This is a genomic window from Paenibacillus herberti (assembly GCF_002233675.1).
GTDB lineage: Bacteria > Bacillota > Bacilli > Paenibacillales > Paenibacillaceae > Paenibacillus_O > Paenibacillus_O herberti.
This window is the reverse complement of record NZ_NMUQ01000001.1, coordinates 312,350-370,020: the sequence shown is the minus strand read 5'-3', so window position 1 is coordinate 370,020 and position 57,671 is coordinate 312,350. Positions and strand designations below refer to the sequence as shown.

The 57,671-nt window shown below is 49.9% G+C and carries 56 protein-coding genes, 2 pseudogenes and 1 riboswitch (1 of these 59 cut by a window edge); of the genes and pseudogenes, 13 read left to right on the top strand and 45 right to left on the bottom strand.

Features of this window, described 5'->3' with window-relative positions; translation table 11 throughout:
* Positions 1-476: 476 nt before the first annotated feature.
* The 5 genes and pseudogenes from CGZ75_RS01780 to copZ all read right to left on the bottom strand — a co-directional run bounded on the left by CGZ75_RS01780 (position 477) and on the right by copZ (position 4,793).
* Positions 477-1,127: a hypothetical protein gene (locus CGZ75_RS01780; protein ID WP_089522591.1), complete on the bottom strand. Its 651-nt coding sequence runs from the start codon at positions 1,125-1,127 to the stop codon at positions 477-479.
* Between the two features lie 185 nt (positions 1,128-1,312).
* Complete coding sequence (locus CGZ75_RS01775; protein ID WP_089522590.1) at positions 1,313-2,140, bottom strand: copper amine oxidase N-terminal domain-containing protein; 828 nt, start codon at positions 2,138-2,140, stop codon at positions 1,313-1,315.
* Between the two features lie 387 nt (positions 2,141-2,527).
* Positions 2,528-2,989: pseudogene (locus CGZ75_RS01770) on the bottom strand (transposase); the annotation flags it as partial.
* Between the two features lie 120 nt (positions 2,990-3,109).
* Entirely contained in the window at positions 3,110-4,432 is a 1,323-nt protein-coding gene (locus CGZ75_RS01765) for a cell wall-binding repeat-containing protein (RefSeq protein WP_176444639.1), read from the bottom strand.
* Positions 4,433-4,592: 160 nt separating this feature from the next.
* Entirely contained in the window at positions 4,593-4,793 is a 201-nt protein-coding gene (gene copZ, locus CGZ75_RS01760) for a copper chaperone CopZ (RefSeq protein ID WP_089522585.1), read from the bottom strand.
* Between the two features lie 201 nt (positions 4,794-4,994).
* Between copZ and CGZ75_RS01755 the strand changes: the two genes are divergently transcribed.
* The 3 genes from CGZ75_RS01755 to CGZ75_RS01745 all read left to right on the top strand — a co-directional run bounded on the left by CGZ75_RS01755 (position 4,995) and on the right by CGZ75_RS01745 (position 6,610).
* Positions 4,995-5,462, top strand: coding sequence for a hypothetical protein (locus CGZ75_RS01755; protein ID WP_089522583.1), 468 nt, complete (start codon positions 4,995-4,997; stop codon positions 5,460-5,462).
* Between the two features lie 126 nt (positions 5,463-5,588).
* Positions 5,589-6,068 carry a hypothetical protein gene (locus CGZ75_RS01750; protein ID WP_089522581.1) on the top strand — a complete coding sequence of 160 codons (480 nt, stop codon included), beginning with the start codon at positions 5,589-5,591 and terminating at the stop codon, positions 6,066-6,068.
* 62 nt (positions 6,069-6,130) lie between these two features.
* On the top strand, positions 6,131-6,610 hold the full coding sequence (locus CGZ75_RS01745; protein WP_089522579.1) for a hypothetical protein: 480 nt from the start codon (positions 6,131-6,133) through the stop codon (positions 6,608-6,610).
* Between the two features lie 139 nt (positions 6,611-6,749).
* Here the strand turns inward: CGZ75_RS01745 and CGZ75_RS01740 are convergent, their stop codons facing one another.
* The 6 genes from CGZ75_RS01740 to CGZ75_RS01715 are packed head-to-tail and all read right to left on the bottom strand — an operon-like array spanning position 6,750 to position 11,627.
* Entirely contained in the window at positions 6,750-7,676 is a 927-nt protein-coding gene (locus CGZ75_RS01740; RefSeq protein WP_089522577.1) for a fumarylacetoacetate hydrolase family protein, read from the bottom strand.
* A 34-nt stretch (positions 7,677-7,710) separates the two neighbouring features.
* Complete coding sequence (locus CGZ75_RS01735; protein ID WP_089522576.1) at positions 7,711-8,484, bottom strand: SDR family NAD(P)-dependent oxidoreductase; 774 nt, start codon at positions 8,482-8,484, stop codon at positions 7,711-7,713.
* A gap of 24 nt (positions 8,485-8,508) precedes the next feature.
* Positions 8,509-8,946 (bottom strand): L-fucose mutarotase, encoded by a 438-nt coding sequence (gene fucU / locus CGZ75_RS01730; RefSeq protein ID WP_089522574.1) that lies wholly within the window; start codon positions 8,944-8,946, stop codon positions 8,509-8,511.
* On the bottom strand, positions 8,940-10,064 hold the full coding sequence (locus tag CGZ75_RS01725) for a Gfo/Idh/MocA family protein (RefSeq protein ID WP_089522572.1): 1,125 nt from the start codon (positions 10,062-10,064) through the stop codon (positions 8,940-8,942). Before CGZ75_RS01725 ends, fucU begins: the two co-directional genes overlap by 7 nt.
* Positions 10,065-10,074: 10 nt before the next feature.
* Positions 10,075-11,280 carry a UxaA family hydrolase gene (locus tag CGZ75_RS01720; protein ID WP_245850664.1) on the bottom strand — a complete coding sequence of 402 codons (1,206 nt, stop codon included), beginning with the start codon at positions 11,278-11,280 and terminating at the stop codon, positions 10,075-10,077.
* On the bottom strand, positions 11,277-11,627 hold the full coding sequence (locus tag CGZ75_RS01715; protein ID WP_089522570.1) for a UxaA family hydrolase: 351 nt from the start codon (positions 11,625-11,627) through the stop codon (positions 11,277-11,279). The genes CGZ75_RS01720 and CGZ75_RS01715 overlap by 4 nt, the downstream gene beginning before the upstream one ends.
* A 160-nt stretch (positions 11,628-11,787) precedes the next feature.
* Between CGZ75_RS01715 and CGZ75_RS01710 the strand changes: the two genes are divergently transcribed.
* The gene (locus CGZ75_RS01710) at positions 11,788-12,798 is read left to right on the top strand and encodes a LacI family DNA-binding transcriptional regulator (RefSeq protein ID WP_089522568.1); all 1,011 of its coding nucleotides are present in this window, start codon (positions 11,788-11,790) and stop codon (positions 12,796-12,798) included.
* A gap of 59 nt (positions 12,799-12,857) precedes the next feature.
* On the opposite strand, the gene CGZ75_RS01705 is transcribed toward CGZ75_RS01710, so the two are convergent.
* From CGZ75_RS01705 to CGZ75_RS01695, 3 genes are all read right to left on the bottom strand, one after another.
* Complete coding sequence (locus CGZ75_RS01705; RefSeq protein ID WP_089522566.1) at positions 12,858-13,538, bottom strand: GlgC family sugar phosphate nucleotidyltransferase; 681 nt, start codon at positions 13,536-13,538, stop codon at positions 12,858-12,860.
* Between the two features lie 333 nt (positions 13,539-13,871).
* Positions 13,872-14,363: a C40 family peptidase gene (locus CGZ75_RS01700; RefSeq protein ID WP_089522564.1), complete on the bottom strand. Its 492-nt coding sequence runs from the start codon at positions 14,361-14,363 to the stop codon at positions 13,872-13,874.
* A 5-nt stretch (positions 14,364-14,368) separates the two neighbouring features.
* Positions 14,369-14,502, bottom strand: a riboswitch (cyclic di-AMP (ydaO/yuaA leader).
* Positions 14,503-15,332: 830 nt separating this feature from the next.
* Positions 15,333-17,786: a heavy metal translocating P-type ATPase gene (locus CGZ75_RS01695; protein WP_089522562.1), complete on the bottom strand. Its 2,454-nt coding sequence runs from the start codon at positions 17,784-17,786 to the stop codon at positions 15,333-15,335.
* Between the two features lie 184 nt (positions 17,787-17,970).
* Here CGZ75_RS01695 and CGZ75_RS01690 point away from each other — a divergent pair, with 184 nt between their 5' ends.
* The 4 genes from CGZ75_RS01690 to CGZ75_RS01675 all read left to right on the top strand — a co-directional run bounded on the left by CGZ75_RS01690 (position 17,971) and on the right by CGZ75_RS01675 (position 20,610).
* The gene (locus CGZ75_RS01690; RefSeq protein WP_089522560.1) at positions 17,971-18,369 is read left to right on the top strand and encodes an SET domain-containing protein; all 399 of its coding nucleotides are present in this window, start codon (positions 17,971-17,973) and stop codon (positions 18,367-18,369) included.
* A 177-nt stretch (positions 18,370-18,546) separates the two neighbouring features.
* Positions 18,547-19,170, top strand: a complete 624-nt coding sequence (locus CGZ75_RS01685; RefSeq protein ID WP_089522558.1) for a bifunctional transcriptional activator/DNA repair enzyme AdaA — start codon at positions 18,547-18,549, stop codon at positions 19,168-19,170.
* Entirely contained in the window at positions 19,163-19,753 is a 591-nt protein-coding gene (locus tag CGZ75_RS01680) for a methylated-DNA--[protein]-cysteine S-methyltransferase (RefSeq protein ID WP_089522556.1), read from the top strand. Before CGZ75_RS01685 ends, CGZ75_RS01680 begins: the two co-directional genes overlap by 8 nt.
* Positions 19,754-20,010: 257 nt before the next feature.
* The gene (locus CGZ75_RS01675; RefSeq protein ID WP_089522554.1) at positions 20,011-20,610 is read left to right on the top strand and encodes a YdcF family protein; all 600 of its coding nucleotides are present in this window, start codon (positions 20,011-20,013) and stop codon (positions 20,608-20,610) included.
* Between the two features lie 74 nt (positions 20,611-20,684).
* Here the strand turns inward: CGZ75_RS01675 and CGZ75_RS01670 are convergent, their stop codons facing one another.
* The 11 genes from CGZ75_RS01670 to CGZ75_RS01620 form a co-directional block, all read right to left on the bottom strand.
* Positions 20,685-22,445: a DUF2339 domain-containing protein gene (locus CGZ75_RS01670; protein WP_089522552.1), complete on the bottom strand. Its 1,761-nt coding sequence runs from the start codon at positions 22,443-22,445 to the stop codon at positions 20,685-20,687.
* Positions 22,446-22,479: 34 nt separating this feature from the next.
* The gene (gene mscL / locus CGZ75_RS01665; protein WP_089522550.1) at positions 22,480-22,878 is read right to left on the bottom strand and encodes a large conductance mechanosensitive channel protein MscL; all 399 of its coding nucleotides are present in this window, start codon (positions 22,876-22,878) and stop codon (positions 22,480-22,482) included.
* A gap of 59 nt (positions 22,879-22,937) precedes the next feature.
* Positions 22,938-24,179 (bottom strand): MFS transporter, encoded by a 1,242-nt coding sequence (locus tag CGZ75_RS01660; protein ID WP_089522548.1) that lies wholly within the window; start codon positions 24,177-24,179, stop codon positions 22,938-22,940.
* Between the two features lie 315 nt (positions 24,180-24,494).
* Positions 24,495-26,366 (bottom strand): beta/gamma crystallin-related protein, encoded by a 1,872-nt coding sequence (locus CGZ75_RS01655; protein ID WP_089522546.1) that lies wholly within the window; start codon positions 26,364-26,366, stop codon positions 24,495-24,497.
* 94 nt (positions 26,367-26,460) lie between these two features.
* On the bottom strand, positions 26,461-27,348 hold the full coding sequence (locus CGZ75_RS01650) for a CehA/McbA family metallohydrolase (RefSeq protein ID WP_089522544.1): 888 nt from the start codon (positions 27,346-27,348) through the stop codon (positions 26,461-26,463).
* A gap of 30 nt (positions 27,349-27,378) precedes the next feature.
* A complete protein-coding gene (locus CGZ75_RS01645; protein ID WP_089522543.1) occupies positions 27,379-28,290 on the bottom strand; it encodes a carbohydrate ABC transporter permease in 912 nt (303 codons plus the stop codon).
* A 72-nt stretch (positions 28,291-28,362) separates the two neighbouring features.
* Positions 28,363-30,087, bottom strand: a complete 1,725-nt coding sequence (locus CGZ75_RS01640) for an extracellular solute-binding protein (RefSeq protein WP_089522541.1) — start codon at positions 30,085-30,087, stop codon at positions 28,363-28,365.
* 147 nt (positions 30,088-30,234) lie between these two features.
* Positions 30,235-31,185, bottom strand: coding sequence for an ABC transporter permease (locus tag CGZ75_RS01635; protein WP_089522539.1), 951 nt, complete (start codon positions 31,183-31,185; stop codon positions 30,235-30,237).
* A 175-nt stretch (positions 31,186-31,360) separates the two neighbouring features.
* The gene (locus tag CGZ75_RS01630) at positions 31,361-32,074 is read right to left on the bottom strand and encodes a glycerophosphodiester phosphodiesterase (RefSeq protein ID WP_089522537.1); all 714 of its coding nucleotides are present in this window, start codon (positions 32,072-32,074) and stop codon (positions 31,361-31,363) included.
* 58 nt (positions 32,075-32,132) lie between these two features.
* Complete coding sequence (locus CGZ75_RS01625) at positions 32,133-32,894, bottom strand: sugar phosphate isomerase/epimerase family protein (RefSeq protein ID WP_245850663.1); 762 nt, start codon at positions 32,892-32,894, stop codon at positions 32,133-32,135.
* A gap of 21 nt (positions 32,895-32,915) precedes the next feature.
* Entirely contained in the window at positions 32,916-35,945 is a 3,030-nt protein-coding gene (locus tag CGZ75_RS01620; RefSeq protein WP_089522535.1) for a glycoside hydrolase family 2 TIM barrel-domain containing protein, read from the bottom strand.
* 258 nt (positions 35,946-36,203) lie between these two features.
* Here CGZ75_RS01620 and CGZ75_RS26130 point away from each other — a divergent pair, with 258 nt between their 5' ends.
* Positions 36,204-36,326 carry a hypothetical protein gene (locus CGZ75_RS26130; RefSeq protein WP_281255093.1) on the top strand — a complete coding sequence of 41 codons (123 nt, stop codon included), beginning with the start codon at positions 36,204-36,206 and terminating at the stop codon, positions 36,324-36,326.
* Between the two features lie 593 nt (positions 36,327-36,919).
* Here the strand turns inward: CGZ75_RS26130 and CGZ75_RS01615 are convergent.
* The 6 genes from CGZ75_RS01615 to CGZ75_RS01590 form a co-directional block, all read right to left on the bottom strand.
* Positions 36,920-38,923, bottom strand: a complete 2,004-nt coding sequence (locus CGZ75_RS01615; protein WP_089522533.1) for a DUF4091 domain-containing protein — start codon at positions 38,921-38,923, stop codon at positions 36,920-36,922.
* A 73-nt stretch (positions 38,924-38,996) separates the two neighbouring features.
* Positions 38,997-39,221 carry a hypothetical protein gene (locus tag CGZ75_RS24970; RefSeq protein ID WP_089522531.1) on the bottom strand — a complete coding sequence of 75 codons (225 nt, stop codon included), beginning with the start codon at positions 39,219-39,221 and terminating at the stop codon, positions 38,997-38,999.
* 439 nt (positions 39,222-39,660) lie between these two features.
* The gene (gene sigK / locus CGZ75_RS01605; RefSeq protein ID WP_089522529.1) at positions 39,661-40,362 is read right to left on the bottom strand and encodes an RNA polymerase sporulation sigma factor SigK; all 702 of its coding nucleotides are present in this window, start codon (positions 40,360-40,362) and stop codon (positions 39,661-39,663) included.
* Between the two features lie 249 nt (positions 40,363-40,611).
* The gene (locus tag CGZ75_RS01600) at positions 40,612-41,973 is read right to left on the bottom strand and encodes a sulfatase family protein (protein WP_089522527.1); all 1,362 of its coding nucleotides are present in this window, start codon (positions 41,971-41,973) and stop codon (positions 40,612-40,614) included.
* Positions 41,974-42,330: 357 nt separating this feature from the next.
* A complete protein-coding gene (locus tag CGZ75_RS01595) occupies positions 42,331-43,056 on the bottom strand; it encodes an NAD-dependent protein deacylase (RefSeq protein WP_425436413.1) in 726 nt (241 codons plus the stop codon).
* A gap of 44 nt (positions 43,057-43,100) precedes the next feature.
* The gene (locus tag CGZ75_RS01590) at positions 43,101-44,057 is read right to left on the bottom strand and encodes a 3'-5' exoribonuclease YhaM family protein (RefSeq protein WP_089522525.1); all 957 of its coding nucleotides are present in this window, start codon (positions 44,055-44,057) and stop codon (positions 43,101-43,103) included.
* A 174-nt stretch (positions 44,058-44,231) separates the two neighbouring features.
* On the opposite strand from CGZ75_RS01590, the gene CGZ75_RS01585 reads away from it, so the two are divergent.
* Complete coding sequence (locus CGZ75_RS01585; protein ID WP_089522523.1) at positions 44,232-44,687, top strand: hypothetical protein; 456 nt, start codon at positions 44,232-44,234, stop codon at positions 44,685-44,687.
* Between the two features lie 89 nt (positions 44,688-44,776).
* Here CGZ75_RS01585 and CGZ75_RS01580 read toward each other — a convergent pair whose 3' ends face one another.
* Positions 44,777-45,406, bottom strand: coding sequence for a nitroreductase family protein (locus CGZ75_RS01580; RefSeq protein ID WP_141136627.1), 630 nt, complete (start codon positions 45,404-45,406; stop codon positions 44,777-44,779).
* Positions 45,407-45,631: 225 nt separating this feature from the next.
* On the opposite strand from CGZ75_RS01580, the gene CGZ75_RS01575 reads away from it, so the two are divergent.
* Positions 45,632-45,847 carry a type II toxin-antitoxin system HicA family toxin gene (locus CGZ75_RS01575; protein WP_089522519.1) on the top strand — a complete coding sequence of 72 codons (216 nt, stop codon included), beginning with the start codon at positions 45,632-45,634 and terminating at the stop codon, positions 45,845-45,847.
* 309 nt (positions 45,848-46,156) lie between these two features.
* Positions 46,157-46,567, top strand: coding sequence for a type II toxin-antitoxin system HicB family antitoxin (locus CGZ75_RS01570; RefSeq protein WP_089522518.1), 411 nt, complete (start codon positions 46,157-46,159; stop codon positions 46,565-46,567).
* A 69-nt stretch (positions 46,568-46,636) separates the two neighbouring features.
* Here CGZ75_RS01570 and CGZ75_RS01565 read toward each other — a convergent pair whose 3' ends face one another.
* From CGZ75_RS01565 to CGZ75_RS01550, 4 genes are all read right to left on the bottom strand, one after another.
* Entirely contained in the window at positions 46,637-47,368 is a 732-nt protein-coding gene (locus tag CGZ75_RS01565; RefSeq protein WP_089522516.1) for a restriction endonuclease, read from the bottom strand.
* Positions 47,369-47,606: 238 nt separating this feature from the next.
* Positions 47,607-48,302: a hypothetical protein gene (locus tag CGZ75_RS01560; RefSeq protein ID WP_089522514.1), complete on the bottom strand. Its 696-nt coding sequence runs from the start codon at positions 48,300-48,302 to the stop codon at positions 47,607-47,609.
* A complete protein-coding gene (locus CGZ75_RS01555; RefSeq protein ID WP_217900041.1) occupies positions 48,295-48,780 on the bottom strand; it encodes a Panacea domain-containing protein in 486 nt (161 codons plus the stop codon). Before CGZ75_RS01555 ends, CGZ75_RS01560 begins: the two co-directional genes overlap by 8 nt.
* A 247-nt stretch (positions 48,781-49,027) precedes the next feature.
* Positions 49,028-49,237: a hypothetical protein gene (locus CGZ75_RS01550; protein WP_089522512.1), complete on the bottom strand. Its 210-nt coding sequence runs from the start codon at positions 49,235-49,237 to the stop codon at positions 49,028-49,030.
* Positions 49,238-49,891: 654 nt separating this feature from the next.
* On the opposite strand from CGZ75_RS01550, the pseudogene CGZ75_RS24320 reads away from it, so the two are divergent.
* Positions 49,892-50,137, top strand: a pseudogene (locus tag CGZ75_RS24320) (Rha family transcriptional regulator); the annotation flags it as partial.
* Here the strand turns inward: CGZ75_RS24320 and CGZ75_RS26420 are convergent.
* The 9 genes from CGZ75_RS26420 to CGZ75_RS01500 form a co-directional block, all read right to left on the bottom strand.
* On the bottom strand, positions 50,118-50,255 hold the full coding sequence (locus CGZ75_RS26420) for an urease accessory UreF family protein (RefSeq protein ID WP_089524500.1): 138 nt from the start codon (positions 50,253-50,255) through the stop codon (positions 50,118-50,120). The pseudogene CGZ75_RS24320 and the gene CGZ75_RS26420 sit on opposite strands and share 20 nt — an antisense overlap.
* 239 nt (positions 50,256-50,494) lie before the next feature.
* Entirely contained in the window at positions 50,495-51,046 is a 552-nt protein-coding gene (locus CGZ75_RS01535) for a hypothetical protein (RefSeq protein WP_089522509.1), read from the bottom strand.
* A gap of 65 nt (positions 51,047-51,111) precedes the next feature.
* The gene (locus CGZ75_RS01530; protein WP_089522507.1) at positions 51,112-52,272 is read right to left on the bottom strand and encodes a hypothetical protein; all 1,161 of its coding nucleotides are present in this window, start codon (positions 52,270-52,272) and stop codon (positions 51,112-51,114) included.
* Positions 52,269-52,733 carry a sigma-70 family RNA polymerase sigma factor gene (locus CGZ75_RS01525; RefSeq protein WP_089522506.1) on the bottom strand — a complete coding sequence of 155 codons (465 nt, stop codon included), beginning with the start codon at positions 52,731-52,733 and terminating at the stop codon, positions 52,269-52,271. Before CGZ75_RS01525 ends, CGZ75_RS01530 begins: the two co-directional genes overlap by 4 nt.
* 63 nt (positions 52,734-52,796) lie before the next feature.
* The gene (locus tag CGZ75_RS01520; protein ID WP_089522504.1) at positions 52,797-53,423 is read right to left on the bottom strand and encodes a hypothetical protein; all 627 of its coding nucleotides are present in this window, start codon (positions 53,421-53,423) and stop codon (positions 52,797-52,799) included.
* Between the two features lie 7 nt (positions 53,424-53,430).
* The gene (locus CGZ75_RS01515) at positions 53,431-53,637 is read right to left on the bottom strand and encodes a hypothetical protein (RefSeq protein WP_089522502.1); all 207 of its coding nucleotides are present in this window, start codon (positions 53,635-53,637) and stop codon (positions 53,431-53,433) included.
* A 475-nt stretch (positions 53,638-54,112) separates the two neighbouring features.
* Positions 54,113-54,433: a hypothetical protein gene (locus CGZ75_RS01510; RefSeq protein ID WP_089522500.1), complete on the bottom strand. Its 321-nt coding sequence runs from the start codon at positions 54,431-54,433 to the stop codon at positions 54,113-54,115.
* A 308-nt stretch (positions 54,434-54,741) separates the two neighbouring features.
* Positions 54,742-57,540, bottom strand: coding sequence for a DUF927 domain-containing protein (locus CGZ75_RS01505; protein WP_089522498.1), 2,799 nt, complete (start codon positions 57,538-57,540; stop codon positions 54,742-54,744).
* Positions 57,524-57,671, bottom strand: the 3' portion of a protein-coding gene (locus tag CGZ75_RS01500; RefSeq protein ID WP_089522496.1) for a hypothetical protein. 161 nt of this gene lie beyond the right edge of the window; only the last 148 of its 309 coding nucleotides appear in the window; its start codon lies off the right edge, out of view — the gene reads right to left on this strand; its stop codon occupies positions 57,524-57,526. Before CGZ75_RS01500 ends, CGZ75_RS01505 begins: the two co-directional genes overlap by 17 nt.

The window sequence follows — 57,671 nt, the reverse complement described above, 5'->3', positions numbered from 1 at the left end:
GAATTTCACGGTGGCATCATGATTTTGATCTAAATAACGCTTCTCAGTTCCGTTGGATCATCCGCACCCTGTATTTGATGGGAATAAGCTCTCTCAGTTCCGTTGGCATGTGTTGTTGAAATAGATCTAGCGAAGCGAAGCTAAGATATCATAGCCCATGACGGAATCATGCGCTTCTCCTCCGGTCAACTCAAATCGAAGTGGACTCCCAAGTGAGTCAGCTAGCTTTTCAACTGACTCCCTGGCATTACCGGATAGAGTTCCTGATCGTTCGTCCTTCTACCCTGCCTTTCAGCGGGTGCTTCCCGGGAAACCCTTTGGCACGTGTCATTGAAACCCTTTTTTTTTGGAATAAATTATTTAGCTTTTGCTTGTTTGTGACTAGCACTGTTTAGCTGCACTAAACTGCCCGTTACTTCAATAAAAAAAGAGGAGCCAAGTCGCTGCAAGCTCCTCCGCTTCGATTCCCCACACCACTAGCTACTCCACATTATCTTCACGCCATCAACTTCAATTTCGATGCCAATATCGTTCGACCAGCCGGAGAAGCCTGTTCCATCCAGCAGCTTGCCGTTAAATACCGTGCCGACACCGACCTTCTGATGAGGTGGAAGCATGATCATCATTGGCTCGAACTCGACATTGGCTGTACTTCGTATCAGAAAAGGCCTAACCGTTACATCCTTCTCCTTTCCATAGTTGAATAGCGTAATTGTGCAGTCCGCTTTCACATTCGCTTCTTCCGATCGATAGATGCACTCGCTGTTCTTTTTGGAGAAAGCGACGGAGGAAACGGAAACGGAATTATATTTCAGAAGAATCATGGCATTCTCGGTCACGATCGGAAACAGAAATGCGACTGCGATACAGCTCAGTATGATCCGGCTCCGTATTTTGGGAAACCGGACTTGATAAAACTTCACCGCACCGATGTAACCGGCAACAATGACAAGCAGCCCGACAGTAACCGAGACATGCAGTCCCGAATCGTACTCGGTATTGGTCCACGGCGGTATTCCAACCGCTTTGAAGATACTGTCTCCGAAAGAATAGCCGAGGTGGGTGTTGGATATGAGCAGCAGACCGATCAGAATGAGAACGAAAAACAGAGCTTCTTTTCTACGCATTTCATCTCCCCTTATCTACTTGTGAGCAGTTCGGGAAGGACCGCAGCCGTTCATGAAAATGCTCCATATATTATCTTATAACAACAGGATCGGCAATCTTTATCCTTGGCGATTGTCCCGCGGCGGCCCTATGATGTGTTTTCTAAGCGCTAACGTGTCCCGTTAGCGTAGAAATAAATGTTGCCTTATGGATTTGTATCACTGATCGTCGTCAAAAAACCGTTCTGTCCGGCAGTATCAATGAACTGGTATATCGATTGAACTGCTGAATAAGTAAACGAATACCATTGGTTTTCAGTCGCATCATATAGCATAACATCGGGATTGCCCTTGGACTGTGATAAAGTATAAAGATTAAATCGTTTAATGCTGTTCCCTTTTTGATCCAAGAAATCAAACTGTCCACTCATGTAATAGTCCCCCGGTTTAAGCTCTATAACGCTCGAAGTGTACCTAGCAGGGGCATCCACCTTACTTCCTTTGTTCTCAAAAATATGATAAATCGCTTCGCTATAGGAACTCACATTCATTTGTTTTACTATGCTGCCCATTGTATAGTAAACTTCGTGTTGCAATGCTTTCACTGTCACGCCGTCTAGTACAAAGGGGGCAGGTTCAACAGATACTGTTGAATTTCTGAATTCGACGCTACAGTTAAACGTTTCTGCAATAAAGCGAAGCGGAACCATGATACGATTATTCTTAATATAGGGTGTTGCATCGAGTAGCGCGGGTTTACCATTTTTCACTGCTGTATTGTTCTTCAATTTTAAGATGACCTGCATATCGTTTTTTACGAGCGTAACTTTCGAACCCGACCAGTTGACCTTGGCTCCCAAATTTTCACTGATAAAACGCAAAGGCACCATCGTACGATTGTGCTTAATTTCGGGCTTCACATCGGAGGCAATAGTAATACCCTCAACTTTTATTTGCATATTTGCCGCCGCGTAGGTAGGTGAAGAGATAGATAAAATTAATGCAGCGAAAATTCCTGCGAGGACCTTTTTCATGATATTATATTCCTTTCTTTTCATATTTTGGCGAACTATACTATAGACGAGAACTATGAAGTAATGTTGCGCTAAACTGCCCGTTACCTTAATGAAACTTCGTCTTCTTCATCTCCCTTGAATCCACGGTAAGTTCTTGTCCTTCTACACCAAAGTCGGTTGCCAAGAACTTTATTTCATAAATGACAAGAACTTCATCCCATTCCCAACAAACAAAAAAACCAATTCAATTGCGTTGGGTTCAAACATTGGTACCACCGCGTTCGCCAAGCAACCGAGAAACGGCCCCATCCGAATAGCAAACAGGGTAGACAAACAGAGCTTAGAGGGCGAACAGCCTCTTTAGTCTTATAGGAGACTGTTCTATATGATATGGGTTTCCCCTCTTTAATAAGCGCCTTGACGTGGCTTTCGGCGATTTTTCTTGCTTGGAATGATTGGAGTCGCTTTCTGGTGGTGCAGCAGATCCAAAATCCGGTTGATATCGTAGGCTCGGTCTGCCAAAATCGAAGCGGATTCCCAAGTGCGTCTACAACGGCATGGATTTTGATGCTTAATCCACCTCGGATCGATCCATGGCTTGGGTATACTGCCCCCTTTTACTCCGGACCCGTGTTGATGAACGCGAACAATAGTCGTATCGATCAATACGAGTTCGAAGTCTGGCTCAATCGAGACATGCTCTAAGATTTTGTCCCAGACGCCAGACTTCTGCCAGCGCCGAAAACGGCTGTAAGCCTTGAACCAGGAACCATAATATTCTGGCAAATCTCGCCAAGGTGCCCCGGTCCGAGCTGCCCATAACATGGCATTCAACATGGCTCGATGATCCTTGGGAGGACGTCCTCCTTGAGGTTTCGTCTCTTCATGTCCTTAATTTACCACCGATTAAGCCTTTTCATAGTTTGCATACACGCCCAAGATAACTTAGGGACGGCCCATTTCTTTTACTCCCTTAGCTACAGGTAGCTAATGTCCCCCATGCCCACCGTCGGATGCGCTTGACGCCGATGAAATTTCCAACATCGCATCCAGCTCTCCCTGCGCAGCCTCGGTCAGCTGGGCCGTGCCGCCTAGCAGCCAGGCATGATTGAACGGTCCATCTGCTGGCGACTGCTCATATTTGGTCTGAAGACTCATCACATATTCCATGACTGAGCCTGGCATCGCGTTTTTGCTCGTCCAAATTAGCGGAGCATGTTTGCCGAGATGGGCGAAGGGTGCACCCGCCAGCGCCAATTGGGGCGTCTCCACATTGGATAAAGTCAGATTGCGTCCCGGTTCGTTGACGCCCCAGCCGAAACCGGTGGAATTGTCCTTGAATTTGGCGAAGGCGATTGCATTTTCATACGCATCCTTACCCGAGATGCGAGTAACGTTGCCGTAAGCGGATAGTTCCTCCTCCAGCTTGGCCGATACGGCCTTTTCCGGTCCGATGATATAAATAGAAGCCTTGCCCCCGCGCTTCTGGAGCGCCTGCACAGTCGCAATTGGAATGCGATCTCCCGATACATAAAGCAGCGGTTCCGGCATATGAGCGCTCCAATAAGCAGCAGGCATCGTAAATGCCTCCTCATCGGATGATCCGATAATGACGCCTTCAGAGATTTCGCCAGCAGATTGGATGAAATAAGCATCCGCCGCCGCAGCCAGCTCCGCTGCATTGCCGCCTTCAACACGCGTCGTCTTGAAACCCAATTCCTCTGCCGCTTGCTCTACACCAGCCTCCAGCTTACCTGTCAAAATGACCTGGACACCGCTGCCCTTAACACCAGTCGGCTGCAGCCGTTGCAGCTCTTGGAGCGTCGCACTCGGGATACTCTCACCCGTCACATAGAGTACCGGCCCATTATGAGGATGATGAATCAGATGCGCGGCCGCAGCTGCACTCGCCCAGTCCGTCGGATCGGCCAATATAACAGCTCCCGGCCGGCTCGCCTTGCTCTGCGCTGGCCAGAGCGTGCGAGACACCAACACCGCTGCTTCCACTGGGCTTGCAGTATTGATGCGAGTCGTGTTCTTCGTAGCGATCCAAGGCATCGATATGCCGGATGAAATTCCTGTGGCGATGGATTCTCCCGATCCCGAACCTGTCGCCATAAAAGCCGAGTGATCGCCTTGACCGCTATGTCCGCCCCCGCGAGTCGAGGTGCAGCCGCCTAACCATACCGCCGACAACAGCAGTAGAACGGCCGCATTTTTTGCAAACTGGACTCCGCTATTTCCTCTGGTTGCAGCTCCAGTCCCAGCGCTCATCCCTATCTGCCTATGTCCAGCGCTTATTCTATTCACATCGAGCACCTCCATAATTTCTGCCTTTCTCCATCCTGCCCATAGGCTAGGAAGAGCATAACTATAGATTAACTCTCACTATGAAATGCAGATAAGCTTCCGGATTTCTCCGCAAGCTTATCTGTTACTTCCTAGCGGCGATATTATCTGGACATGGGCTTTACACGACGTCGTAACCTTGCTCCTCAATCGCTTCCTTAATTGTTTGAAGAGACAGCTTGGCTTCGTCAAACTCAACCGTAACTTTGCCGTCGGCCAGATCGACCTTTGCCGCTCCGCCCGCTTCCTTCACAGCTCCCTCAACGGAGCTGACGCAATGTCCGCAGGACATTCCTTTTACTTGCAGCACTTCCGTCTTCATCTCTCCATATCTCCTTTCAAGATAAATAATGCCTGACAAGTTTCTCTCCACAATATACCCCCTGGGGGTATATTAGTCAAGATATGGCTGCTTGTTTATGAAAACGAACACTAAGGGGCAACTCCATCTTTCACAATCTATTAACGGGCTCAACTTTTTTGATATCTAGCATATGCTAATAGTCAGAGGAGGTGAACTAAAATGTCTCAACAATTTTTGGACCTCCGTTTGTCTCAAGCACTCAACGCTCCTACAGCCAGCGTCCCAATTGGCACCGAGTTTATCCTCGTTGGGGATATCGGACTTCAGACTGTCATTGTCGCAAATACCCCTATGGCTGCCAATGTTAAAGTTATGCTGAGCGGAACGGTAGCATTTCTGAGTGAAGACGATACGGATACAAATATATCCCTCGTGATTGAGAAAAATGGGGGAGATACGTTCGGTTCAGGTATTTCCATCTATGCAGAGCTCATTCAGCCCGGAACAAACGGAAATACAACTCTGTTTCCAGCGTCAATTAACTGCGCCGACTTTCCATCGGTCGCTGAGGTCAACGCCGGACAGATTCGTTATACCCTCTTTATTTCAGCTCCCATCCCTACAGCGGGAGAGGTCACGCTTGTAGGCCCAGCCACCTTTAACGGGATTGCTGCGGCAGACAACTAATAGACTGAAAAACTATCTTCAATCAGCAAATAGAAATCACAAAACATCTATTATTAAACAGGCTCACTTCTTAGTCCCTCCTAGCATATAGTGCTAGCATACTTCGAATAGAGAGGAGGCGAAATCATGTCTCAATTTGTAGATTTACGTTTATCGCAAAATGCTAACAGGCCCAACTTGAGCCTAGAAATAAACAATACGGTAAAGTTGCTAGTTGGCGACATCGGTATTCAGACAATCTCCGTTGCAAACACAGCTCTCGCTTCTAGCGTAAAAGTCATGCTTAGCGGAACCGTAACTTTTTTCCAAGAGCTTGAAGCCCCCAATACCGACGCGATGGTTTTTCTTCTAATCGAAAAAAACGGCGGTGACACTTTTGGCTCCGGCATCCTTATTTATGAAGAAATCGTTCAGCCGGGCACAATCGATGTTCAAACGATTTTTCCCGCGTCCGTCAGCTGCGCCGACTTCCCTACTGCCGATGAAGTAAACGCCGGACAAATCCGCTATACGCTGTTCATTACCTCGACTTCCACCCAGTTTTCAGCCGATATTCTGCTCAACGGCCCCACCACCTTTAATGGCATTGCATCCGCAGATAGTTGACCATGTTCACGTTCCTAAAAAGAGATGTACGATTCAATGATGAGGAAAGGAGATGAAAGTAAGTGGCCGAGCAATTTGTCGATCTTCGTTTGTCCCAAGCCTTGAACTCTAGCACCGGTAGTGTAGAGATATTTGAAACCCAGTTTTTGCTAATCGGTGATATTGGTCTTCAAACCGTGAGCGTCGCTAACACCCCGCTTGCAGGCAGCGTCAAAGTAATGCTCAACGGAACAGCAACCTTTTTTGAAAATCTTGACGAGTCAAATGCAAATGCCAGAGTAACCCTAGTTATTGAGAAAAACGGTGGGGATACGTTCGGCTCCGGCATATTTATCTATGAAGAGCTCGTGCAGCCCGGTCTGGTTGGAGTTGACGTCAGTTTTCCTGCCGTCATTAACTGCGCCGACCTTCCTACAGCCGATGAAGTAAATGCCGGACAGATTCGTTATACGCTGTTCATTACTTCCGACACTCCGCAGTTCTCCGACAATGTTCTGCTAAGCGGTCCAGTAACGTTTAACGGCGTCGCAGCTGCGGGTTGACCATTGATCTCACCGGAGCTGTTTGTGAACAATAAAACGTGAAAAAGACAGCCTGTTGGCTGTCTTTTTCACGTTTTGAGAGAGCAAGCAAAACCACTTCTGCATATGAAAAGGAAAATGTTATCCAACGCGCGGGCAATTAAGCGCGCCAGTCATGGCTGCCCGGAGCCGGCTCCGGTTCCGCAACCATCCGGTTGCGCAGCGTGCCGAGCTTGTCGATGCTGATCTCGACAACGTCTCCCGGCTGCAAATACACCCGCTGCTCCGGCGGCAAGCCGAGCACAACGCCTTCTGGTGTACCGGTGAGGATGATATCTCCCGGCGACAGGGTCATGTGCTGGGAAACATAGCTGACAATCTCATCACAGCGGAAAATCATGTCTGCCGTGTTCGAAGATTGTCTGACCTCGCCGTTTACAGTAGTAGAAATGGCGAGCTCATTCGGATTGCCAACTTCGTCGGAGGTGACAAGATACGGGCCGAGCGGGCTGAACTTGTCACAAGACTTGCCCAGCAGCCACTGCGGCGTCCGCAATTGCAGATCACGGGCGGACAGATCGTTGACGCAGCAGTAGCCGAACACATGCTCCAGCGCCTGCTCGCGTCCGACATACTTGGCCTCGCGGCCGATGACGATAACTAGCTCGGCCTCGTAATCCACCTCCTGGCTGACGCGTGGAAGCGGAATATCGTCGCCTTGCGCGGCAACCGTGTTCGCAAATTTATTGAACAGGATCGGGTAGTTCGGGATCGGTGCGTTTGTTTCTTCCGCATGTTTGCGGTAGTTAAGCCCGACGCAAATAATTTTGCCCGGGTTCGTCACACAAGGCCCGAGCTGTAAGGAATCCTCCTCCTGCCACAACTCCAGCGTTCCTTCTGCATGTTCAGCAAGCGAGCGGAGCGCCGAAAGCGCGGATGCTCCACCTTCAATTGCCGCATGGATATTCAGCGGAAGCGAACCCTCCAGCCCTTGCGCCGCGGCAGCAGCCGCAACATCAAGAACCCCCTTCTCTGTGCTGACGCCAAGCGCCAACTCATCGTTTTTGCGGAATGTAATCAGCTTCATCGTTGTTCAAATCCCCTTTCCCGTCGGTAAAGTATTAGGCGTTTTTGCCAAAAACGACGCCGCCATCGATATAAAGCGGCGATCCCATCATAAACTTCGACTCATCGGAAGCCAGGAACAGCGCTCCCTCCGCCACATCCTCTGGACGGCCAAGATCACCGCTCAGCTGCCGCTTGCGGATGCCGGCAAGAGCCTCCTCGGGATCGCTGTATGATTCCTGCAAATATTTCTCCACGAACGGAGTCAAAATCGTGCCCGGCAGCAGAGCGTTGACCCGAATGCCATACTCCGCGTAATCCACTTGCATCGATTTCGTAAGCGCCAGAACGGCTCCCTTAGTCGCGGCATAGGATGCCCGGCGGGCAAGCCCGATTTCGGCGATGCAGGAAGACATATTGATAATGGCGCCGCTGCGGCGCTCCATCATGGACGGGAGCACATATTTGCTTGGCAAAAACGTGCCGCGAATGTTGACGTTCATCACACGGTCCCAGGCGTCCGGCTCCAGCTCATGAAGCGCGCCTACGCCGCTGATGCCCGCATTGTTGAACAGCACATCGATTCGTCCGAACTTGTCCAGTGCTTCGGACGCCATCGCTTGCGCCGATCCAGGATCGGTGACGTCGCAGCGGATCGCATAACCTGGTCCGCCTGCTTCTGTCAGAAGCGCTACTGTTTCGTCGGCCGCTTCCTTGTTGAGATCGGCTACGACAACAGTAGCTCCCTCTGCTGCAAACCGCAGAGCCGTGCAGCGCCCGATGCCGGAGCCGGCTCCGGTAATAAGCGTTATTTTATTGTTCAGTCTCATGCTCGTCTCCCCTTCGCTCTTCAGCTAGTTTTTTGGCCGGACGACGCCTTTGGACAGGATCAAATTTGCGTATTGGGCCGATTCGCCTGTTGCCACTACGGCATAGGCTTTGCGGGCCCGGTCGTAAAACGCGAAACGCTCCAGCTCCGAAATCGGCACTTCGCGCCCTTCGTGATGATTCAGCAGCTCACGGTATTTATCCCAAATGACCGGTACGACCGGATCGCCCGGCACAACGCCCATGACGGCCGCAGGTGAATCAATATAGTCGTCGACGGGAAGCAGCTCCAAAATGGCGTCGAGCAGCTCGGGAATGGAATGGCCGTCGGCGCGGATCAGCCTAGTTGCGATCGATGCTGCAGGAAAATTGCCGTCGGCCAGCACCAGCTCGTCTCCATGGCCCATCGAACGAAGCACGGCCAGAAGCTCCGGTGATAAAATGGGCGGTATTCCTTTTAACATGATGAAACCTCCTCCTCCTCTTGAGCGATTTCTTGTAAAGAAACAGGGCGATTCTCGCGCATGGAACGATAAGCCGCAAACACGAGCTGCATCGTCTCCAGATTGTCCGTCACACTGTTTTCCGGCTCCCGGTTTTCCTCGATTGCGCATAACAGCTCACCCATCGTGCCGAGAAAGGCGTCGGGGAACCATTTTCCATGCAGAGAAGGCGTGAACCAGTAGTCAGGATGGACCCGCTTAGAATGAAATTGAAGAGTGTCCTCGCGTCCGACCGGGTAGTTGTAGAGCGAGCCATTCGTGCCCTTGATGATGCCCTCCGTGCCCTCGAAACGAAACGTAGCATGCCAATCTTCTTCGCCGGCAATGTGGTTGTGGTTATCGTGAACAAGCGCCCGCATTTCACCTGGGAATTTAAGATGAAGCATCGTTCGTGTTTCCCCAATCGTTTCTTGATCAGGGAAACGCGCTCCGTCCGCGTAAATATATTCCGGAGTGCCAAGCAGGAAACGGATGCTGTCGAGGTAATGAATGCTATGGTACATCACTTCCAGCGTAGGCATTTGCCGCAGCCAGCTCCAGTTGGCAAAATCCTGCCTGACATTGACGGATACCGTCGCTTGAAGCGTCTCCCCGAGCCACCCACGCTGCATAATGGTATGGCTGGCACGAATACCCGGCGACCAGCGCATCTGCTGATTGACCGCAGCCCTCACGCCATTCTCGCGGCAGGCGCGCTCGATAGCTACGGCCTCTTTGTAACTTTCGGCCAGCGGCTTCTGACAGAGAATATGTTTGCCAGCACGTGCCGCCTGCTGTGCGATGCCCGGCTGAGCTTTGGCAGGGATGGCAATATCGACAACCTTGACGGCCGGGTCCGCAAACAGCTCCTCCAGACTCTGATAAACACAGGAAAGACCAAATGCAGCAGCTAGGCTCGTCGCCCGCGCCGTATCCAAGTCAAAAATGCCGATGACATTCAATCCGCCCTTAAGGTAAGCGGGCAGATGACAGGCTGCGACAATTTCGCCAGCCCCAATAATTGCGATGCCCATGCTGCGGTCACGGGGAAGCTTCGGTCTATAATCTAGGTCAAGCCATTCTTGATTTGCTAGTTTCATTTTGCTCCCCCTACAAACTCGGCCCGATGCGATTAATGGAAAACTCCTGATGCCCAAGAATTTCCGCTTTGGTCAGCTTACCGTCCGCAACCTCGATGATCTCCTGCCAAACGCGCTCACCCGCAGCATCCAAACCGAGCGATCCGTCCAGCATATGGCTCACGTCAACATCCATATTGTCTTCCATCAGCTGGAACGTGCGGCCATTACCCGTAATTTTGATGACTGGGATGACAGCCGCGCCGGTCGGCGTGCCGCGCCCTGTCGTAAAGCAGACGATATGAGCTCCCGACGCCGCCATACCGGACACACACTCAATATCGTTGCCGGGAGAGTCCATGAAATAAAGACCGCCCTCCGGCAGCTGCTGGGCATATTCAATTACGCCGAGGATCGGCGAGGTTCCGCATTTACTAATGCAACCAAGCGACTTCTCCTCGATTGTGGACAAACCTCCGGCAATGTTGCCGGGACTGGGATTGCCGCCTCGCATATCGGCGCCCATGCGCTCCACCTCGCGCTCAAAGCGATCAACGATGCTGTACAGTCTCTCTTCGATAGCTGGCTCCGCGCAGCGCTCCGCAAGCACATGCTCGGCTCCGATAATTTCCGTCGTCTCTCCGATGACGATCGTACCGCCCTCACGAACAAGAGCGTCCGCCGCCGCGCCAAGCGCCGGATTTGAGGCAAGCCCCGATGTAGCGTCGGAGCCGCCGCATTTTACGCCGACTTTCAGTCGGGACAACGGAATCGGAACCTTCACCTGCTGCTGAAGCTTCGCCTGCAGCTCGCGGGCCAGTCGCGCTCCATGCTCAATCGCCTTGATCGAGCCGCCCGCGCTTTGGATGTCGAACCACTCCACAGGTTTACCGGTAACTCTAATTGTGTCAGCCAAAGCCTGTGGATCAACGACCTCGCAGCCAAGGCTAATAATCAGCACCGCACCAACGTTCGGATTGGTACCTGTACCTGCCAGCACGTCGAACGTGCGGTCTTTGTCCGCACCGATCTGGCTGCAACCATGCTGATGCGGTATGGCAATCGCTCCCGGCAGGAGCTGGGCAATTCGGTTGCTTACCTGGTTGGAGCAAATGACCGTCGGAATAATAAGCAGATGATTGCGGATACCAACATCTCCGTTTTCCCTTTGATACCCCATAAAGGTTGGCCCATGCTGGGCTTGTTGGTCAGCCTGTTGATGTGCTTGATCTGTCATACCGTTCCGCCGCCTCCCTTTGCCGCCGCAGCTGCAGTTGAGGACTGGTCGCCGCGCCCGCGTATTCCTTCGATGTTATGCACATGCACATGTCGGCCAGCCTCAATAACGACGGTTGACCTTCCAATCACTTCGCCGTACTTACGTACGTCAGCTCCGACAGGAATTTCTGTAATCGCAAGTTTATGTCCAAATGCAATCGCTTCCAACAATACAACTGTGCCCGTTTCGCCGGCGGATTGGTACCGCACACTCTCTCCGGCAACTAAATCCCTTAGCGCGGTCGCCACATGATCCCTTGGATCCATGATGATTGCATCCGCCCCAGCGGATAAAGAATGATCCATATAGCCGCCCTCCTTAAATTAAATGTCAGAACAGCCACTTCATACTTATGCCGGCTCTTTTGAGTTATCGGTAACTCTAATTTATCAAGCTAACCTTCTTGCTGTCAATGGTCCTGTTTAGCTACAATAAGATTATGTTTGTCCACATCGGAGGAGCCTCATGATTACAATCTATGATATAGCGCGCGTGGCTGAAGTATCCGCGATGACCGTCTCCCGCGTTATTAATAACACCGGCCGAGTCAGCGACAAGACCCGCCGTCGTGTCCGCCAGGTGATGGAAGAGTTGCACTACGTGCCCAACTCCAACGCTCGAAGCCTAGTGCTGCAAAAAACAAATATTCTTTCCCTGCTCATTACCGATATTACGAATCCATTCTACACAACGCTTGCCCGCGGAGCAGAGGATACCGCCAAACGGCTCGGCTATCGACTACTGCTTGGCAACAGCGATGAGGATTACGCTAAGGAAAAAGACTATGTTGATATGATCCTCTCCACTCGTGTAGACGGGGTTCTGTTTGCTCCGGCTGGGGACGGATCATTCTCTCATCTGCAGCAGTTGGAACAGCATCGCATCCCGTTCGTCCTACTGGATCGCGACGTACCGGGTATTCAAGCTGACCGAATCATTGGAGAGAGCCGCGAGGGTGCCCGCCGGCTCGTTGAGCATCTGCTGGAGCTTGGCCACAGGCGTATTGCTCTTCTGGGCGGCTCACAGGATGTGTCCACTGCACGCGAGCGACATGCCGGCTACCGCGAAGCGCTCAAGCTGAACGATGTCGCTTATGACGAAGCGCTCGTGCTGCATTTGAATTACCGGGACGGACTGAACCCGTCTGCGCTTGATCATCTGTTAGGTCAGGAGAAACCTCCGACCGCGATTTTTGCCGCCAACAACTTCATTGCTCTCGGCATTATCCAATCGCTGCGCGCCCGAGGCTTACAGGTGCCAGACGATCTTTCTGTCGTCTGCTTCGACGACCTCGGCTTCGCCTCTGTGCTGAATCCGTTTCTGACGGTGGCCGCCCAACCAGCTTACCAGTTCGGTGTACTCGGCATGGAACGACTGATCAGCCTCATTGAGAACGATGACAGCAACGGTCCGCGCACGATTATTTTGCCCTCCGAGTTGATTGTCCGTTCTTCCAGCCGCAAGCTGGAACCTTAATCATGGCATGAAAAAAGAGGCTGCGCCTTGCACGAAGGCTGCGACCTCTTGTTATTGAATTAGGAGAGTTTCGAGCGGCGTCCTTTAGCGAACAATCGGGAATAACCTGCCCGCAGCTTTTGGCTCGTCGTATACAGTACTTGATACCGGTCAATGAACTCCTGCGGCACTTCTCCGAGGGCATCCGCTTCTTCTTGCGTAAGGACCGTTGCTCCATGCGGGACGAACCGGTTCGGCGCTATAACTACATTCCGAACGGTCGTGCCAGTCGAGATAAAACAACCGTCGCCTATGATGGAATAATAAATGGCGGATTGAGCTCCGATCACGACGCCATCTCCGATTACGGTAGCCCCGTTTACAACAGCCCCATGCGAAATAACCGTTTTTTGGCCAACATAGATCGAATACGTTTTCCCTCTAAACGTAAGCTCCATTTCTCCGTTCAAAATCCCGCCGCTGGAAATGCTTGAATTCGCGCCGATAAAAATAGGGCCTCCCGAGTCTGCACGGACCGTCGCATTATCAGCGACCAGCACTTTATCGCTGAGCGTAACATCTCCAACTATGGTCGAATACGGGCCGACAAAAGCGGTTTTGTTGATTTTGGGATAGGTTTGAATGGGCGTTAATGTAGTTCTAGGATTCTTGCTTATGAATCTCGTATACGTGTTGAATGGCCCTTTCGGCTGTTTGCCGGCTGAGTTCAACTTGCGGGAATTTTCCGTTCCTTTTTTCACTATCAAAACTCCTTAAACTGAAAGTTATCTTCCAGTCATTACTATATGCAAGTTTTGATAGAGGGACCGATTCAAATGCCTAATCCATAGATTTTTTTATTGCAGGTGAGTGCAAAATGATAACAAACACCGAAAATACTATTAACCAAGTATAACCATTGAACCACATATCGTTGGTATATTGGTTCAGCCATCCGAATCGGTCAAATGAGCCGAATTTTGTAGTTCATACATCTTCCTGGCTATCAAGCTGTACTATTATGTCACACAGAAAAGGAGCTACCCAGGTCTCTCTGGGCAGCTCCTTCATATGTATGAGAGTACAGCTCTCGCTTATTCTCCAGCTACATCTTCGCCTTCTTCGTCTTCACCGACCATAGCCATGTAGTCTTCGCCGGTCACAACGCGACGAGCAGTTACATAGCGCTTAGCGTAGTAGGACTCGGAAAGCTCCGTGTAACGAACGCCTTTGCTGGAAGCATGAGCGAATTTGCCGTCGCCTACATAAATTCCTGCGTGGGAGATACCTTTTCCGCTTGTATTAAAAAATACCAGATCGCCAGGGCGTAAGTCGGACTTGTCCACTTTTGTACCGATCTTCGCTTGCGTCTTGGAAGTACGCGGAAGCTTAACGTCAAACTGGTTGAAAATGTGACGGACAAAACCGGAACAGTCGAAACCTGCTGTAGTCGTGCCGCCGTATTTGTAAGGTGTTCCAATTACTTTCTTGATTGCGCTGTCGAGATCAGGCGTACTTGCAAAAGCGCTGGTGCTGAACGTAAGAAACATTATAAGAGCTACAAAAGACAAGACTGCTTTCTTCACCAAAAATGTTCTCCCTTCGGATGCCTACGAAGTTAGCTGTGGGTTCGGTTGAAGGTTCCCTAGAATCCTCTCAAGCAAGATTCATTCACCCGGAATGGTTCCCCCGTTTTTCTTCACGAAAATTCGGCATTCTGCTTCATTTTATTTTGTTAAGGTTAATATTCGTAGTTTCTTGTCGAAACCCTGCCCGGCATTTATTAGAAGTCCCTCATTTAAATCCTTACTTTTCTCATAATACGCCCTAGGTCCTCCGAATCACTGCACTCGAAGCTCTGAGACTTTCTAATCATTCTATTTAATTTCCTGATTAAAAGATTGCCCGTATTTAAAGGGCCGTCCCTAAGTCATTTAAGGATGACTTTTGGGGCGGCCCTTAAAAAATCCCCCGCATTGTTTCCCATTTTCGCTACGATAGATCTGAAGGCGCTAAATCGTTTTGGGTCAATAGGCGCTCTGAGCTTCATTCGTTCATGAATTAATGCACCTCATTGCGTAACGGACCTGAGAAACCTTATTTCGGCATTATCTTGGGGATATCATCATCTCTGACCCAAATAACGCTTCTGGGGTCCGTTAGCTGGCTTGAACCCGTGTTTGATGGGAAATATGCTCTCTGAGTTCCGTTAGGGCAGGAATGGTCGAGCTGATGTGTGAGGAGTTGTTTAGTTAGTTAGTGTTGAAAGCGATTCGATGGTAGCTTTCACAGAAGAGATGGGAGAAGACTGGGCTTGGTTTAAGGGGGCTTTTGGAACACCCTCTTCTAATAGTACTCTTAGTCATTCTGCTCCTTATAGGGGCTGTTTTTTTCTTTTCTATATCTCTTCAAAAGGAACAACACTAAAACGATAACAAAAGAAACTGCAGGTGCTATGTCCAACATCATTTATCGTTTGATTAAAAAGACGATCCCAGAAGCCATGTCAGCCATGACTTCCGAGATCGTTTTTTTCGTTGGCTGGCCGCATACAGCTAGCTCAAACTGCTTTTGACGCGCTGCAACCGCAGCGAATTAATTACGACCGAAACAGAGCTGAGCGCCATCGCCGTTCCCGCTACCCAAGGCTCAAGCAGCCCTGCTGCTGCGATCGGAATACCCAAGGAGTTGTAGCCGAGCGCCCAGAACAAGTTCTGGCGTATGTTCGTCATCGTCAATCGGCTCATATGGATCGCATCAGAAATGCTAGTCAACTCACCGCGCATCAGCGTCACATCTGCAGCCTCCATAGCGACATCTGTACCCGTTCCGACTGCCATGCCAATATCGGCACTGGCCAGAGCAGGCGCGTCATTAATACCGTCGCCGACCATCGCAACAAGCCGTCCCTGCTGCTGCAGCTTGCGCACCTCTGCGGCTTTGCCTTCAGGCAGCACTTCGGCCAACACTTCGGAAATTCCAGCTTGCGCCGCGATCGCTTCCGCCGTACGCTGATTGTCCCCGGTAATCATGAGGACGCGCAGCCCCATTTTCTTCAGACGGCTGACCGCTTCGGCAGAGCTCGGCCTGATCGTATCCGCTACAGCGAGCATCCCGGCGTAACGGCCGTCGATCGCGACGAGCATAGCCGTCTTGCCTTCTGCTTCAAGCTGTTCCATGTTGCGCAGCGCCTGTGTGACTTCTACGCCCTCCCGCTCCATCAGACGGCGGTTGCCAATCCATACATCACGCCCATCGACCTCCGCCCGGATGCCATATCCCGGCAATGCTTCAAAAGCAGACGGCTCCGGTAAATCCGGCAGCTCCCGCCGAATGCCTTCTACAATTGCTTCGGCGAGCGGATGCTCCGAACGCTTTTCGGCGCCGCCCGCCAGGCGCAGCAACTCGCTACGGGCCGTAATCGCGATGACATCCGTCAGTTGCGGCTTGCCTACGGTGACAGTGCCTGTTTTGTCCAGGATGATGGTGTCGATTTTATGCGTACGCTCCAGATGCTCGCCGCCCTTGAACAGGATACCAAGCTCAGCTGCCCGGCCAGAGCCCGCCATGATCGAAGTCGGCGTTGCCAGACCAAGTGCGCAAGGACAAGCAATGACGAGCACCGCGATGCTGATTTCCAGTGCCTGAGCAAAGTCGCCAGGAGCCACGAAGAAATACCAGATGAGCGCCGCAACAAGTGCCGCCGCGACGACAATAGGGACAAATATACCTGAAATGCGATCAGCGAAGCGCTGAATCGGAGCTTTAGAGCCTTGCGCTTGCTCAACAACCTTGATGATCTGAGCAAGCACAGAATCCTTGCCGACGCGAGTCGCGTGGATGAGCAAAGAGCCATTTTTGTTGAGCGTAGCCCCAGTCACGGCGTCTCCCACCCTCTTCGTGACAGGCAAGCTCTCACCGGTTAACATGGACTCGTCGACGGAGGAGCTTCCCTCCTCTACAATGCCGTCCACGGGAACCTTTTCGCCCGGCCGCACCCGTACCCGATCGCCAGACACAACCTCCTCCAGCGGTAGAGCCATCTCGTTGCCGTCGCGAAGTACGAGCGCAGTTTTGGCCTGCAAGCCCATGAGTGACTTGATCGCTTCCGATGTGCGGCCCTTAGCGCGTGATTCCAGCAGCTTACCCATGACAACAAGTGTGATGAGAATAGCGCTTGTCTCGTAATAGAGCGCCAACCCCTCATTATGCATACCGCCAACATTGCTATACCAATCCAGCGTTAGATATAGGCTGTAGAAGTAGGCTGCAGAAGTTCCGAGAGCAATGAGCACATCCATGTTCGCGCCCCCGCTGCGTAGTGCATTGAACGCTCCCCGGTAAAAAGCCGCCCCAATGTAAAACTGCACCGGCGTTGCCAACGCCAGCTGCACCCAAGGATTCATGAGCAGCTCAGGCACTGGAAGCCACGATAGGAAGCTGAAATGCGCCACCATTGTATAAAGAAGTGGAAGCGACAGCAACGCGGATACAATTAGTCGCAGCTGTTGGCGCTGGAGCTCCTTCTGTTTGCGATCCTGCACCCCGTCACCGCTATCCTTAAGCAGCGCCTTGTAACCCAATTTGGCCACCTTCTGCTGCAGATCGACAACGCTGACCTCTCCAGGCAAATAGTCTACCCGAGCTGTCTCCATCGCAAAATTGACCGTCGCCGAGGCGACGCCGGGCATGCGGATCAGCCCCTTCTCGATGCGGGTGGCGCAGGCGGCGCAAGTCATCCCCTCAAGCTGAAGCTGTACCGACTCCTGCACGGTTCCGTAGCCGAGCTTGTGGATCTTCTCCTCCAACGCGTTGCGGTTCACCTTGGCTGGGTCATAGATGACACTGGCCTGCTCGGTGGCAAAATTGACGCTAGCGGACGACACGCCGTCTATCTTGCCTAGCCCCTTCTCGATGCGGCTGGCACAGGCAGCACAGGTCATCCCAGTCAACTGCAGCACCGACTTCTGCCCCTCAGCGGCCGAACCTTCCTTTATGTTCTCGCTCATATGGTTACCTCCAAAGTTACTTCCACTACCCCCAATATACCCCCCTACCCTATATTGGTCAAGAAAATATATTTAGCATTAAGCCTCAGTATGACCTGCTGGAGAGCCTGGGAACCAAGCGGATTTGCCGTTTAGCCCGCCTCGGGTTAAACTAGGGTATTCATTTAACTGCGAGGTGCGGCATATGTTGGAAGTCCGAACATCCCCTTTTACCACCGGGGAATTCACGCGTGGAGTTTTTGCCACGAGGAAAATAGCGAAGGGAGAGCTGATTCACGAGGCTCCCGTCGTCACTTATCCAAATGAAGAGCATGAACTTATCGAGCAGACTGTATTAGACGATTATGTGTTCAACTTTGGAGCCAATCATGGCGCGATCGTACTCGGATACGGTAGTCTCTTCAACCATTCCTACACGCCAAATGCCGTTTATGAGCTTAGTTTCGAGAAGCTGACGGTGGATTTTTTCGCTTATGCCGATATCGAATCCGATGAGGAAGTTCTGATCAACTACAACGGCGAGCCCGATTGCGACGATCCGCTCTGGTTTTTGTATGATCCGGAAAATACCGAGAGCAAGTAGTCCTACCCACAGCGTAAAAACGCTTGTTGCAGATGATCAACAGGTCAACCAGATGTTCTGGTTGGCTTTTTTCCTATGCGGATCGCTGAGGAGGCTTCGCCATCTTGCTCTTTCATTCCCATAACGTTAACCGGCAGCATGAAAAGAGGTATACTGATGGCATGGAGGTGACAGCCGATGAGCATCATGCGGATTATTTCCGAAGGAGCTGCTACATGGACCGCTCCAACGGAGGAGCAATGGACGGCTGTTTGCAACTGCGATGATGAAGCGGACGGTCGCTTTTGGTATGCGGTAAAAACGACCGGCATATTTTGCCGTCCTTCCTGCAAATCCCGAACGCCGAAGCGTGATCATACGGCCGTATTCGGTTCTCCAGCAGAAGCGCTGAAGGCCGGATTCCGTTCCTGTAAAAGATGCCAGCCGGATGCAGCTATGCAGCCGTCAGAAGCATGGATCGATGGCCTGATTCGCTACATTCGGGCGCATCTACAAGAGGATCTGTCGCTCGCCGCGCTCGCGGAAGTCGGATGCAGCTCACCTTGGCATCTACATCGTAGCTTCAAGCGGCAGACCGGGTTTACGCCGCAGCAGTTCGTCAGGCGGGAGCGAATGCGGCTCGCGACCGAGCTGCTTTCCGGGAGTGATGCTCCCGTGACTGAGATCGGGCGACAGGTCGGGATGCCGGGAGCGGCTCATTTTATTGCGATGTTCAGAAGAGAGCTCGGCTGCACACCGGCGGAATACCGCAAGCAGCTCGAAGCTATTCAAGAAGGTAAGGAGAGGATAGCAGATGAGTGAAATCATAGAGAATCAGCCAGCCGATACAGCAGTTCCTCAAGCGCAGAATACATCTAAGCTTGCTGAAACTCAAGAGAAGCTGTATTGGAGCAAGCTCGGAAATGAAGATTGGCAGCTCTACCTGGCGGCCGATGCCGAAGGATTCGCCTTTTGCGGCTCGTTGAACGGCCCCTTCCAGGAGCTTACCGAATGGGCTGCAGCACGACGTCCAGGAGCAGCTCTGGAGCACTCGGGCCAACAGCTTCAGCCTTATGCGGACGAGCTGGCCCAATATTTTGCAGGCAGCCGCTCTACCTTTGATATGCCGCTCTCGCTGCGTGGGACGCCTTTTCAGATGGTAGTGTGGAGGGCTCTGCAAGCAATACCATACGGCGAAACGAGATCTTATGCGGACATTGCAGATGCGATTGGCAGACCATCCGCCGCCCGGGCGGTCGGAGCCGCAATCGGCGCGAATCCTGTACTCATGCCTATCCCCTGCCACCGCGTTATTGGTGCAAGCGGCGCTTTGACCGGCTATCGCGGCGGCATGGAGATGAAGCAGCGACTGCTAACTCTTGAGCAGGGCGAGCTTACGCAATAGCGGCTGCTGGGCCTGGAACAGAGCGAGCTTCTGCAGTAGCGATTAAAAAAAGCGAAAGCCGTGGAGGCCTTCGCTTTTTTATTTTATTTTCCAACAGCTGCTGTCAGAAAAAAAATAGTCCCGGTCAATTTTGTTATGCTGACTTATGGAATCACCGGATACGAACTCCCGTCAATCGCACCCTACAGCTCATGCGCTCAAGTATGATAATATTAAAGAACGATTATGGAAAAAAATGAGAGAACGAAGGTGAGAGATTGAACTTTATTTTCATTAAACGATTTTTAATAGTAGTAGCAAGTCTTTTCCTCTGGTTTATCATTCACACTACTCTGGTGATAATAGATGGGTTGAATGATGAACTGAAACCTGTTGACGTAGCTGTAGTATTAGGAAATAAAGTAGAAGTTAATGGACAGCCTTCTAATCGGTTAAAAGCAAGATTAGATAAATCCGTAGAACTTTATAATGGGGGCTATTTTACTTTTATCATTGTAAGTGGTGGTATTGGTAAGGAAGGTTTCGATGAGGCAAAGGTTATGAAATCTTACTTAATAGATAAAGGGATACCGGAAGAAAAAATTAAAGAGGATAATAATGGGCTCAACTCGTATATGACCGCCCAAAATACCAGCCAGATTATGAATGAGTTAAAATTAAACTCTGTGATGGTTATTACTCAATATTTTCATATATCTAGGACAAAACTAGCGTTTAAAACAATAGGTATTAAAGAAGTGTATTCTGCTCATGCCAAAATCTTTGAGTTTAGAGATATTTACTCCATAATACGAGAATTCCCTGCCTACTATAAATATCTCTTTAAATACTCTGATTTGCGGTGGTCATTCAACTAATTAGGGACATTAGCTCAATAAAACAGCGTCAGTCGATTTTCTCGTCGACTGACGCTGTTTTATGTGCAGCTGCACTAATCCTTCTGCTTGTGATAGAGGAATCGAGACACCAGGATGCCAACAGCTCCGAGACCGATAAACAAGATGGCTCTGACCGCCGTGGACACACCCGGCAAATCAATAAAGATTACCTTGAGCAACGTCAGAAGCAACAGCACGATTCCCGCCATGCGCACCTTGGCCTGCCGCCAAAACATTCCAACTGAGATTAGAACGACGGCATAGGCTACCCATACGGCCGAAAGCACGAGCGAGCGGCTGTCCGACTCCAGAGATTGTGCGAGTGCAAGCGTGAGCTGCGTCAGGAAAACAAGTACAAGAATGGCGCCGCTCCAAAGCACAACTGGTCCCGGTCCTTCGGGAAAATCCTTCGTGCGGGACGGTCGCAAGAGAAAGTATAACACCGTCCACACTGCAAGAAGGACTAGCCAAGATAGCGTTGCGTCGGACCAAGCTTCTTCAATCGGCGATTTTAGCACAAGCGCAACTCCGATAAAACCGATAATAGCTCCGGCTGTCTGTTGCATCCAGGATTTGAGCTTCAGGCCAAGATATAACGCCAGAATCCCTTGAATGAGCAGCGTCGCTCCGAGGTAATCATCGGAAACTACATTAATGAGCAGTAATAACCAACCAAGCGTAGCGATTACCGCATACAGCTGCAGCCTCTGTCCGACACTTGACCGAAGTAAGTAAGCCGAGACCGTATAGAACAAAGCGAGAGCTGCCATCATCCAGCGGTATTCAGTCTGCTCTAGCATATCAATCATCCACGCGGCATTGAGTGCAAAAGATGCAAACAGCAGCCCTTGCCGCTCCGGCCGAGAGGCGAAGGAAACATCCCTCAGTGACAGCCCATACTGCAGCAGGTGATGAAGCAGCAGAGCGCCGAGAATGATCCAACGCTCACGATCCGAGCTAGCTCCGATGCCGGCCGCAATTGCGGGCAACTGCAACAGCGCATAGGAAGCGACAAAAGTAATCCGGAAAGCGTATCGCCAGCTGATAAGCAGGACGACTGCGGCGAACATCGCTTCATAAACGATGAGGAGCGTCATATTGGGTTCGCTGGAATCGACCAGAAAAGGAACCAGCGTCCCGGCAACTGCGGCCGCAAGCATCAGTGCTTGTGAGCGATAGCGCAGTGCGGTCCCTGCGAATAACACAACCGCAGCGACATATAACACGAAGGCCATGCCCGCACCGATAAAATCGTACAGCATATGCGCCGCAAAAAGCGTCAACACAAGCACACCATTCGCGCCGCCTAGCAGGACTAAGCCAAGCGCGTTGCGCTTCTGGCGCATCCAGCGCACACCTGCCCCGAACATGACAAGAGCAGCAGCCAACCCGAGGAGGCAACGAATCTCCGGTGTAATATAACCGGCGTTCACGGCAGCGAGGAATCCCCATAACACGCCAATCAGCAGCACGATAACGAAGATGCGCGGCAACCAAACTCGGCCGATCTGATGCTCCCAATCGATCGGTTGCGGCGGTTCTTTCGGCGGCCTCGGCGGAGCGTCTAGCATCCCTATCGGAGCAGCCTGCCGCTGCGGCGAGTCTCCCGGCAGCTGCTGCCGTAACGTTGGCGGCAGGGACGACGCGGCTCCTTGCTGGGCAGCCGTAGGCATGTGAGCGCCGATGTTTTGCTTTTGTGAAGATGCTCCTTGTTCCTGTGACAAAATATTCCCGAACCGCTGAAGCTGTTGGCGCAACTCGCGAATCTCTTGTTCTAGCTGCTCGACTCGATCCTCTAAATGGTTTGGCTTCACTTGTAAGCCTCCTTCACTCTACAACCTACCTCAGCTAATCGCGCCGTGCCTGATCCTTAAGCAGATCACGGATCTCAATTAACAACTTCTCCTCGCCAGTCAGCACCATCTCCTGCTTTGCCTGGCCATTTTCCTCCACCTGCTCCTTGCGCTTAAGCTTGGTCAACAGCCGGATGAACATGAAGATAGAGAACGTAATAATGAAGAAATCGATGATCGTTTGCAAAAACAACCCATACTTCAGGACGGTTTCACCAAATTTGAATTCCAGTCCCGAAACATTAACACCGCCGAGCAGCATGCCCACAAGTGGGGTGACGATGTCATTAACGAGCGAGGTGACCATCTTGCCGAACGCCGCGCCGATAATGACCGCGATCGCAAGTTCCATAATGTTGCCCTTCATGGCGAAGGCTTTGAAGTCCTTCCACATATATCCTTTCACTCCTTATCCAATTACTGAATCTATTATACAAAAATTATGTTCCCCGTTCATTGCGAAACCGGCAATTCCTCGCGTACCAGCCTCAGCAGCAGAAATTGCATTCCTGCCAATACAAGCAGAACGATAGCAATGGCTGCGGGTTGTAGATTTCCGGCAAACAGCAGCAAAATCGAAATCGATACGATGCGGCCGCCGTTGAGGAACAGCTCCCGCATAATGACCGACTCCACCCGCAGTTCCCCTTTAAGCGGCAGCGTCCCAATCAGTCGGTAATAGTATGAAGTGAGCGTATTCATCGCAAGCGGATTGAATACCGAGAACAGCATCATGAAAAGCACGACTGACCATAAACTGACCTCTATTAGCAGTAGCGATGAACCTAACGTAATGCCGGTCGAAGATAAGAGCAGATACTTTCGGGCGTTCTCTTTTTTAGCGATGCGGGAGAGCACATAACCCGTGGCGACAATCAAAGCGGAGAAAAACACGCCGAAGTAGCCAACCCAGTCCTCGCGCCCAAGCGTAAGGAAAAGCAAAATGTTGGGTAAAAACAACATAATGCCCTGGAAAAGACCAAAAATGAAAAAGCTATACAGGCCGTGCCGCCAGCGGCGGTGTTTACTCATGAGCAAGCCCATCAATCTCAAATAAAAAGTCCGGTGCCGGGCTGGCTGGAGCGGAATGCGGAAGCTGACGGTGGCGGCAATAAGGAACATAACAAATGCTAGGGAGAAAATTATAATGTATCCCCTCAGCCCCTCGCTGCTCTGGATAACAAAGCCGGCAAGCGCCGGACCCGCTAATCCAGCGGCGTTAAACGCAATCATATTGATCGCGAGATAACGAATCCGGTTCGTCTCCGTCGAGACATCGTATTGCAGCACCAGATAACCAACCCAGTAAAAACCCGACGCAATGCCGTTTAACAGAGCGAATAACACGAAAAATTCAGCCACGTTTTCCTGGGCCACAATGACGAGTAAATAAAACAGCGCATTCATCAATATACCAAGCCGGTATGTAACCATGCGGTCCTTGCGCTTGGCCAGCCAGCCTCCCGCTGCAAAAGCGGCTGGAGCAATTCCGAATACCAGGATGTTGTACAATCCGTTGATCACCAGATCCTGGGTCAGCCGCCACAGGTAGAGGTTTAGAAACAAGCCCGACATCGAAGATCCGAATTGAAAACAAGCATGGATATTCAACGAGATAATCGCGTTTTTCCCCAGCCTTCTTTCCGGCGGAAGCACCGCCCTCTCTTGCCGCCTCCACCATTTTCTTGATCCCATTGTCCGTCGCTTCCTTCCATCTATCCCCGGGCTGCCTGATTTGCATCCGCCCGCTTTTGCGGCAGGGAAGTTAGTCAATGCGGATTATAACACCATTCCTGTAAAGCGGCATCTCGCATAAGGCCGAAAAAAGCCGGTATATAGGGCAAATAAGCCTCCTTCGCTCAAGGAATGAACGCCAGCCCATTGATTCATCGGCAATCATAGTTTTAGAGGATATTAAAGCTAAAAAAGACCTGACGGCACTCTGGCCCCCAGGTCTTCACTACTTATTATTCGCCTCCAACTTATCTTTATCTGTTAAACACTGCTATTTTAAGCCGGCAGAACCTTAACTGAGCTGGCCTTGTCATTCCACCCCCCTAAGCTTGAATTACTGGAAGTATAAGTAATAGAATTTCCTTGGTAGTTGCCGTTTTCATAAATGACAGCCTTGTAAGGACCGACGATTCTAACAGAAGAGGCTTGATCATGACCGAGAATCGTAGTTCCCATATCGGGCACATCGGATGTCAGCTGGACAAACGATCCTTCATAGTTGGAATGTTGATAGAGAAACACTCCGTTAGCGTTTGTTGTAGGGGTAACTTTAATGGAGCTGATTGTATCTCCCCATCCTCCGAGGCTGGCAGATCCACTCACGTTATATTGATAGGAATTGCCTTGGAAGTTCGGGTGCTCAAATACTTGAACCGTGTAATTGCCTACGATCTCAATTGATGAAGCTTTGTCGTCGCCGACATAGGTCAGGGCCATATTGGGCTCATCCGCAGTCAGGCGCACCCTTTTACCCAAATAGTTTGTATGTTCGTACACAAATACGCCGTTATCAGAGCCTGCGTTTTCGACGCGCAGTGAGGTTAAATTGTTGTCCTGCCCCAGTGTCGCAAGATTCGCAATGCTGGAAGTCAGTACCGTTTTTGTGCCGGAATAGTTCGGATCAGCGAACAGCTCGACCTTGTAAGGGCCGACGATTTTAACGGAACTGGCCGTGTCGTTACCAACGATGAATCCGGTAATATCATCGGTATCCCCAAGGAAACGGTTCACGTTACCCTGATAGTTCGGATGTTCGTACACATACACGCCGTATTCCGTATTGCTGGAGTCTTTTTGTTTCATATTCAGCCTTTTGATAACGTTTACAATATCATTATAATTGAAGAAGTCGAGCATGATCACATTAACACCCTTGCTCGGCCAATCGCTTTGCAGCCCGTTCATCGCGATTGCATTGGTGGCTGCGGCTACGCTTGCTACGGAGGTGCCAACGGCTGGAGTGACGACAGTTTGCAGCACATGCAGTTTGTTCGTATAACTTGCTGCGACGTTGACTTCCGCTTCAAGCTGAGGCTTCAAGTTTCCGGCACTGCTCTCGTTCATCCAGGCCGACCGCATCGCTGCGTTGCGATCCCACACCCACGGCTCGTTCGTGAACTGGCTCGGAACAGCACCTGACGCTTTAGTTGTCGCGCCGGACCAATAGTTATGAGTACCGTAATAAACGATGACTCGTTTGTTCTCATTCCAAAGCGTGCTGAGCGGCGTGTTGATGCCATATGATTTTGGAACGAGTTTGTCGCCAAGGTAGTACAAAATGCGCTCTTTCAAGTGAGTGTAGCTCGTATTGCTCATAGAATAGAAATGCTGAAAATCAAGCACGACGACCTCTTTCGGGTTGGCATCCAGAAAGCTCTTGGTGGACTGCAGAATGCTCTCCATGTATTCGCCGTATAACCCGTGCATCGTTCTCAGCGTCGTTTCTTGATTCTCGAAGTTGACCCCGGAAAAATACTGATTCGGACCGACCCGCAGATCCAAATAGCGAATGCCTGCATTGAGCTGCTCGCCTACATTGAGATCCTGAGTTCTGGATTGACTTTTGACCGTGCCTGTAGGAATGACGTATTGATAGATTTGTGAGGTATTGATTAGATCGGGGGCCAGCGACTCGTCGAAACCACCGTCATTGAAGACGCCGGTTCCGGAGTCATGTGTACCTGGAAGTATGACATTGCGGAGCGTAGTATTGGCAAAATTGGGATTGACAGCACTGACTTGCTCCATCCAGTTTTTGTTCGTGGAGGAGTTAAAATCTGCGTTCACCTTAGAAGGAGGGACAATCGCTAGGCTAGCAAACAGCGTACACAACGTTAAACCTAACATCCAACCTTGCTTCTTGCGCATTCATACACGGCTCCTTTGAGTGATCCCGTTTTTTTGTATGGATGAGTCGCTGATGAAACGTCTGGTCGGCAGAAGGGATAACTTTCATTGGTTATCAAGCCTCAACAAATAAAGGCTGGGAAAACGCCGCATATCCTCCTTCCAAGTAAGCTGCAATCCGCACATACCCTTCATCGCCCTTGCACTCGTATTTAACCTGAGTCAACCTTCCAGACGTTTCATGCAGGACGTGGCCATCTTTGCCAAAAAAGCTTATATATTTATACATGTTGTCCAGCAGCTTGTTGGAACGAAGATTGACCGTTATCGTACCTTCATTCGATTCGATGGAGTCAAACCCGTAACCGCTGGATACATAGAAGCTTCCATTTTTAAGGGCTTCAACGATTGATTCGCGCGTGTTTTCCTTTGCCAGAACCATATTCCAGGCTCGTTTATCCTGACCATATACATGAGAATCGTCATTACCGAAGCCCCAAACTTTCCGACCTGCAGACAGCAATAGATCCCACTTGTCAAAAGCGATATCATACTCTGGGTTGCCGTCTCCGTTGTAAACCTCGATGCCTAGGTAACGCTCCATCTTGAACATGTCCCCTTCTCTCCAATAATGGGAGAAAAAGCGATTCGGATGCGCAAGCACGGCAAAACCGCCGTTCTCATTAGCCATATCCACATAACGCTGATAGTTCGGAATCGTAAACTCGTTTGTATATCCATCCATCATGCTGCGGTCAGGCTGAACAACTAGCATATGCGTTTGGCTACTACTCACTTCAATCGCCTCGAACAGCGTCTCAATTCCGGAATTATCGGTATGCTCGGTAATTTTATCATGATCGGATATGCCGAGAAAGTCATAACTTCCATACATTTTGTAAACTGTCTCAAGCGAAAACCAGCCGTCGCTGTTCGTAGTATGGTTATGGAAACTGCCTCTCAGCCAAGTTCCTTCTCCAGTATAAGGATTGTGTATTTTCACCGTACGACCACCCTTTCTATTGTCGACGAATTACTCCTTAATGGAGCCAATCATCGCACCTTTGGCAAAATGACGCTGAACAAACGGATAAACCAAAATAATAGGTGTTACTACGACAATGATTGTTGCCATCTTCAAAGAGTTAGCAGTTACCTGGATTTTTGCCAGTCTTTCGTAATTGGCAACGCCAGCCGCTTCCGTCAGTGTATCCCTCAAGGCTTCTGCGCTAAGCAGCATTTCCTGTAGGAGCGTCGACAGCGGACGAAGCTCTTCCGAACGAATATAAAAGGCTCCGGTGAACCAATCGTTCCAATGTCCAACAGCGGTAAACAAGGCGATAACAGCAATTACAGGACGACTCAGAGGCAGAACGATTTTCCAGAATATAGAGAAGTCATTATATCCGTCAATGCGAGCCGATTCTTCCAGACTGACATGAATTTGCTGAAAAAAGGTCCGGAATATAATTAGGTTCCAGGCGCTGTACAAGCCCGGCAGGACGTAGATCCAGATGTTATCCAACAGATGAAGAGATTTATACAACATATAGGTCGGAATAATTCCGCCGCTAAACAACATCGTGAAAAAGATAAACATCATGAAAAACTTGTTGCCTGGCAGCGTTTTGCTTTTCAGGGCGTATGCAGCCATTGCCGTCAAAAGCACCCCTGCAAACGTGCCTACAACCGTGCGGAAAATCGAAACGCCGAAAGCAGAAGCGATATTCGTCGATTCAAATACCTTTTCAAAATTTTCGAGGGACCAAACCCTCGGCCAGAAATAAATGCCGCCGCTCTCCGCATCTTTGCCTGCGTTGAATGCCAGTGCCAGGATGTTCAAGAAAGGAAGAACAATCGATAAACACAGCGCAATGATGAGCATGTAATTGATGAATTTTAGTGCCTTTTCCCCAACGCTTAGCTTATAAAATTCATTCCCCATATCTTGCTCCTCCTTATAAAAAAAGCAGGCGGCTGAGCGGTTGCCGCCGCCTGCTAGCCTATACAGGCTGTCTTAACGAGATGGCTTGAACTTAATTTTAGTTTTAGGATCGCTGTTCTTTTCTTCAAGGAGCTTGAGGTAGCCGTCAAGGTTGGCCGCCTGCATTTGTTTCAGCGCTCCATCCAGGATTTTTTGAGCTTCCTCTTTACTGTCGCTGTAGTAAGCTTTAACGAGGCTGTCTTTATAGTTGGTGAATGCCTCGGTTAGATCCGTTCCTGTTGGGAATTCGCTTAGGAACGATTTTGGCGTATAACCGTCAACTGTAATTGCGTTAGCTACTTTTTCATCCCATTTCCAGAACTCTTGAGCTTTAAGGCCGATCCCAGTTGCTCCGGTCAATTTGTCACCGTAATTCTCTTCGCCATAGTCAGCCATGGGGTCGGTGTCAGTTTTGCCAAAAAGTTCGCCCCAGTAATTCCCTGCTCCTGCAAAGCCCAGTTTTTGCGACTCTGCACCATTACTTGCTTTAAGATCAAGCACTTCTTGTTTCGGAATCGGATTGCCTTTGTCGTCAAGCGTGTAGTCGCGTCCTTCAAGACCGTATTGCCACAGTATCTTGCCTTCGCGGCTTGCCATGAAGTCGGCAAATTTAACGATTTCTTCCGGTTTTTTCGTAGTGGCTGGAATAGCCCATGCACCACCAGCGCCTTTGAAATCAACTTGCATTTGATAAGGATTTCCTTCTACATCGTTGAACGGTCCCAGCGGCAGGTAGTGCAAATCCTGGTTAAACGGCAGGTAGCTATGCATATCCCCGACGATTGCCCATGAACCGTTCAGAGCGCCTTCTTCCGCACGGCTTTGATCGACCGTGAAAAACTCCGGATGCATCAGCTTTTCTTTGAGCATCTTTTGCATGAACTCTACTTTTTTCATCGCTACAGGAGTTTGAATTTCATGCAGGATTTTGCCGTCTTTACCTTGGTAGATCCATTGATCCGTGTCGCCCCATTGCAGATCGCTGAAGATTTGGCCGAGCTCTTTGCCGCCCCAGTAGCCAGGTCCAATCGGGATAACCGGGTTGCCGTTGTTATCCTTGAAGTTGCCGGCCTGAATTTTCTTCGCCAGATCGTACAATTGCTCATGCGTTTTAATTGAGGATGGATCGATCTTGAGAGCCTCTGCGATATCCTTGCGGATGTACGGACCGCTTATCAATTTGCCAGCCTTGCCGCCCTCACGGTTGATGTTCATATGCACAAAGTAAGTAGAACCGTTAAATTCCGGGCGGAACATAACACCGTAGTTTGTATCGATAGGCAGGTAGTCTTTCTCAAGGTATTTGCTGTAAACTTTAGTATCTTTAAGGAACGGTGTCAGGTCGGTGAACATACCTTCGCGAGCCGCCTTGAGCACAACCGGCATCTCCTGACGACCGCTGTTGTTCAAGTAGAAAGAAATGAAGTCTGGCAGGTCGCCCGACGCGATTCCGGCGGTCAATCCCTCGATGGCTTTGTTTGCTTTCATAATTTCTACTTCATACTCGATACCAGTCCGTTTTTTGATTTCAGCCAAAATTTCAGGATTGATATCAGAGGTTTGATCATCGGTTCCCATAAAAATAAGTCCTTTAATTTTACGATCCGCGATCCAAGTAGCCGGCTTGTCTGCCGGAGCCTCCGTCGATGAAGGCGCGTTGTTTGCTGCAGGCTCATTGTTGCCGGCATTGGAGCAACCAGCCAACAGAGAGGTCACCACTAATGGTATTGCAACTAGCTTTCCCCACTTCTTCCTCATGCTTTTATCCCCTTTTCCCCAAATTAATCTATGAAGACGCGTCCTGCGTTTTCATCATGGTTGAGATCTTGCAATTACTCTGGTATCGCTTTCATACCGAGTACTGCAGCTTACTGACTGAATACATTAGTAAGCTGCATGGAATCGTTACCACAAGGAAGTGTCGGATACTTTCCGTGAAATCCGGTTAGCGAGTATAACAAGAATGAACCCAATAATACCTTGCATCATGCCAACAGCTGTTGCGTAGCCGTATTGACCTTGCTGTAAACCGACTTTAATAATATAAGTATCCAAAATATCGGCTAGATGCATATTGCCTGGCGTCCGGAGCATGTAAATCTGGTCAAAACCGGCGGACAGGATGCTTCCAAGCGATAAAATGAACAGAATAACTACGGTTGGGGCAATGGAGGGAAGCGTAATATGCCATATTTCACGAAGCTTGCTGGCTCCGTCGATTTTGGCCGCCTCATACAGATCGGGACTTACTCCGGCGATAGCCGCCATGTATATGATGGAGTCCCATCCGATTGACTTCCACACAAAGCTACTGAACATAACTTGATAAAAATAGTTCGCTTCCATCATATAGAATGTACTGCCGTCACCGCCCAGCTTAGCGATTATCTCGTTCAGCAATCCAGTATCTGGAGCGAGAATACGCTGTGTGAGGCCCATGACAACAACCCAGGATAGGAAATGCGGCAAGTACAAAATGCTTTGGGAGAAATTTTTGAACCATTTGCTACGGATTTCATTGAACATAAGCGCTAATATGATCGGGAATGGCAGGTAAAGGAAGAGCTTGATACCGCTAATGATAAGCGTGTTGCGGATGAGCTGTTTGGCTTCGTAGGAGTTGAAAAACGCTTCGAAATACTTCAAGCCGACCCAGGGACTTCCCAGTATGCCCGCATTGAATTTGTAATCCTTGAACGCCATCAACAATCCGCCTAGAGGAATGTAGGAGAAGATTAAGAAGAAAATGACACAAGGCAATAACATCATGTACAGATATCGATGAGTCGAGATGCTTTTCCACAGCTTGCTTTTTGGCTTAACCGATGATGACACAGACGACGTAACAGGCTGCATAGTACGGGATCACCTTCTTCTTTGTAAGTTTTGCGATTTTGGAAGAGGCAGTAAAAATTTTCTGATAACGATACCATATCGAGTTAAAAAACATGCGCTCTCACATAAACGAAGAATCTGAAAGCGCTTACCTCATATAAACATTATAGCACAGCACGACCCAAAACGGAACACATTAACACACTCTTAATAATTGAATTAATGCCTCCGGCCTTCGTGTCGTGATGGCATCAACACCCAATTCGATATACGTGTTTAAGTCCTCCGGCTCATTGACCGTATATACCCAGACGATCAATCCCTTGGCGTGGGCAGCGTCAATTGCTTCCTTTCGGCAAGTTCTGAAATTCATGTTTAATCCCAGATAACCAGCCCGCAAAGCTCTTTCGCAGATCTCTTCGGTAAACTCGGTATAATGTTCCTCATACTGGGACGGCAAAGTATAGGGAGTGTTCATGAGCACTTCGATTCCCGGGTAAAGCTGCGGAATCCCTTTGGAGCTGCCTGTTATATAAATCTGGTTTTGAGATTCCATTTCGATAACAGTACGCATCGTTGCCTCAATGCTATCGAGACTTTTAATATCCAGATTGAGCTTAACCTCATACGATTTTGCGACACGAAGCACCTCATCCAGCCTGACGATAGAATGTTCGCTGTGCTCAAGATTCAATTGCGCTATGATCTCGGGCTGAATGAGCTGCGAGTACGTATGTGTATGAAGAAGCGGTGAGTCATCATGCAGTAGAACCGCTACGCCATCCTTCGTCGCCCGAACATCCACTTCCACGATGTCCGCACCAGAATGAATGCCCTCCATAAATGATTCCATCGTATTATCCGGTGCTTTACCGCAGCCCGTATGGGCTGCAATTCTCGGTCTTTTCATCGTACGAGGCTCCCTCCTAGCAATTCAACTAGCTTGTTGTAAGACTTCTTTCCCGAGATCAAGATACCTGCAACATCTGCTCCAGTTTTACAAGATTTTCATAACTGATGGCTAGACTATCCAGCGGGTTGCCCGGGCAGTAATCCTGCTCTACCGCGAACCATTCAACGCCGTTTTCCAGCCCCCACTTGAGAATAGGAGCAAAATCGATGATGCCCGTACCGATCTCGGCAAAAGTCCGCCTTTCGTCGGCCGTCATGTCTTTCAAGTGCAAGATCGGCATTCTACCGGCGTAATTCTTAATGAATGCAAGTGGGTCCTGATCCGCCTTTTTCACCCAGTACGTATCGATTTCTGCATAAATGTCTGGGTTCTCCAGCATATATTGAAGCGCAAATTTCCCGTCAATGATAGTATGAAACTCAAAATCGTGGTTGTGGTACCCGATTCTGCAACCGCTGCCGCGGACTTTTTCCGCGGCATCCAGCAAGTTAGCGCGTACGTCGATATAACCTTGCGTATGCATCAGCTCATCAGGAAGCGAATGGCAAATGAGATCTTTCGTTTCAAATAACCGGGCCTCTTCAAGCACTGCGTCCAGATCCTTAGTAAGCCGCTGCAGGCCTACATGCATACCTGCAGTTTTCAATCCGTTCGCTTTGACTTCCGCGGCAATTTCCTGGGCAGAGTATCCATGCAGCCCATCGATCTGAACGGCGGCCCAGCCCATCTTTTTCACTTCTCTCAAGAGGGCGGGGAAGTCCTTTTTAGCTTCATTTCTTAAGGTGTACAGTTGTGCTGCCAGCTTTTCACGAATCATCTTGGCATCCCTCCGTTTTTGCTATTCATCCTCTTTGAACACGGGTTGCAGCCGGAGCTCAAAGCGGAATTGTTTGTCATCCATTCGATACGGCTCAAGAAGATCCGGACCGCAGGAGTTTGAACCGACTCCGCTCATTTTGTAATCGAGATGCACAATCGTTTCTTTTCTCTTTTTGAGCTTGTAATCATGATCGGCCTCTACCAGATCCTTTGGCGTAAAATGCGAAGCGCTGAAGGATATCGGCTCCTTACCGGAAAACTTGATTCCCATCCCTAACTCGTTGGACACGATGGCCCACTCTGTGCCAAAACGTGAGCCATGCTCCTGCGGATGAATGTATGGCACATACATTTCGTCCACCGTTTGCAAATAACGGCCCCATTTTGCGTTCAGGCGCATATCGATGTAGCTTTCATGCGGTCCGTATCCCAGATACTCAACTTCTTCCATACCTTCCGGCATCGTCAGACATAACCCGAATCTTGGTAAAAACGGATTCTCGGACTCAACCTGGACATCCATCACAACATCAATGGCTCCGAATTTATCCACCGACCAGATTGCCTCGCCGCGAAGAATGGTAAATTTGCTCACCGCGCCAAGCGAGAAACGCGATTTGATGGAAATCGACGAATCGTCTTGCTGCTGCCATTCACAGTGGTATGTTTTCATGAAGGCTCGGTCGTATCCGACTTTTCTCCAATCATGCCTGATCTTCGTATCATTATCCGTAGGTGCTCGCCAAATCGAGATTGACGGAGAGCCTTGAAGCATCTCTACCCCGTTCTTGGAAATTCTCGTTGGCATACCGCGCCGCAAGCTGAATGTGTAGCTGAAATCATGACCGTCCACTTGCAGCAGATCGCCCTGCTGGACGGCTGTAATCGGATTGATCCGGCGCAGTGCTGGAGCCGGCTCTTCAATCCGCTGTACAGGCAATTCCATTTGCGCAACAGCAATTTCATATCCGTGCTCGGCCCATACCGTTTTTTCTTTTTGCCAGCAAGATAAAGTAAGGACATAAGTTCCAATTGATGTTTCCGGCAGCTCATAAGGCAGATGGATCGTTGCTGTTTCATGAGGTGAGACAGCACCAAACTCTGCTTGGCCTTGGGCTACTGGCACTCCGTCCTGCTGGATCGTCCAGTGCAGTCCCACATGGGATAGCGAGATAAAGTCATAACGATTGGTCACTCGAATTCCGCCGCTTGCTAAGTCGCCCGGTTCAAGCAGGATCGGTGACATAACTTGTTTAAGCTCCAGCAAGCCTGTATGCGGAACACGGTCAGGCGATACTAATCCGTCTAGGCAGAAAATTCCGTCATTCGGAGTGTCGCCGAAATCTCCGCCGTAAGCATAATAAGGTGTGCCGTCTGCCGTTTTGGTCAAAATGCCGTGATCGCACCATTCCCACACGCAGCCGCCCATAAGCTTCGGATAGTTGTAAATGACGTCCCAGTAGTCCTTCAAATCCCCCGGGCCGGTTCCCATCGCATGGCTGTACTCGCATAGGAACAATGGTTTCGTTGAATTCTCGTCTTTAGCATACGCTTCGATTTCCTCTGACGAAGTGTACATCCTGCTTTCGACATCAATGAATTCAGTGTTTGGATTCCCGAGATTGATCGGCGCGGCTCCTTCATAATGAACCGGTATCGAGCTGTCACGGCGTTTGGTCCATTCGGCCATCAAAATATGATTTTCACCGTAGCCGGATTCGTTGCCCATGGACCACATAACGATACATGGATGGTTTTTATCCCTTTCGACCATGCGGATAGCCCGATCCAGGAATGCACTCCGCCACTCGGGCAGGTTGGACAGACGATGAACGTACTCATCTTCCCACTTCTTGCCGGCTACACCCATGCCATGCGATTCCAAGTCTGCTTCGTCTATTACATAAAAGCCGTATTCATTACATAACTCAAGGAAACGCGAGTCGTTCGGGTAATGGGAACTTCGGATCGTGTTGATATTGTGACGTTTCATTAGATTCAAATCTTTGATCATATGTCGGATCGGAACCGTTTGCCCAAGCTTCGGATGAGAATCATGACGATTAACACCTTTCAGCTTGATCGCCTTACCGTTCACTTTAAAAACGCCGTCTATGATCTCGATTTTGCGGAATCCGACTGGGAACAGGAGCGTCTCTTCGCCGGCTTTGACAATAAGACGGTATAAATAAGGCCGCTCGGCATTCCACAACTCAGGTTTTTCCACTTGGAGCTCGATCTCCCCTTTGTGGTCAACCGCCGCTACGGCACTGCTGATTCCCCTGCCGTCCCCATCAAGCAGCTCCACTGTGACATCAAGATGTGCACTCGTTTCCAGCTCAACACGCAGCGTCGCTTGCCCAAAATCCTCTGTAAAAAACTGCTTGTTGAACACATCACGGATATGAGACTGCTCTCTTGCTAGCAAGTACACGTCACGGAAAATTCCCGAATACCGCCATACATCCTGGTCCTCCAGGTAAGTTCCATCACACCACTTCAGCACCATGACTGCGATGCGGTTGGTACCGTTCTGGATGTGCGAGGATATTTCGAATTCAGCTGGAACGCGGCTGCCTTGGCTGTATCCTACAAATTGACCATTAACCCATACATAAAAACATGCGTTGACACCTTCGAAGACGATATATTTTCGTTTGGATTCCCATTGCCCGGAAACTTGGAACTCTCTTGTATAAAGCCCTGCTGGATTATCGTCGGGAACAAATGGTGGATCACAAGGAATGGGATAGTTAAGATTTGTATACTGCATTTGGTCGTAACCGTTCGTTTGCCAGCAGGAAGGAACGATCAGATCATCCCAGCCGCTCGTGTCGGCATTATTTTCATAGAAGTTGTAGTTCACTTCTTCAACTGAGGTGTGATAGCGGAATTTCCAGCTTCCGTTCAGCGTTTGGTACGCTTCCGATGTGCTGCGCTTACCCGATTGGGCGGCTTCGATACTATTGTAAGGAATGTAGTAAGTTCTTGGCGTCTCTCGATTCACGTGCAACGTTTGGGTGTCTTCCCAATACTTATTCACATTCATTTTGATTTTCCCCTTTTAAATACGAGCATATTGTTCACATCTATCTGGTATCGATACCAGAAGGAGATAAAACCGCTTTCTATTACGCATACCATTACTGGCAAGGGTACTCACATTGGTACTCTTATCGAGCTTGTCGGCTGTTCGTCCTGGTATCGTTACCATACAGACACAGATTGTTTTGGAATCGTTTCCATAAGTTCGCTTTTAGTATACGTCCTTGGGCTTAAGCTGGCAATACCTAAAGTTATTTCCTTTTTGTTAAGACGCATCGGAAACGCGCTGCTGCAGGTCGGCGAGCGCTGCGCCATGATCAATTACGACCCTGACAACCCTTCGCTGCTCAAAACGGTGCATCAATCGTTCCAGATCCGATTCTAAAAAGACTCATAGAATATGGTATCTCTCCAGGATTGGAGGTGTCACTTACAGATGATGCCTGAACAGGGGAGTCAAATCTCTCACCGATTAACTCTTTACTCCCAATCGTCTTGCCAGGGCGAGAGCGCAATGTTTCACGGCAATGTTAGAATCTCTGATACAAACAGCGTGATAGGGGAGCCCAGAGCCTGCGCTTCTTCTCCAGCCGCATCGGCGTAATGCGTGCTGTTTTTTCGGAACCTGGATTCCAGGGCAAGTTTCGAATTTCTCGCGGCAGCGTTTCGACCGGAGCTAATCTGAACGATTTGATTGCCATTCAGCCGCCACTGGAAACGTCGTTCGTGGGCAAACGCACCTCTTTTTGTACGATTTGAATGATTTATCGTACAAATCTAAAAAATCAGCACTGCCCGAATTCACTTTGAGTGAAAAATCATACAATTTGCGCATGACCGCCCCAATACGAGACTGACTTGGTTACTACTTAGGCAGCTATTTAATTAGATTCCGATAGCAAAAATCCCCCTCAGACACTATTTCGCTGTCCAAGGGGGATTTGCTTTGCTTTTATCAAGAATGATCAGGAAAACATATCAATCGTCATCGCCACAATTGCTGCTGCCGTTATCATCGTCGTGGTCGTGGCCATTTCCGTGGTCATGGTTGCCGTTCCCGTTCCCTTTACCCTTACTCTTGCCTTTACCGTTATTATCGCCTTTGTTGCCTTTGCCGTCCCTGTCCGGTTCGCAGATGGAAAGCGGAGCATCCTGGCCGGCAGCGGCGCGCACCAGCTCTTTCTGAGCGGCGGCAATCAGCCCGTAGTCCGTTTCATAATCGTTGCCGGAGCGGATAATCCGGTTCACTAGAGCATCGGCAGCCGCCGGGTCTTTGGCCTTCAACAAACGCAGCAGCTCATGTTCCTGGGAAGCCTGACGCAGCGATTCCAGCCGGATTGAGCTGCGGATCGTCATTTTGGCGGGATCAGGGTAAGTAAAGTTACCGTCCCCAAGCACTCTGGCATACATCTGGTCGGCCGGATAATTGGGGAACGGACCATGGTGGTTGATCCATGTGTTCCACTGATTGAGCCCCCAATTCAAGTAACCGCTCATGCCCCATTTGAAAGTAAGCCAGCCGAACAGCTCTCCGTGCCAGACGGGTCGGTCGATAATTGTATTCAAGTAATTGTCGCTGACTGGGTCCAACGAGGTGTACATCCACAAATCTTCTCCCGGCTTTCGATAGCTTTCAATCTCGGCCGCATTGAGCTGGTAATTGTTCAGCATGATTACAGGCGTATTGATCATGCTCTTCAGCCCCTGCAGGCTCCACGCCACGACTGCCTCCTCCGTTTTCATGCCCGGAGCGTACGTATTAATCATATGACTCAGAACCGGATAAAGCGCCTGATGGAATGAACCGCCCGGCTCGTCGATCACATGATGTTCAAATATGCCCTTCCAGCCTTTAGCCGTCAGATGCTGGTTAAGCGCGGTCAAATATTGCGTCAAATAACTCGTCACAGGCGTTGGCTCAAGATCGTAGCGGATTAACCGCGTGAGCGGCTTGCCGGTCGGATTCGCCGGATCATAAGCCAGCGTCTCGACGAAGGTGTTAGAGTAGTCGGAATTAGAGCCGGGAACGGAGGAATCCAGCTCGGCGCTGTCTGCCTTGTATTTGGACAGCGGCCCGCCGATGATCTTCTGGATGCCCGCATTATCTTTGAAAAACTGGATAAACGCATCGAAAAAGCTCCAGTCAAACGTCACCGTGCCATCTGCCGCAACCTTTGTCCCCGGAGCTTCCAGCAACAGATCAAGCTGGTTGATCTTAAGCACATTAAGCCGGTTTTCCTTCATCAGCTTGGCGAACTCGCCCATGACGCCCCACCAGGCGGCAGAGCCCGTCGTCGTCCCGAAATTGTCGTTGATGACGTTGGCGGTTGTATCAAAGTTGCCGACCAGCTGCGCCCATAGCTCCGTGCTGTACGCATCCGGCGAGCTGGCGTCCGGCAGCGTCACATTGGCCACCTCAACGCTCAGGTTGATCGGAAAAGAGCCTTTCGTCGACTTTACAGTCACCGATCCCGTATAGGTTCCCGTAGGGGTTCCAGCCGGCACCTTCACCTTGATCCAGATCGGCTGGCTCGTATTGGCCGCCACCGCGCGGGAGAGGTCGTTGGACATAATTTCCGGAAACTTTTCCGTCGTTCCCGGTGCTACCGTGCGGACCGGACCGGAAACGTTTTGCGAGTTGCTGCCCGTCGTAATGTAGTCTATAAAATGATACCTGAAGCTGGAGGCGGGAAGACTGTTATTGCCGGATTTAAACGTTGAAAATTCAACATTGTTAATCGTTGAAGCCTGGTTGGAGCGATAAATAATCTGAAAAGGTTCAATCGCATTTTTCGCGGAGACGATTCCAATGCTTGTGGGCAGAACGGACGGCATCGGAGTATCCTGGAACACATTCACCCGCCAGTCCAACACCCACGCGCCGGTGGTTGGAGCTGCGGCGGCCTTATGCGCCGGCCCGATGCCAGCGGAGGATAAAGCCAAAATCAGGAATGCAGAGACGATCGTCGTAAATCGTTTCATATCCTATCTCTCCCCTGCGATTTGGATCGAATTCTCTGTCCTTCAATACCGAAGTCCTAATGCTGGCCTTAACTTAAGTCGCAAGCTCGGAAACCTCCGACAAGGCGCGATTGATCCCCGCCCGCTTTTGCAGCAGCCATTCCGCCTCCTTCGGATAAGAGCTGAACGTCAGCGGTCCCTCCAGCCCCTCCTCCAGAAGCTCCATAGCGGCGGCGCGGCCGACGATCCGAACGATAGGCAAGCTACAAAGTGTACGTTTCGTTAAGCAGAGCAGATGCGCGAAGAAACAGCTTCCCATTCAGTGGCTCGTCAGCGAACACCTTGACCAAAGAATGGATCGTTCTCGTTTCAAAGGCAATTTCGAGTGGCTCAAATCGCTTCTCTCTTTCGGTTTGAATCGTCGGTTATCCGCCCCGTCCCTTTACGCTCCCTTCCCTGCGTCATCGATCCGCGCAGCGGCGCCGGAGTCCGATTAAAGACAATATAGCTTTTGGCGGCACCCGACTAAATATCTTTATTTCAGATTTTATACCATTATTATGGGTCATTTCATCTGCCGTGTTTTCAGGTAATATCCGGCAACAGCAGGCTGTCAGCCGCGACTTTCGTTTATAGAGCGATCTTGCGACCTCGTGCACCTTCGGCAGTATGGACTTTGGTTTGTTTGTGCAACCTCATCCAACGTACCGCACAAAAAAAAGCAGACTGCCCTTAAGTCGGGCAGTCTGCTTCTATATTTACCTCTTCGCTTTATAAAATTCATGGTAGAGTTTCATCAAAGCTCTTTTCTCAATTCTCGAAACATAACTCCGGCTAATGCCGAGATCTTTGGCAATTTCCCGCTGCGTCCGCTCCTCGCCGCCCTGCTCCAAGCCAAACCGAGCCATGACCACTTCACGTTCCCGCTCGTCTAAAATATCTAGGTTTTTATATATTTTAGACTTCTCAATCTTTAGCTGTACCCTCTCAACCACATCGTCATGCTCTGAGCCGAGGATATCTATCAGCGTGATCTCGTTGCCTTCCTTGTCCGTGCCAATCGGATCATGCAGAGAGACATCCTTACGCGTTTTCTTGAGCGATCTCAAATGCATCAAAATTTCGTTTTCAATACATCGTGCTGCAAATGTCGCCAGCTTTGTGCCTTTTCCGGTTTGGAAGCTTTCAATCGCTTTGATGAGTCCAATTGTACCGATGGAAATCAAATCCTCTGAGTCCTCGCCTGTATTATCGAACTTTTTAACAATATGCGCGACGAGCCGCAAATTATGCTCGATGAGCAAATTCCGCGAATGCTGATCGCCCTGCGCCATCAGCCTAAGGTGTTTTATTTCTTCCTCTTCCTGCAACGGCTGTGGAAACGCGTTATTTTTGACATACGATACAAGCAAACTGAGTTGCTTGATGAACAGAGCTATTGCGGTTAAAAGTCCAGACATAACGAAGGCCACCCCCATGCAGTACTACCGTCCCTGCCACGGGCAGGCGGTGCAAATGTATGGTTAGTTTATGTGGGCTCGCGCCTAGAAGTGCCTGTACCTGTGGATCGCAGCGCAAAATTTGTCGGATATATTAAGGTTCTAAACGTACAGCAGTGATGATCTTTATTTCAGACCAAACACAATTTCCCCATCCTGCGTTGTAGGGGCGATTGAAACCAACATCGTTCGGCCTGAGCCTCAATATAGTTACAGCTTCTTTCGAAGCTCCATCACAGACACTCTTCTCACTCCAGAATTTTGCCGTACCGATGCCGGCTGAATATCAGGCGCAGCCTCTCCCGCTTCCTGCATTCTCCTAATCAAACGGTCGCGCAGATCTGCGGCAACGCTGTTGAACGACTCAACCCCGACTAAATTGTCCAATTCATGCGGGTCGGATTGCAAATCATATAAAAACTCCTCCACATACGTATCGGAGGCTGCATCCCGGATAGGGTTAAGATTCGGCGCAGAAACACTGTATTTCCAGCGCTGCGTCCGAATGGCGCGCCCCACCTGAGCTTCGCTGATTTGAACGAGTACTTCTTCCGGCCATCCCTCTCTCTCACCGCGCAGCAACGGCAAGATGGAACGCCCTTGCATCGCAGCGGGAATCGGAATTCCTGCTGCATCCAATAACGTTGGAGGCAGGTCCACCAAAGACACCATTTCTTGCAAACGTCCACCGGACTTGAAGCAGCCTCCACTGATAGCGGTCGGAACACGAATTGAGCTATCGTGGCAAGAGCGTTTGTATTCGCTGTTCCTCGTTTTGAAATGGCAGCCATGGTCGGAAGTGAACAGGATGATCGTGTCTTCCTCTAGACCGAGGCTGATTAGGCTGTCATTTAAGCGTCCCAGAGCCTCATCAATGCGCTTCACCATTCCGTAATAACCGCCTAGATGCGCGTGTGCTGTACCTCCCAGCGATGCCAAATCTCCAGGGACAAACTGACTTCCGCTGTAGCGGCCTTCATATCCGCGAGGTGCTGGGTAATTATCGGAGTGATTTTGAAAATGGGGCTCCAGATACGAAAGGAACAGGAAAAACGGTTCCTCCTGATGCTTATCAATATAGCGAATCGCCGCGTCTGTCTGTGCGTCTACACGGTAGCCCGGGAGCTTAACCGCCTCGTTGTTATTGTCATACATCACCATGTCGTACGCATCAGAAGTAACCTCAAGCGCATTGGAGGCTAACCAATACTGGTATCCTCCTCGCTGGTTTTCCGGGACAGGCTCTTGCCCGGCCAAATGCCATTTCCCAATATAACCGGTGTGATAACCGGCATCGTTAAAATAATGGGCAAGCGTTTTTGCCTCTCGCTGTAGTGGAATTCCGTTTACGAAGCAGCCTGTTTCCGTTGCATATTGACCTGTTTGCAGGGAGGATCTTGCGGGACCGCATACCGGCTGGCAGGTGTAGGAGTTAAAAACATGAGTCCCTTCCATAGCCATGAGATCAAAGTTAGGTGTCAATCCGAGAGGATTCCCATGAACGCCCGTCGTATCCCAACGCTGTTGATCTGTAAAGAATACAATAACATTTGGTTTCTTCTTCGTTTTCATCGTTTAACCTCTCTCGTTTACTAGTTTTTTCCTAATATATCACACAGCTCCTCTAGCTCTGTCAATAAATGTTGAAGCTCTCTTATTTATCTATTAATTTTCTATTATTTTACTCTGTGATCTAAACTTCCCAATTCCTTCTGCCGATAATGGTTTTGTTCCGTCAACAAGCGCAATCTGAGCCGTGCTTTTTTGCTGCTTCTGCTGATCTTATTCGGCGGTGTGTTTGTACTTTCGCTGCTCTCCGGGTTTTTCACCGCTTTGATGGACTAATAGTTATCAAGCATGACCAAAAACGCCCTGTCCGATTAATCGGACAGGGCGTTTCGCTTGAAGCCATCGATATAAGTTGTTGAACTAGAGCGCTGCCATAACCTCTCCGATACTGCCGCGTATCAGATGGGTAGCATACCCGTCCATCGGCGTCGCATCTCGGTTGATCAGCACGAGGTTGTCCCCGCGAAAAAGACCGACCAGACCGGCAGCAGGCTGCACGGTGAGCGAGGTACCCGCAACGATCAAGGTATCTGCCTGCTGGATATGGACTGCAGCCCGTTCCAACAAGTCAAAATCCAGGTTCTCTTGATAAAGCACCACATCCGGCTTAATGATGCCGCCGCATTCGCCGCAGAGCGGCACCGGACGAGAGTCGCCTATAACAGCCGACAAAGGATGGGATATGCCGCAGTCCAAACAGCGGTTGCGGTGTACGGAGCCATGCAGCTCAAGTACATTGACGCTGCCCGCCAGCTGATGCAGGCCGTCGATATTTTGGGTGATGACCGCCTTCAGCCGGCCTTCCTGCTCCAGGTCGGCGAGCTTGAGATGCGCGGGATTGGGCCTGGCTTGCGGATAGACCATATGAGTCCGATAAAACGAATAGAAGTCGGCAGGATGGGCATGGAAAAAGTCGCGGCTCAATATTTCCTCCGGCTCATAAACCTTGCTTGTTCGCTGCTCGTACAGTCCTCCTGCCGAACGGAAGTCGGGAATGCCGCTTTCGGTCGATGTACCGGCCCCGCCAAAAAAAACGATGCTGCCGCTGCTGTAAACCAGCTTACGAAGGTTAACATGCTCCATCATGGATTCCCCCCTCCTCCTCTAAATTCAGCTTGCAAAGGCTTACCTTAGAAACGTGTCCGGTAAACGGCTTTGTTTTCCAGGCCGCGAATCATCGGTGTCCACGTCTCCTGCTCCGCAGTGGAGCCGAGCGCATCCTCAACCATCTGCAGCTTAGCATCCAGTGAATCGATGTAATGCAGGGCGACCGCTTCCGCCAGCTGAGGTTGAACCGGGCTACCCCATTCTCCAAGATTGTGGTGGGACAATACGAGATGCTGCAGTACCGTTACCTTCGGCGAGTCTGTAGGAATGTCCAGCTTCAACGCCGCTTCCACAATCCAGCCAGAAATAAGCGCCAGATGGCCGATCAACCGACCTCGATCGCTATACTCCGATACGATGCCAAGCTGCGCGTTCATCTCTTCCGGCTTGGCCAGGTCATGCAGGATGATGCCAGCGATGAGCGCATCGCGATTAAGGAATGGACGCTGGAGGCATAGGAACTCGCCTATTTCCAGCATACGAACAGTATGATAAGCCAGACCAGCATAATAAGCATGATGATGGCTTTTGGCTGCCGGATAATGCTCCAATCGGTCGCCAGCCTTGAGCACGCAGAAGGCAGCGATGTTACGAATGTCCGTATCCGTGATGCTGTCCACCTTACTGTGGATCGCAGCTACCAAGTCCGCCGAGGCTACAGGAGCAGCGCGAATATAGTCCGTCAAGCGAACGTCGTCCTCTGGCCCCGTTGGGCGAATACGGATGACTTTCATTTGCAGCCTGTCGCGGTAAAGTTGCACGATGCCATGCACTTTTGCCACTTGAAGCGATTGCAACGATTCCTTTTCGGCAGGCTTCAGATCCCAATATTTGGCCGTAATCTGCCCACTTGAATCTGCAAGCACCAAATCCCAGTAATCCTTGGGAGGGGTAGAGTTAGTCTGTTTGACGTCGAGCTCCTTAACTAAAAAGTAGCCGGTCACCTCTTCTTTATCACTCAGGGTACTGATCAGGGTCATGCGTGAGAGCTCCTTCCGAAATAAGCATAATGGAATCATTATACTACGTTTGGCGTCTGAGGATAAATGCGTGCAACTATCGCGTATGCCACAAGGACCGATTGGAAACCCTTGCAGAAGGGTATTTACTTCCTATCCGATCATAAAACGAGACAAGATGGAGGAGGAATCATCATGAATAGCAATCAACCGGATAAGCGCAACGGACTGGCGACGGAGAAGGATATCGATCCCCGACACGGCCTGTTCGAGGACCAACCGCAAGGTTCGAAAGTGCCAAGCGCGGAGGATGAGCTGTTACGCACATATCCATCTGGAGAAGGAACATACGGTGGGGTAAAAGTAGACAGCTATACGGTCGCTTCATCCGCTGCGAATGAACAACTCGCCGATGATGTCGCGTATGCGGAAGCGCCAACGCCTGGTGAATACGCCCGCCAGCGGGAAGGCGGCGATTATGCGGTCGAAACTCCTCGCGGTGAGGAACCTCTGCCGGGCAGCCTAAATGCGGATGCCGAGCTGGAGCTGACCGAGGGCACGCCCGTTGACCCGGTATCTCCTCCGGATGAATTCCATGGCACAGATCTGCTGAACGGAGTCGGATCCGCTCCAGAAGAAGAGGATCGGTAAGATGTTTTATAGCACAAAAAAAACGTATTCTCCCACCACTCGGGAGAATACGTTTTTTTTGTGCTGTTACGAGATGAACACGTAAGCAGTTAATCCTCGAAATGAAAACCCTGTTCGCGCAGCAGCTCCGTAATCTTTCGCGACGGATAAGCGACGCGGTCCTTCATCTCTTGCGTCCAAGTTGTATCGCGTCCCCCGCCGGCACGGCTGCGGATATAACTGCGATATTCCTCGTCATACGTCGCTAGCTGCTCCAGCCGACCTTCTGCGGAGTAGCGATTCTCCGAATAAATGGCCGCGCGCGGCAGTCTTGGCCGGGAATCCGGCTGCTCGTCCGGCACGCCGATGCACATGCCAAAGACCGGATAAACGAGCGGCGGCAGCTCCAGCAGCTCTGATACGGCTCGCATGTCATTGCGGATGCCTCCAATATAAACAATGCCGAGCCCCTGTGCTTCTGCGGCGACAGCTGCATTTTGAGCCGCAAGGGCGGCGTCTACTGTAGCAACTAGAAAATATTCCGTCGACGTCGTCAGCTCGCCGCCATGAAGTTGAACGGCATCGCTGAAGCGGCTGAGATCCGCGCACCAGACAAGAAAAACCGGCGCCTCGCGCACATGACGCTGGCCCCCGGTGAGCGCCGCGAGACGTTCTCGGAGCACAGAGTCCGTAATGCCGATAATGCTGTAAGCCTGCATATGGCTTGAGGATGAGGCCACGCCCCCTTTTGGGGGCTTCTGTTATAGTACCAATAAACCGCGTCAAATCAAGGTTCTTCGGTTCTCTGTGTCTTGCTTCATGAGACGATTAGCCCGTTTCACATCCAAATTCACATCAATTTAACATCAGTCGATGTGAAATTTAATACGCATATTTAACACGCATAAATATTGACGCGCGTATATAACACGTGTTAAAATTATATTCAGAAAGGAGGTTTCGATGTGGGGAAGGTGCTGACAGTCAGAGAAATTCTTCAGATTCTCAAGAAACACGGATTCATCTTATCTCCTACTCATGGAAAGGGTACTAGTCATCGACGTTACATACATCCAGATGACCCAACGAGATACGCTGATTTATCCGTTCATGGAATGGGAGATACCATCGCAAAGGGAACGCTGAAAAGCATCGAGCGTCAATCCGGGGTTAAGTTCTAACCCCCGGCTTCTCCTCACATCGAAACCTTAAGTTTTAAAAAGTGAAAAATGAATTCCAAAAAAAATTTCGTTTTTTACAAAGAAAAAAATACATTTTGACAATTTTTTATTATGATTAGATTACCGCCGATATGAGTAATTAAGAAGCCAATTTTTTTTAAACCTAAAGGTATGAATCTCTTCTTAGTAGATTGCTACCAAGAATGTATTGAATTCCTGCCTTATTGGTTTTTGTACATTGGGACCACCAGTCGAGTCTTATGTAACAATTAGGCCCTCTTTAAGAGTTTAATTCGAGGAGTGAGAGCGTTGAAAACTCATTACGTGTTTCCGCTTGTCGTCGAGAAGACCGAGACGAATCTGAGTCTGTATTTTCCGGATTTCCCTGGAGCCGCCGTAACGGCACCTAATTTAATGCAGGGGCTTATACGTGCAAAGGAACTACTTGCTGTTCGTGCTCTAGAGTTGGAGGAACAAGGGGCAGAACTGCCTGAGCCGTCTGAACCCGAGCTGATTGAGCTCGAGGACGCCAGTGACCGCATCGTTTTTGTAGAAGTATTCATGCCACCTGTCCGCGACGAAGCGGCACACAAAGCTGTCACAAAGAACTGCACGCTACCGAAGTGGTTGCGAGATGCTGGCGAAGAAGCCGGTCTGAACTTCTCCCATGTGTTGCAGAGCGGCCTGAAAGAAGCGCTTGGGCTGCAAAAGCGTACTTAACTCAATCTGAGAAAAACGTCGATGCGATAAACAAAGCCCCGCTAACCTTAATGGTCGGCGGGGCTTTGTTTATACACTATATTCGTACTGGGCGATACTCCTACATTTCGGATAGGTACTGCATCCGTAGAACAAGCCCTTTGGCCCTTTCCGCCTAACCATTGGGGCACCGCATTTCTTGCACTCCTCTTTACTAGCTGGCGAAGCTGCGGCAATAACGGTTGGGGCTTGGGCTACACCTGGATTAAGCTTCAATGCCATATCGATCAGCTGTTCACGATCGATCAGCTTCACTCCGTTGGAGCGTGCCAACGCGCGTGCCGGCTCCGTATAACCGCGATTGCTGACTACCCATGCCTCATGAGCATTATAATGACGGATTGCCGTGTACGCCTCCTGCACCGCGCTGAGCCCTACAGCCTTGCTGTATCGCTTGGCCTGGACGATAATCTTCCTACCATCCTTCCGGACAACGAGATCAGCGCCATAGTCTCCGGAAGCCTGCGTCACTTCGGCAGCGTAGCCGTGTGCCTTGAACAGATGGCCCAGGTATAGCTCAAACTGTCGGCCGTCCATCTTGTCGATATCAGCGATTCCGGATAGCTTGAGGCGCTCTTCGCGCTGCCGCTTAAGCATGAACGCAATAATAACGAAGATTGCAAATACAATCCCTGAACCAACCAAACCTCCAGAAATGGAATTGGTCAGCTTAATGCTCCCAAAAAAGGCTCCAATCATGAACAACATGACCAGCGCAACAATTGGATCGTCTTGCTTTTTCTTTCTTCTACGCTTTGCCATATTATCCCCCTCATGGGGAATATCGGCCTGTAAAATAAAAAGATTAATCCCCTATCAGCTGAGTAGGCTACACGGGATACTTACTTCACTGCATGACACCTCACACTCCTAACGATATTTGGACATGAACATACGATTCTAAAATGTCTATTAATAATCAGTCTCTGCCTCCTAGCTGTATAGGTACTTTAAGCAAAAAAACCTCATTAGCCGGAAGACCAATGAGGGTAGAAACTTATCAATAGAAATCATTTCTATTCTTTTTCAACTCGTATTCAATAGAAACACTTTTGATTTCATGCTTTAGCTTCTGTTCCAGCTCTCGAGTAAAAATGTCCATCTCTTTATAAACTTGATCTTTTTCCTCTTCTAAAGCCATTCGTTCCGCAGCGTAACAATCGAAGCATTCGTCTGGGGGATCACACATTTTTATCCCACCAAATTTATCATCAGGATAGAGATTATGGTGCGGGTCTAACCAGACAATATAGAAGATATTTTCTATAAGAAAGCCATGTACGCGACCTTTCCTTTTTGAGAGGGCAAATTGGTATGCATCATCCTTAATTTGATCAAAAAGCTCTTCCTTCATGTTGAATTTCGCTGAGACCTTATTCCAATTATGTGTATGAACCCTGAGAGGCGGGCCACCAGTCTTTTCGTGCTTAAACTCAGATATTTTCATTCTAGAGAGATTATGAAGTACTTCGATGCAATTTAAGTACCAATTGGAGTCTATGTCACCACAGTTGAATAACTCATGGTGCCTGTCGAAGAATTGCCATGAAAAAATTACATTTTCTTCTCTGAGCCCCTCCAACGATTTTCTCACGTTAGACAACAACAGACTCCCTGCCGTGTTATTGGTCGAGGGAGCCTGTTGCGGAGGTATCGAAAATGGACGTTCCCGACTTTTTTTCTTTGTACTAGACATTCACGAGCTCCTGTTTATGATAATTAATAATATCCTCATCTAAAATGGAGTTCTTTGACGGCTCATAAGACAGTAGACCTTTTCGAGCATTCAACCAAGGAGCTTGTGAATGAGTTAGCTCCTCCAGCTGATCCCCATCTAAAGAGCCGTAAGCTTGATAAATCAACTCAACGAATTCATAAACAAATGGGTCATTAGATACTTCACTCGGAATTTTCTCTTCTCTCGGAATAGGCGAACGACCGTGTTCTTTAAATTGATGATAGAGTTCAGGATCTACTGGTCCATGAATCCAGGCTTCAAACTTATTTTCAAACAGTTGTCGTCCAGTATGGGTTAGATACCAAGAGTAAGCATAGAAGCATAACTTCTGTAGTTTTTTGGGAGACATTGACTCCATATTCAAGAAAGTCTTAGCCACGCTGTCAATGGTAATCATTCTGTTCACCTTTTTCTTAAAGAGGTAAAGTCTGGCCATTTTAAATACCACTCCTCAATTAGATTGTTCGCTAAAAGAGTATTACCTGTTTGAAGAAACTATTACACAGGTGTGGTCAAATGGCGGGTAATATATACCACTTATTAAAGAAAATATTACAAGATATAATGAAATAAACAAAGGGGGTTTTTTTGTCTCATTATGTCGCTATATGTCGAATAAAGTCGAAAATAGGACTATTGACTTATTTTTTTCATATAAATAAATTAAGAAAAGATGTAATGAACTACACATACTTTATATATAAAGTTTTTTCACCATCCCATTTTACCGGAAACCCTAGACCTCGGACCACATTTGCCACCAGCTGGCCGTCCTCAATCTTGCCGACTTCCAGTGCTTGCCATCTATCTGACAGCGGCTCCTTCCTGCGGAGATCCTCATTCACGCCCAGAGAGTCAACCGACGCAATTTTGCGCTGGTTAGATGAGTCCAATTTTGGACTCCCCTCATTTGATAAGCACCGTTTCGTGCTCACCTCTCATGACAGCTCAAAATTGAGCCGTCAATGTGAGGGTTCCCCCCTACCTTACTTATGATCTCTCCAAGGTTGGAGACACCCATTTCGAACTTGATAATCCAGAATTGGATTCTCGTCCTTAAATCGCAATCGTCCGACTCGGGAAAATTGCTGCGTCGGGTCTGCCCAAAGTTGGACACCCCCGTCTACTCTCCAAAATTGGCGAGTGAAATAGATTCGGCCGGTTGAATGAAAGAAGTTCAACTTACCCCAACCTGTCAATTATCGAGGAATCGCTGAGCGCAATTTTGCGCATACCTCCTATTAGGTATCCTCAAATTTGAGGGCGCCCGATCGAGCTGATGACTGGATCAAGGTAACTTGGATCTGCATGTCAGCAAGGTTATCTACGCCAATACGCGCGTTGAAAGGGGGAGTTCAAATTGGGGAAATCAAAGAAACGACCAGCTCTTGTAATAACCGAACACCGTATGGTCATTAACGGGCAACTCGTAACAATTGATCCAATGGAGCACGGCTTGCCTGATCGCTGCAAACTGCTCCTAGCCGAAATGCTAACGGGTTGCAAATTTGAATTAGTTAAGCCAGACGACAGAGAGGAGCAAACAAATGAACCAATTAGTCTTCATCGAAAGTGGCCGAGCGGTCGCGGATAGCCTTACGGTGGCGAAAACGTTTGGAAAAAACCACTTTCATGTCATGAGAGACGTTAGGGATCTTGAGTATTCCGACGAATTCCGTGTCTCCAATTTTGGAGAGACCCCTTACGATCATCCGTAGAACGGACAGACCTATCATAAATACCTCATCACCCAAGACGGATTCACATTTTTAGTCATGGGCTACACCGGCAAGGAAGCTGCGCGTCGTCCGTTTCGGCAGACAGCCGCGCTAACAGCCGCTGCGCCTCCGTCTGGCCGATAACTATTAGGCGCAGGGCGTAAGTGACCGCATTGCTCAGGTAGCCGTACAGCCAGCCCTACACCGCCTGCTTCCGGCCTGTCGACAGATCCAATCGAATACAAGCGGATGCATCAGCAGGCAGCTATCGCCGCGATAAGCCTCCTACAGTTCCGCTAGCCATCGGCTGGGATAGCTGGGGGGCGCTAGTTTAGCTTGTTGAGTTTGTTTTGTAGACGCAGGGTGCATTGAGTTGTTTTGTATGCACCCCCTTGAATGCAGAAGCCCCGCCGGGGTGGGCGGGACTTCGGTTTATTGGTTATTCAGAGCGTTAAGAGCTTCTTCAATCAGGCGAATTTCAGCTTGGACTTTCTCCAGTCTCGTTTTTATGTCCGCAAGTTCCGCATTTTCTGATTCCAGGGTTTTCTTTGACTGTTCATTACCGCCTTCTGCCGATCTTTCGAGCGCCGGAAGGCCACGCTCTATATATGCAATCCTTCCGGCCAATGAATCAACCGAATTCTGCTGAATGCCCAAGCTATTCTCCAGCATTTTTTGCGATTGCCCCGCATATGGATTATCCGACACCGATTTTTCCGGTTGCGTCGTGACTTCCTTTTCAGAACCCATTGAGATCGTTTTCCCTTCCACCGAAAGATCGGCTCCGCTAGCTTCAGCCACAGCTCTAACAGGAGCGTATGCCGCCCCGTCTATGATCGCAGCCTCAGCCAACTTTTTGCCGTCCTTCTCGATAATGTATACTCCTTGCACCTTCTTGCCGATTAAGCCGGTTGAGCTTGCAAGAGCCGTCCCGCCTGCCGTCAACATCGTCCCAACCAAAACACCGCATACGAACTTCTTCATTCCAAACACTCCTCTGGGAAAGTTTGTTAGTGTATACGGTGTTTATCGGATAAATGTTGCGATTGTTAAGCAGGGCCGGTGCTACCCTCATACTCGAAATTATGAGGAGTTCCGTGATTATGTCGCGGAACGACATAGCTGTGAACGTGACCTTTATCAGACTTGTTATTAAGTGCCCTCCATAATTCTTGAACCTGATAATCCAGCCCTTGAAGCCGGGCTGCCAGTCCTTCGATTGAATTCGCGGTCAATCCGGATACTGTAGCTCCCGAAAAATCGACTTTCCCTCCGAATTGAAGGCTTTTAAACGACTGAATCAACATGTCCGCATTAGCCAGAATTTGAAAGAGTGAATCCTGCCCGTTGATCGAACCGCTCACACTACCAGACTCGCCATACCAGTTAATTCCACTCATCCCATATTGGTTATCAAGTGTTACTCCGATCCGTCTCGTTCCTTTACCATCAAACGTTCTCCAGCCGCTCGCATCCATCTCGACACGGTCGCCTGTATCGTTCGTCCGGATCGTTGCCCCGATTAATGAAAGACTGCCGCGGAAAGCTGCCGATTGGGAGATCAGATAGTCCTCGTAGAATGGAATTCGGACATTCTCATTAATGGCTATTGGCGACATAAAGGTTATCCCTTCCTTGTCCATAAATGCTGCCGAGATCATCCCGCCTACGCCTTCACCGGATAATTGTTCATAAACATCCACTACTGCATTCAACATCGGTTTGTCTTGCGCATTCATCCATTTACCGATGAGATCAAGTGCTTCTGCAGCATAGATCCCTGCCGTATGGGGCGCCGTTCCCGAATTGGAACCGCGGCGCGTATTTCTCTTAAAGCCGTCCTCAGGACTCATGAGGTGTACTACAACGCCTCCTTCGGCCCATTCCGCAACAATGGCTGCCGCATCCCGAGTTGAGGGATCAAGAGATTCATACAGAGATGGATTCGCTTTTGCGACCTTCTCACAACCTTTTATTAGCGCCTCCTGAAACGAGTCAGCCGTCTTTTCCGGGGCGTTCCTAAACCTTTTTAGAACCTCAGTAGCCGCATCCGCGCTGCCGCTCATGAAAATGAGAAAGCGGTCTACTTGAACTAGCTTTTGAAATGGCCTGCGAGATCGGTATTGCTTCCCATCCCGATTGAAAGTAAGGGCGGTATCTGCAGTGATCAGCAGTGAATCGTCATTTTGTAGACATATACATAAACTCATCCAATTCCCTCTCCTTCGCCCACAACACGGGCATAATTCTGATTATATAACCACTCAAGTTGATGCAGCGCCCGCTTACGAATCGCCTCTAACCGAGCCTCGCTTACCCCAATCTCCCGTGCCGCTTCATGCGGCTCGCTGAGCGTCCAATAGAACAAACGCAGGCTTTCCCTCTCCGTCCAGCTCAGACGCCTTAGAGCGGCTTCTAGCGGCGCAAAACGAAGCTCCAATCTTTTTGTAATCGCTTCGAGCCTGTCCAGCTGCTCCTGCCGGTCTATGACCATGCGCTCAATGATGGAGCGGGGCAGCCCGCCTCTCGCTGTCGGCATCCCATCCAGGCGCTGCTGCTTCGGATTGATGTCTTGATCACGGGTAGACAGGTACTCCTGGATCCGCAGACGATTGCTGCGCAGCGCATTATAAGCCACCAGCTCCCGGCGAAGCCCCCTTCTATGGCTCACTCCCACTCCCCCTTAAACTACGGCAGCTCGCGTGTACGGGCCGCCGCAGTATCTTCTTGTATTCTATGAGTTGACCGACGTGGGCTCGGCAGCCGAAACGTCTCGGAAGCGCTCAGGCATCTCGCCCGTTCGGTAGGATTCAATTAATTCTTGTGGATCGAAGAAATGAATATCATCAGGCACGTTAGAATTCTCAATCGATAGGCGGCTCATTTCTGATTCCCCGGCTATACGGACGGCTTCGCGCTGGTCATATACATCCCGAATCGCTTCGTGCCGCAGGTTTGCGGCTTGTGTAGCCAACTCGAAAAGTTGCTTCACGAAAGGCTGCCCCTGCTCGATCAGCTCTTTAATCTGCTCTCGGATCCGCTGTTCAACATCCACACGCCCCCTGCGAACTTCAGACAGCAGCGGTGCCAGCTCTGTCCCCCGCCGCTCTTGGAGTTGGTTCGATCGGTCATGGACGGCGGCCAACTCCCCCTCAAGTGTACTCAACTTCTGACGGGCGGCGGTAAACTGTGTGGTTGTGTATGCCGCCTTGCCAGCCACATCAGCCTCAGTCATTTCAGCATAGGTACGCTTCGCCTTTGCGATCTCACGGCGGATTTCGTCTGCCTGAGTTTCATAACGTGCTTGGCGGGCTTTGAAATCAGCTGCTGCAGCTTTAAATTGCTCGAATTGTTTGGTCATTGTTTGTTTACTCCCCCCATGGATTCAGCGCGTTTGCCGCTGGCTTATGGCGATTGTTCATGCGTTCTGCCGCGGCCTTACCGTCTGTTGCCCTTTGCTGTCTTTGCTGCTCTGCCACTTCGCGACTCTTTTGGAGCGAGTCCAAGTCTTGCCGCACACCTTCCTTTACGGACTTTTCCATTTTGTCCCATTCAGCATTAAAATCGATATTCATGGACAGTTACCTCCGAGTTGAGATGTTTTGTTTTTGCTTGTTAATGCCGGATCGACGCGGCAACGACAGCTTCCGTCTATGTGCGCGACGAGATGTTAAGTTTTATTAAGTTTTGAGTTCTTTTTAAGGGTGCCAAAAGTGCCAAATGAGTGTGCGTTTCTTTTCACGCGTACACGAGAAAGTGCAGGTTTTGGCAGGTTCTAAGCTAAAGTTTCGTGAAGCACGCGATACGCGCGAGAATAGGTTTTAATAGGTTTTAATAGGTTCTGTTAGGTTTCAGGTTAAGTTTTGTTAAGCGCACGCACAGGAGGAATGTGTTGCTTTCCAAATATGAAAAGCGAGAGCCATGGATTTTGTGAAGCACGCGCGCATGAGGAAGGTGAGGTTTTATGAGGTTCTTCCCTCCTTATGCGCGTAAAACCTTAAGATAAATCAATAACCTGCTTTGCATCACCCCCTCTCCAGCTGCCAGGATTCAAAGGAAACCTCTTGGATTCCCACACACATTAAAAACAGTTTCTTGAACGTCATAATGGCGGGTAATCAAGGTATAAGCGTCCATCGCTTTAAGCTTGGCCACTATCTTTCCAAGCGCTGATATTGATTTGCCGCCTGGTGAAACGATGATGAAGTTGTGGCTTTCGATTGGAACATATACGCCAGCGGTTTCCGTCTTCTGAACTTGAGAAAGGTATACGAGTCCTTGGCTACTTCCTATTGCCACACCCTCTTCAACTAGATAAGCCTTGCTCGGCCTACCTCCGGGGAAATAGGGATTCAAAATGATCTCCTTCATTCACTTGACCCTCCATCGTTCAGCCTTGTCGGCTGTTCTCACTCGTTCTCGCTTTTTTGAAGCTTGTTCTCAGCCAAAAACCTAGACGGGACAAGGGATTCCGGCGTTTGTTCTCGTGTTCTCACTCCGTGCAACATATACCCCTATATAAATTCACTATCTACCGGATAGCTCAGCTGAATTGTTACGTGTATATATGTTTTATTGTGAGAACAGTGAGAACAGTGAGAACATATAACCGGGAAACCTTGTCCTGCTTGGATTTATATGTTCTCAACCTTGTTCTCACTGATAGCTGCTGGTGAGAACTACCCCCCAAATGCGGGTGAATATCGGTCTGTGGTATCAAACGCCCATCCCAGAGCCGTTAGATCAAAGCAATATGTCCAGGGATTGCCGCCGGCCATTCTCTTCCGAAACTTGGTGCGCCCGGGTGTTGCTTTCGTCCAGCCCCTGTCCTTCCAGGCCTTAGCGATGGACAACGGCTCGTAGCCGCGAGATCGAAGGTGCTCATCCAGCAGATCATCAATGGCGAAAATCTCACTCGGCTTAATCTCTCCATACAGCTTTCCGGAGAGAGGAGAGCCGCTGCCGTTGATGATGAATTGCCGGGTATTAGCCGTCACCCAGCCCATCACACTATCCAACGCTTCAGTTGCCCGATCCAGTTCTGGCGATTCACTTATCAATCGGCTCCATTCCTGATCCAACATCGCCCGGTCGTATAGCTTCAAATTGAAACAGGTATCAAACATCTGGCCTGTTACATCCAGCAGCGCCATGATCCGGGAGAGGCGCAGCGCAACTTCACCGGCCCCACTGCCAATCTGCATATATCGATCACAGGCAGCAGAGAAGTACCCCTTCCAAACCGACATATCTGTTGTCATAAGGAATCTAATCCACGGCTCTGCGAGATGGCCATAATGGTCACTGGCCAGCTTATTCATCTCCTGTACCATCTTCGCGGAAGTAAGATCCGCTGAGAGGAACGGAGATCCTTCAAGCGACAGCACACGTCCCACTGCGCCGCCGTCCTTAGCGAAAGAGCTCAACTTCTGTTCACCCGTTGAGAGCATAACGGTCTGCCATCCCGCGCTTGCTTGAGCCCCTTTGAGCGAACCGCGCCCCTTTCCCTGTCCGCTGCTGAACTGATAGACGATCGGGCGTGCTGTCCGCTCATCCGTCTTCTTCGTGTCATCCAGGAACAATGGGAGATGGTTCATCGTCGCGGCATACCGTTCGATGGCGACCTTGGTCATGTTCCATTGACGGAAGATGCCAGGCTTATTCTCGTCCGGGCAGCCATACAGACTTGCTGCGATACGAAGCGCTGTCGTTTTCCCACGAGACGTGCTGCCTGCCAGCTCCAGAATGAATGAACTCTCTCCCCAGAGGCTCAGGAGCGGTGCAGTAGCAGCGGCATATACGGCCAGCTTTACAGCCGGAAACGGTTTGATCTGATCGAGCAGCTGCATTGTACCTTCCATCGACCCTCGCTTGCGGAAGCCTCTTGCCGTTTGACCATCTCCGGCATCCTTCGGTAGAAACTCGATGTTGCTACTGCCGATAAACTGTTCTCCTAATAGGAAGCCGTCCTTCACCCATCCGAGCTGGTTGCTAACAAGCTTCGTAGAGAGTCGCTCCTCGTTCTCTGCCTCGAATCGACTGAGATAGGCCGACAGCTTACGAGCGTTCTCTGAGTGCACCGGTAGTCCGTAGTCCGCCAGGTTTATGAGCTTCTTACTGTCAGCGAAAGTACTGCGCGTGTCCGTCACCGACTTGATTCCGCTGCGACCGACCCAGGACACTTCAAGCCCTTGCGTGTGATCTGATAAATTGCTATACCGTCCAGTGACCGCAACAAGGCAGCTGCAGACCTGAATATGCTTGATATCTGTTTTGGTCTCCTTAACCTCGAAAACCTGTCCGCCGATTACCTTGAAACCAAGCGGAATGATGATTTGGCTCAGATCGAGAGCATGTTCGCCCCCATCATTTCCGGGGAAGTCCATGTCTCCAAACGCTTCCGCAATCTCCGCGCTACTCTCCGCCTGCTGCAGCAGCCGAACATCCTCTAAACTGGCCGCGAACACCGTCATTTCCTGATGGCTCGGCAATTCGTCGATGGATGTTCCCAGTGGGGCATTCTCATCCATATGGCCGTATCGATGGATACGAACCAGGTCGAAGGCATTGTGGCTATGCCCGTCAGCCGCTGGATCGCTATCCTGGTGACTGAAGACAAGCTCCTGATCCGAATAAATCTCCAGGCCGTTAGCAGACGTGCCGCCCGCATAGGTGTATCGACCTGCCATACTGCCAGCGGTGTATACGTCTGACAGGAACATGTCAATCGCGGTTTCAATCGGAAAGGCCCTGCAGAACAGTCCGACTATCCCGCGTTTCTCCCGCGGATCCTGAGGCTTTTGTCCGGTGAATAGGGTTGCTGCTTCTTTCGGATGACGCGGCCAGCTAGCCGGATCCCGCCAGTCGGCTTGGTAGTGATTGAGAATACCGTCAACGCTCAGAGGTACACCCTCGGATTCGATGAACACCGGCTCGGCGTCTTTCGAGCAGCTCGGTAAATACATGAGCCGATTTACGTCGAACGTTGTTTTGTCGAAGTTGTCCATTCCAATCAGTTTCGCAATCATCCGCGATACCGCCGAGCATTCATCCGGTGTCATTTCTCTGTCTACTAGAATGATGAGCCGATATTTATGCTGATCCGAACGGTGGCTATGGGTGGAATAGATCACGTAGGCCGTGCCGCCAATCATCAGCTCAACCATAAAAGGGAAGCTGGTTGAAACGTTATCAGCATCCAGCGTAATGACACTTCGCACATCGACGTTCTCCTTGCGGCGCCGCCCACCTCGAACCAGGCCGCCGACGAAGGCCGGACCGTCCTTGAGCGCGGCTTTCCGCGCCTTGCTCAGCTTGTCATATTGCACCATCGTTTCCGATGTCCGACGCGCTGTCCGCAAGCGATCTACGAATTCGCCCCAGGTCAGGAATTCAACACTCCAATTTGAAGCGCTGGCACTCTCGCCAAAACTAATCGGCAGTTCCCTGTCATCGACAGGTTCAATTGATTGCAGCACGCTTCACTCCCCCCTGACGGCCTAGAAACCGATCTACGTCCAGTTTCCCGTCCTTCATGTATGACTTAAGTACCCTCTCCATCATCAGCATGGCTAATGGATCGTGAGAATCAAAAACAAAGTTCTTTGTC

What these genes read in the sequence shown, in the direction of transcription:
- CGZ75_RS01780 (WP_089522591.1), bottom strand. Translation starts at nt 1,127, where the DNA reads ATGCGTAGAAAAGAAGCTCTGTTTTTCGTTCTCATTCTGATCGGTCTG.
- CGZ75_RS01775 (WP_089522590.1), bottom strand. Translation starts at nt 2,140, where the DNA reads ATGAAAAAGGTCCTCGCAGGAATTTTCGCTGCATTAATTTTATCTATC.
- copZ (WP_089522585.1), bottom strand. Translation starts at nt 4,793, where the DNA reads ATGAAGACGGAAGTGCTGCAAGTAAAAGGAATGTCCTGCGGACATTGC.
- CGZ75_RS01755 (WP_089522583.1), top strand. Translation starts at nt 4,995, where the DNA reads ATGTCTCAACAATTTTTGGACCTCCGTTTGTCTCAAGCACTCAACGCT.
- CGZ75_RS01750 (WP_089522581.1), top strand. Translation starts at nt 5,589, where the DNA reads ATGTCTCAATTTGTAGATTTACGTTTATCGCAAAATGCTAACAGGCCC.
- CGZ75_RS01740 (WP_089522577.1), bottom strand. Translation starts at nt 7,676, where the DNA reads ATGAAGCTGATTACATTCCGCAAAAACGATGAGTTGGCGCTTGGCGTC.
- CGZ75_RS01735 (WP_089522576.1), bottom strand. Translation starts at nt 8,484, where the DNA reads ATGAGACTGAACAATAAAATAACGCTTATTACCGGAGCCGGCTCCGGC.
- fucU (WP_089522574.1), bottom strand. Translation starts at nt 8,946, where the DNA reads ATGTTAAAAGGAATACCGCCCATTTTATCACCGGAGCTTCTGGCCGTG.
- CGZ75_RS01725 (WP_089522572.1), bottom strand. Translation starts at nt 10,064, where the DNA reads ATGAAACTAGCAAATCAAGAATGGCTTGACCTAGATTATAGACCGAAG.
- CGZ75_RS01720 (WP_245850664.1), bottom strand. Translation starts at nt 11,280, where the DNA reads ATGACAGATCAAGCACATCAACAGGCTGACCAACAAGCCCAGCATGGG.
- CGZ75_RS01715 (WP_089522570.1), bottom strand. Translation starts at nt 11,627, where the DNA reads ATGGATCATTCTTTATCCGCTGGGGCGGATGCAATCATCATGGATCCA.
- CGZ75_RS01710 (WP_089522568.1), top strand. Translation starts at nt 11,788, where the DNA reads ATGATTACAATCTATGATATAGCGCGCGTGGCTGAAGTATCCGCGATG.
- CGZ75_RS01695 (WP_089522562.1), bottom strand. Translation starts at nt 17,786, where the DNA reads ATGAGCGAGAACATAAAGGAAGGTTCGGCCGCTGAGGGGCAGAAGTCG.
- CGZ75_RS01690 (WP_089522560.1), top strand. Translation starts at nt 17,971, where the DNA reads ATGTTGGAAGTCCGAACATCCCCTTTTACCACCGGGGAATTCACGCGT.
- CGZ75_RS01685 (WP_089522558.1), top strand. Translation starts at nt 18,547, where the DNA reads ATGAGCATCATGCGGATTATTTCCGAAGGAGCTGCTACATGGACCGCT.
- CGZ75_RS01680 (WP_089522556.1), top strand. Translation starts at nt 19,163, where the DNA reads ATGAGTGAAATCATAGAGAATCAGCCAGCCGATACAGCAGTTCCTCAA.
- mscL (WP_089522550.1), bottom strand. Translation starts at nt 22,878, where the DNA reads ATGTGGAAGGACTTCAAAGCCTTCGCCATGAAGGGCAACATTATGGAA.
- CGZ75_RS01660 (WP_089522548.1), bottom strand. Translation starts at nt 24,179, where the DNA reads ATGGGATCAAGAAAATGGTGGAGGCGGCAAGAGAGGGCGGTGCTTCCG.
- CGZ75_RS01655 (WP_089522546.1), bottom strand. Translation starts at nt 26,366, where the DNA reads ATGCGCAAGAAGCAAGGTTGGATGTTAGGTTTAACGTTGTGTACGCTG.
- CGZ75_RS01645 (WP_089522543.1), bottom strand. Translation starts at nt 28,290, where the DNA reads ATGGGGAATGAATTTTATAAGCTAAGCGTTGGGGAAAAGGCACTAAAA.
- CGZ75_RS01640 (WP_089522541.1), bottom strand. Translation starts at nt 30,087, where the DNA reads ATGAGGAAGAAGTGGGGAAAGCTAGTTGCAATACCATTAGTGGTGACC.
- CGZ75_RS01635 (WP_089522539.1), bottom strand. Translation starts at nt 31,185, where the DNA reads ATGCAGCCTGTTACGTCGTCTGTGTCATCATCGGTTAAGCCAAAAAGC.
- CGZ75_RS01630 (WP_089522537.1), bottom strand. Translation starts at nt 32,074, where the DNA reads ATGAAAAGACCGAGAATTGCAGCCCATACGGGCTGCGGTAAAGCACCG.
- CGZ75_RS01625 (WP_245850663.1), bottom strand. Translation starts at nt 32,894, where the DNA reads ATGATTCGTGAAAAGCTGGCAGCACAACTGTACACCTTAAGAAATGAA.
- CGZ75_RS01620 (WP_089522535.1), bottom strand. Translation starts at nt 35,945, where the DNA reads ATGAATGTGAATAAGTATTGGGAAGACACCCAAACGTTGCACGTGAAT.
- CGZ75_RS01615 (WP_089522533.1), bottom strand. Translation starts at nt 38,923, where the DNA reads ATGAAACGATTTACGACGATCGTCTCTGCATTCCTGATTTTGGCTTTA.
- CGZ75_RS24970 (WP_089522531.1), bottom strand. Translation starts at nt 39,221, where the DNA reads ATGGGAAGCTGTTTCTTCGCGCATCTGCTCTGCTTAACGAAACGTACA.
- sigK (WP_089522529.1), bottom strand. Translation starts at nt 40,362, where the DNA reads ATGTCTGGACTTTTAACCGCAATAGCTCTGTTCATCAAGCAACTCAGT.
- CGZ75_RS01600 (WP_089522527.1), bottom strand. Translation starts at nt 41,973, where the DNA reads ATGAAAACGAAGAAGAAACCAAATGTTATTGTATTCTTTACAGATCAA.
- CGZ75_RS01595 (WP_425436413.1), bottom strand. Translation starts at nt 43,056, where the DNA reads ATGATGGAGCATGTTAACCTTCGTAAGCTGGTTTACAGCAGCGGCAGC.
- CGZ75_RS01590 (WP_089522525.1), bottom strand. Translation starts at nt 44,057, where the DNA reads ATGACCCTGATCAGTACCCTGAGTGATAAAGAAGAGGTGACCGGCTAC.
- CGZ75_RS01585 (WP_089522523.1), top strand. Translation starts at nt 44,232, where the DNA reads ATGAATAGCAATCAACCGGATAAGCGCAACGGACTGGCGACGGAGAAG.
- CGZ75_RS01565 (WP_089522516.1), bottom strand. Translation starts at nt 47,368, where the DNA reads ATGGCAAAGCGTAGAAGAAAGAAAAAGCAAGACGATCCAATTGTTGCG.
- CGZ75_RS01560 (WP_089522514.1), bottom strand. Translation starts at nt 48,302, where the DNA reads ATGTCTAGTACAAAGAAAAAAAGTCGGGAACGTCCATTTTCGATACCT.
- CGZ75_RS01555 (WP_217900041.1), bottom strand. Translation starts at nt 48,780, where the DNA reads ATGGCCAGACTTTACCTCTTTAAGAAAAAGGTGAACAGAATGATTACC.
- CGZ75_RS01535 (WP_089522509.1), bottom strand. Translation starts at nt 51,046, where the DNA reads ATGAAGAAGTTCGTATGCGGTGTTTTGGTTGGGACGATGTTGACGGCA.
- CGZ75_RS01530 (WP_089522507.1), bottom strand. Translation starts at nt 52,272, where the DNA reads ATGAGTTTATGTATATGTCTACAAAATGACGATTCACTGCTGATCACT.
- CGZ75_RS01520 (WP_089522504.1), bottom strand. Translation starts at nt 53,423, where the DNA reads ATGACCAAACAATTCGAGCAATTTAAAGCTGCAGCAGCTGATTTCAAA.
- CGZ75_RS01515 (WP_089522502.1), bottom strand. Translation starts at nt 53,637, where the DNA reads ATGAATATCGATTTTAATGCTGAATGGGACAAAATGGAAAAGTCCGTA.
- CGZ75_RS01510 (WP_089522500.1), bottom strand. Translation starts at nt 54,433, where the DNA reads ATGAAGGAGATCATTTTGAATCCCTATTTCCCCGGAGGTAGGCCGAGC.